Below are 56,528 nucleotides of genomic sequence, written 5' to 3' on the forward strand. Positions count from 1 at the left end.
GGGGAGTTTTCTTAATACAACGCTGAAAGCTTTTTGGAACCCTAGGCCTAGCCTAGGGTTTTCTTTTTCACAAAAAGTAACCGTTCCGCTTAAAAAGCGGAACGGTTTTTCTTTTCCTCAGAAAACATTTCATAGTTTGTTCATCTTTTGTTTATCGTTTATTCAACATTGTCTATTAAAGTTGTTTCTAAGCTTTTACGAAGCCCTGCACAAAATAGACGGGAGGTAACAGCCGAATGCCGTTATGAACAAAAACAACATCACCACACTCGCCCGTTTCGGGGTAGTCGGAGCCGGAAACACACTCGTTGATTTCGCCGTGTTTTTCCTCCTTACGTCGCTCCACGTCCCCTACCTGGCCGCACAGTTGTTTTCCTATTCGGCAGGCGTGGCAAACAGCTATATCTGGAATCGGACATGGACGTTTCAAGTACAGGAAAAAGCGCATGGCGCGGAGATCATCCGGTTTATCATGATCAATCTTGCAGCAGCAGGCGCTACATTTGTCCTTCTGTATATATTTCAAAAAGCCGGCCTGTCCCTTTTTGTCAGCAAAATGTCCGCAACAGTCGCAGGAATGGCGATCAACTTTATCGGAAACAAGCTATGGGTGTTTCAAGAACCCGGAACAGATTCATAAAAAAGACCAGGAGTGAATAACCATGAAAGTAAAAAAAGCAGTCATCCCAGCAGCCGGATTGGGTACAAGATTTTTGCCGGCAACAAAAGCGCAGCCGAAAGAAATGCTGCCGATTGTCGATAAACCGGCCATTCAATATATCGTGGAAGAAGCTGTCCAGTCAGGAATAGAAGACATCCTTATCATTACAGGAAGAAATAAACGTTCGATTGAAGACCATTTTGACCGCTCTGTTGAACTGGAGCAAAACCTGTTCGCCAAAGGAAAAAACGATGTGTTAAAAGAAATATGCGACATCGCCGATATGGCGAATATTCATTATATCCGACAAAAGGAGCCCCTCGGTCTCGGACATGCGGTGTTATCGGCCAAGCATTTCATCGGTGATGAGCCGTTTGCCGTTCTGCTCGGCGACGACATCATGGTGTCAGAAACGCCGGCGCTTCGGCAGCTGCTTGAAGTATTTGAAGAATATCAGACGGAAGTCATCGGCGTTCAGCCAGTCGATCCGGCGGACGTCAGCAAATACGGCATCATTCAGACGTGCGCGCAAAAGAACAAAGTGTATCAAATTGACGATCTTGTGGAAAAGCCGTCTGTCAAAGAAGCCCCTTCAAATATCGCGGTCATGGGCCGCTATGTGCTGAGGCCGTCGATTTTCCCCGTGCTCGAACAAACGAAGCGCGGTGCGGGAAATGAAATTCAGCTGACTGACGCACTAAGGGAAATCTGCCGGGAACAAAGCATGTATGCGCACAAATTGGAAGGAAGCCGCTTTGATATCGGAGACAAGCTGGGCAGTTTTAAAGCGAGCACGGAAATCGCTCTTATGCGGGACGAGATGCGGCCAAAACTGCTCACCTATCTGGAAAGCGTCTTAAAAAAAGAAGCGCAGAAAGGAGCATGGCAATGACATCCGTACTCGTTACAGGGGGAGCCGGATACATCGGCAGCCACACCGTACTCGAATTAACAAAGCAAAACCGCTCCGTCGTCGTGCTTGACAATTTATCCACCGGGCACAGGGAAGCTGTCAGCGGGGGCAGCTTTTACGAAGGTGATATCGGTGATGCGGCACTTGTCAAAGCCATCATCAAACATCATGATGTTGATGCTGTCATCCATTTCGCCGCCAAAAGCCTTGTGTCCGAATCGATCGAAAAGCCTGAGCTCTACTTTAAGGAAAACACGCTCAAGTCTTGTGCATTCTTCGAAACGGTCATCAAGGAAGGCGTCAAAAACATCGTCTTTTCGTCGACCGCCGCCGTATATGGCATCCCGGAAAAAGTCCCGATCAAAGAAACAGCCCCCCTCTCCCCTGTCAATCCATACGGGGAATCAAAGCTGATGATCGAAAAATACTTGCACTGGGTCGGGAAAACGCACGGTGTCAAGTGGGCAGCCCTCCGCTACTTCAACGCGGCCGGCGCCGCTTTAAACGGAGCGATCGGCGAGGATCACGATCCTGAAAGCCATCTCATTCCCCTCGTCCTGCAGACGGCTTTGAGACAGCGAAAGCAGCTGTCAATTTTCGGAGATGATTATCCGACGCCGGACGGAACATGCATCAGGGATTATATTCACGTCCTCGATCTGGCTTCCGCCCACCTGGCGGCCCTTGACGGGTTATATGAAGACAGACTGAAGCAAAATGTTTATAATGTAGGGACAGGGGCCGGACATTCCGTAAAAGAAATCATTGAAGCCGCGGAAAACATGACAGAGCGAAGCATTGCAGCAAAAACGGACGAGCGCAGAGCGGGGGATCCGCCAGTGCTTGTGGCGGACAGCCGGACACTGACGGAAGATACCGGATGGAAGCCGCGATACAGCGATTTACAAACCATTATTCAAAGCGCGTGGCAATGGCACAGGGCGCATCCGGACGGTTTTTGAGATTTGCTTGTTTCCCGCGCGGGCGGCAGGGAAACATCCCGGCAGCTGCTCCAACGTTCGGCTGATGAAATCAAAAGCAGGGAGAAAAAACGAAAATGGGAAGCATAGTGAATGATATTTTAATGTGGCTGACCGATCTTGGCTATTTCGGCATTGCGATCGGTTTAATGATCGAAATCATCCCGAGTGAAATCGTACTGGCCTACGGCGGATACTTGGTGTCAAGCGGCTCCATTACGATGACAGGGGCCGTGATCGCCGGCGTCATCGGGGGAACGATTGCTCAATTGTTTTTATACTGGATCGGCTATTACGGCGGAAGGCCGTTTTTATACAAATACGGAAAGTACTTATTGATCCAAAAGCATCACATTCAAACGGCCGAAAAATGGTTTGAGAAATACGGCGGAGGCGTTGTCTTTTCCGCCCGCTTCATTCCCGTGGTCAGGCACGCCATCTCCATTCCGGCAGGAATTGCGAAAATGCCGATTTTAAAATTCACGGGTCTGACCGTGCTGGCCATCATACCGTGGTCGATACTATTCGTCTACCTCGGCATACAGCTCGGCAGCCGGTGGGATCATGTTGAAAATGTGGCGAGAACGTACACGACTCCGATTATGATCGGAGCGGCCGCTATGATTATTCTGTATTTCGGACTCAAAAAACTGCGCAAAAAATAACGAAAACCCCGGTATAAAAGCCGGGGTTTGTTTCATCTTTCAAACGGACTCGTTAACGTAGCGTCCGCTTTCCGCCTTTTCTGCAACACGGCGGTTCAGCGTTTTTTTTCGCTTCTTTTCCAAGACCCGCCTAAAAGCCGCAGTCTGGTTTTCCTCTCTTTTTTCGACTTCGCGGTAGGCGCGCTCGCTTGGGATATTGGTGATTTTTTGTATATGCGCATAATTCGATTTTTGGCTGATGCTGCGATTGGCGTACTGTGTATATTGATCATGATGGACAGGCGGCAAATATCCCATTCGATCTCCTCCTCATCAGCTTTAATTCCCAAAAATCTACTGTTTTAAACGGTTTTCATTTGATATGATAGACGTTGTCTCATGACACTAGACGACTACCCATTAATTGGAGGACCTCTTTTTGAAATGCGCCCGATTCAATAACCGAGACATTCATATACATACATATTCGAGAGAACACCTGCAATTCCTCTTTGATGAAGCAAGAAAAGACAGAATCACGTGTAAACATTGCGGCTTGCCGCTCAGACTGAAATTGTCGATTCATGAAGAACCGCATTTTTTTCACCGGGAAAACGGGGATTTTTCTCAATGTGAGGCAGCTTGCTTAAGCGAGAAGACAGAGCAGACCAGACAGAACGACTATACAGAAAGCGGCGTGTTTCGTCTTCCGAAAGGCAAAGCGATCGGAGAGGAAAAGAAGGCGGACGCGGACTTCTGGACGCCGCCTCGCGAAGCTTCCATCCATTCTCCTTTCTCCCCAGCGGAAGAAACGGCTCCGGAACCGGTCTTTCCGAATGTGCCGCTGAATGAAAAACAGCTTGCCGCCGTGACGGCCCCCGAAGAACCCCTTCTCGTTCTGGCCGGCGCGGGAAGCGGAAAAACGCGGGTCTTAACCGCGCGGGCGGCTTATATGATAGCCCGGCTCGATATCCCGCCTTCTGCGATTTTGCTCGTCACATTCACGACAAAAGCCGTGAAAGAAATGAAAGAGCGGATGGCCTCGCAATACGGATTGCCGATGCAGACTGTGAACCGCCTCGTGACAGGCACCTTCCACAGCTTTTTTTACAAAATTCTTTATCATCATGATCCGGCAAAATGGAATGGCGAGCACCTGCTGAAATGGGAATGGCAAAAAGAACAATACATCAAAATGGCCCTTGCCGAAGAAGGGCTTGATGAAAAAGACTTTCCGGTTGACCAGGCGATCCAGCAGATCGGCTACTGGAAGAACGCTTATCTTCCGGGCGAACAGATTCCGCTGGAAGACGAGTGGGAAAAGCGGGTTCACCGGCTGTACCGTCATTATGAAGAACAAAAAGCTGCGCGGCGCCAATTCGATTTCGACGATATGGCATCTGCATGCTGGCAGCTGTTTCAAGAACAGCCAGACATTTTAAAACGATATCAGACACGCTTTCACGCGATTTTGATCGACGAATTTCAGGACATCAACCCTGTTCAGTATGCCATCATCAAGCTGTTGGCGAGCCCGGAAAACAACCTGACCTGTGTCGGGGATGATGACCAGTCAATCTATGCGTTCAGAGGCAGCAGCCCCTCTTTTATACTCGATTTTGAAAAAGATTATCCGAAGGCGAAAACAGTCCGCCTCACGACGAATTACAGATCGAGCCATCCGATTGTGGCAAGCGCCGATATGGTCGTGAGGAAAAATAAAAAGCGTTTTCCGAAAACATTAAGCGCTGCGAGAGATGACCGTCAAAAACCGCTCTTATTTTATCCTTATGATGAAGAGGAAGAAGCGATTATGATCGTCTCTGATATCCAAGAAAAAATTGAAATGGGCGCTAAGCCTGATGACTTCGCCATCCTATACCGGACAAACAGCAGCGGACGCGCAATCTTTGAACGTCTGCACCAGTCGGCTATTCCGTACACGGCTGAACAAGGCGTCCGGTCGTTTTACAGCAGGAGAATCGTCCGGCAGATGCTGGCTTATCTCTACTTAAGCCAAAATCAGGATGACGCGGAAGCCGTCAAACAGATTTTACCCGCCCTCTTTCTCAAGCAGTCCGCTTTAAATACGCTTAAAGCGCTCTCGATTACCGAAGATTGCACGATGGTTCAGGCGCTTGAAAAACTGACCGACATCAAACCGTTTCAGCTTGATAAAATAAAAAAAATCGTTCCTTTTTTCACAGGCTTAAAAACGATGAAACCGGTTGAAGCGATCTCTTTCGCAGAGGAAAAAATGGGCTTTTCCGATTACTTGAAAAAGCGCGGTAACGAAGGAAACAAGCTCGAAAAAGGGTCTGACGATCTGCGGGATCTCAAAACAGCGGCAAAAAGATTCAAAACGATCCCCGAATTTCTTGAGCATGTCGATCATATGAGAGCCGCGGAAAAGCAAAAAGCCGACGGATACGGTGTTCAGCTTTTAACAATCCACCGTGCGAAAGGGCTTGAATTCAAAACGGTCTATATCCTGGGAGTACAGGACGGCTCGATTCCGCATGACTTTGCCCTGGAGACAGCGAGAAAAGGCGACGAAACCGCTCTTGAAGAAGAGCGGAGGCTGCTGTATGTCGCCATGACCCGGGCCGAGGACCGCCTGTATATCAGCGTCCCTTCCGTCAGAAGGGGCAGAACGGCATACCGCTCAAGGTTCTTGCAGCCTGTTTTACGCCCGAATCCCCAGGTCCAGCTGCAATAAAAAACACCGTGCCCTCCTTTTATCGGAAGGCGCGGTGTTTATTTTTTGCTGTTCATCATTTTCGCGATCGTGTTGAAATCCATTTTTTCCTTGCCGCTTACAATGGATTCAACAATCTTATCTTCCATTTCCTGAGGAACCCGTTTGTTCGCCAATTTAGCGACGCGCTTAATCACGCTGCGGACCGTTTTTTCATCCTTGAAGTTGGCATTTTGCAGCGAATTCGCAAGCTGCATGACGTCATTCATGCTGACGCCCGTTTTCTTTTCGATGTTTTTGAAAAATTGATTGTCCATACCTATGCCTCCTTTTTGGGAGTGTTACGCTATCTTATGCATCTTTGAAAAGCCTTGTGCTTTTCCCGTTCAAAAAGAAGAGAGCACGGCCACATGCTGCCGCCGCCCTCTTCGCTTCAACTCAAAAACTAATATTTAAAAGAAGCGCCGACAATAATTAGAAGAATAAACAAGACAACGATCAATACAAACGTTGAACCATAGCCACCGCCATAGCCGCCGCAGTAGCCGCCGCCGTAGCCTCCGCCACAAAAGCCCATCTAAAGCACCTCCTTTTCTCCCTACACGATATGACAGTTGATAGAATTCGCTTGGATTGATGCATAGGGCTTTCGTGGATTATTTAAAGATGCCCGGCAGACTCACGTCCTCTCCCAGCCATTTTTCGGCATTCTCTGCAAACGCTTCGACCTGCCTGCCGAACTGTTCGGCAGAACGGTCAAATGTCTCCAGTTCCTTCTGCTGCTCAAAGATCACCCGGTCATGGCCGGCTTGCGTTTGATCGTGCTTGCGGTATATCGATTCAACCAGCTGTTCAAATAAATTCATCGTTTTTCCCCCTTATGATGGTGTATGCATCAGAAGAAAAATTGGCAACAAAAAAACCGGACTGTATCCGGCTTTTTTTGATATTAATAGGTTCTCTTTTTTTTGCCGCATCCGCAGCCTTTTTTCTTCACTTTTTTTGAGAAAGTGGACTGATGATTGCTGGAAGCGTTCGTTAATCGGCCTTGCTGCCTTCTTTTCACTTGTCTCATTGCATTCCTTCCTTTCTCATGCTTATACGCCATTATATGAGTCTTCTTTTCATAAGTTGCTAATGATAAATCCCCATTCAATCGAGCCATTTGGACACGATCGTTTCCAGTACCCCAGCAAGGCCCGCGATGGCAAGCAGAAGAATCAGCCATTCAGCAATGGTCGGAACAAATGCGTAAAGAACAAGCAAAAACGCGGTACACCACACACCCGTACACCAATAACAGCTCAACAGCTCGCCGATCCACGCTCTCACGCCTTTTCCTTTCATGACAAGATACGTCTCGGTCTCTCCCGTTTTTTCGTTTTTTTCTTCAACCTCTTCGTGAAACAGGCTTCTAAACGGCGCCATAATCGTGTCAAACACGACCAGCCGCGTCAGCCGAAAAACCGCGATAGAAAATAGAATATATAAAAGCCAGCTTTGTATCACAGGGCTCCCCCTTTCCTGCTTCCAAATATATGCCGGAACCGCCTTACCTAAAACAGCAAATTTGGGTGCTGAAATGTATGTTTTCCTCATTCCGCTATGGTACCGGTCTGCATTTAATAAAGTGTGGATAAGAAAGGAGTGAAAGTTATGTCGTTTCATGAAAAAGCCGAAGCTCTGTACGCAGAAACATTTGACGAATTGTCCCGGGAATATGACCAGCTCATTGAAGTGATTGATTCAGAACATGTCACTGTAAATACGACAAACATAACAGCAGCTCTCTCTTTACAAGCCATTGTGATCACATTGATTATTTTATTGTTACAGCTTGCGATCGAAGACGAGGATACGGCAGACATCATCTCTGAACAGATTTTAGCCGTACAAAGGCTGCAAAGCAGGAGAAAGATCATCATTAAAGCCATCAACAGCTGCAATGTCACTATTACACTTTCCTCAGAAGATATTTTGCTTTCAGTCCAACTTTTAACCGATGTTTTGATCGCCCTTATGATTGTACTTGACATACTTTAAGCCTTTCTTTCTAAAAAAATTTAAAAAAATCGAGGTGAAAATCAATTGTCTGATAAAGAAAAAGTGAAGCCGGATATGACTCCGAATCCGATGATGAATATGCTCGTTTCAAGTGTTTTAAAAAAGCATGGCATCTCAAAAGATCAGGCAAAGAAGATCTCCGATGAAGAAAAAGCAAACATTTTGAAAATGTTCGAAGATCTGAAAGCTCAATCTGATGCCATTATTCAACAACAGCAGGAGAAAAAAGAGGGATCTCAATCCAAAGCTTCCTCACAGTCAGATGAAAGGCCGAGACGAAGAAGAAACCGCTCAAATAAAAACAAATTAAGAGAAAAGCTCAGACAAAGAAGACAAACACAGGAAACAGACACAAATGAAGAAAAAAATGGGGATTTGGAGTAGGGTATCTGCCATATACAAGTTCGGAGTCTCTAACATTTAATAATAGTAAATGGAAGGAGGAAAACAAATGGAAACTAGACCATATTCTTGGGTTGCGCTTGATCCTGAATGCGAGCATCCGGGAACTGATTACTATCCTAGACCTCAAAAGAAACAGCTATGCGATGACTACAGCTGCAAATGCGGTGCCAGACATGGCGGCAATGCTCTGTTCGATCAGGACTTTGATCAAGTGAATGTGAACAAACAGCTTTCAGATGAAACAATCATCATTAAAGATTCTTGTAATATCACCGTTCATACAGAGGATACTCAAATTGCCGTATCTATTCTGGCAGGCATTCAAGCAGGTATTTTCCTATCTATCCTTACACTTATTGATGATGCAGAACTGGCAGAAATCATTTCACAAGATCTATTCCAATTGACAGCGAACAAGCAAGCCAACCGCCAAAAACTTGTTATCGACAACTCACGCGATGTTACAGTGACAACAGAAGACACAGACATTGCTGTAGCGATCACTTTGGCCCTTCAAGTTTTCTTAGCACTTGTGTTGCTTTTAATCGAATTCCCGTTTTAGAAATTCAAAAAAGCAGAGCCATCAGCTCTGCTTTTCTTCATTTTTATAGACGATTACCCACACCAACAAGGGCACGGGTACATATGTTGTTAAAGACTAAAGTCAAATATCCCTATAAAAAGGAGCTGAAATCCATGAGCTGCGGAAAACATCATGGCCGGCATGAAAATTGTGTATGCGATGCAGTAGAACAAATTATAAAAGAACAGGATGCAGTTGAAGAAACATGTCCGACGAGCTGCTTCGGCAATCTGCTGAGTCCGACGGTTTCCGGTAAAGACACCATTCCGTTCCTTTTGTACGACAAAAAAGGCGGTTTATTTTCAACATTTGGAAATGTCGGCGGATTTTCAGATGATATGCAGTGCTTCGAATCGATTTTCTTCCGGGCAGAAAGTCTAAAAGATTGCTGTGCAACGCTTTCAATCCTGAGGCCTGTGGACATAAACGGCGACACATTAAGCGTCTGCCATCCTTGTGACCCTGACTTTTTCGGGCTTGAGAAAACGGACTTTTGCATCGAGGTTGACTTGACTTGTTTCTGCGCGATTCAATGTCTGTCACCTGAACTAGTTGATCGCGCAGCAGACAAAAAACACAATCAGCACCACGGTTAAAAGGTGTCGGGCTGCATCAAGCCGGCCGTTATGATCGGCTTGATGCCAGTCTTTTCACGAAAGCTGCCGGCTTTCGGCAGCTCCTTTTACCAATAGAAAAGCCAGGCCGAAAAATGAAATTTTAAATCCTGAACTAGGAGGGATCATAACATGACGAAATGTTCAGCCGAAAATTGCGTGTGCGAAGCCGTTGAAAACATTCACGATCTGCAAAACGCCATTGAGGAAGAAGGCTGCCCGACAAGCTGTTTCAGCAACCTGCTTTCCCCTTCGAGACACTTAGGCGACACCATTCCGTTTATTTTATACACTTCAAAGTCTAAGCCGTTCGTAGCGTTTGGGAATGTCGGAGAGCTTCAGGCAGGCCCTTGCTTCAGCACCGTGTTTTTCAGAGTTGAAAAGATTGATGACTGCTGCGCTACATTGAGACTGTTGATTGCCTTTGATGAAAATCGCCGCGTTCTCGATTTCACAGAAGATAAAGACAAAATTTGCGATGTGTTCCGCTTGGAAAAAACAAATTTCTGCGTTGAAGTGGATCTTGAATGCTTCTGTGCGATCGAATGCTTAAATCCGCAACTGATCAATCGTTCAAAATAAAAAGTCCCTGTATCGGGACTTTTTTTATCGTATGAATTTAAAAGCCGAGAGGGTGCAAGGAAGTAATGCTCTCGATCGGCAGTTCCGCCGGAGCCCCTTTACTCGACGTTTTGACAAATAAGGAACCGCCTTTCTTTCCGGCGATCGTTCCTCTGTATGTCTTCCCGTCTGCTTCAATGAGACAAAGGGTTTTCGGCATATTGCCGGGAAGGTTTGCCAAAAAGTCGATTTTCTCGGCGATGGTCATCTTGTTGAGCGGCTTTTTAATCGGTTTGACTCCTTTTTCGGACCGATTCGCCTCATCGCTAATCACCGCTTCGGCGCCGTCTTTTTCGTCTGGCCGGACGGCTTCATCCTGCTGTTCCTTTCGCCGGGCTTTTTGTTCGGAAGCGTCGGGCTTTGCTTTCTTCTTTCTTTTAATCAGAATATCCTGCATGTTCGCTTCTGCCTTATCATAGTCCGGCTGCACAATATACATGAGCGGCTTTTGCTCCGCATCGTTTTTTCTGCTAGACATCTTGATCCCTCCGATCTGTTCATGGTATATCTATATGCAAAAAAGGAGAAATCAGAAGAAAAGAAAAAGCAATCCTTTAGCGGATTGCTTTTTTAGCGCTATGTTATCGCGCGATGATATGGTAGCCTGAATCAACATGCAGGTTTTCGCCGGTCATGCCGCGGGAAAGGTCGCTGAACAGGAAAGCAGCCGTGTCGCCGACTTCTTCCGGAGTCGTTGTGCGGCGAAGCGGTGCGCGCTCTTCGATTTCTTTTAAAATCGAGTTGAAGTCGCTGATTCCTTTTGCAGACAATGTCCGGATCGGCCCTGCGGAAATGCTGTTGACGCGGATTCCGTCTTTTCCGAGATCGCTCGCCAAGTATTTGACGCTGGCATCAAGCGATGCTTTCGCAACACCCATGACATTGTAGTTGGATACAACGCGCTCGCCTCCAAGGTATGTCAGCGTGACGATGCTTCCGCCTTCAGTCATAATGCCGCGCGCCGCTTTAGCGACCGCTGTCAGTGAGTAAGAGCTGATATTGTGTGCGAGCAGAAAACCGTCGCGGGTGGTATTCAAGTATTCTCCAGCCAAGTCTTCTTTGTTCGCGAAAGCGATGCAGTGTGCAATGCCGTGGATGACCCCGACTTCTTTTTTGATGTCGGCGAAGCACGCTTCAATTTCTTGGTCATTTGTGACATCACAAGGAAGTACGATTGAATCGTTCCGCTCCAAAGAATCGGCCAGCTCCTTGACCGATTTTTCAAGCCGCTCACCCGCATACGTAAAAATCAGTCTTGCGCCTGCATTGTGAAGTGAGCGGGCGATTCCCCAAGCGATGCTTCGTTTATTTGCTACACCCATGACGACGATATTCCGGCCTTCCAGTGATAAATTCATATGTATGAAATCCTCCTAATGATTAACATTTTATTAGTACCTGATCATAATATATAGTATCACAATTAATAGCAGGCTGACAATTTCAGAATATAAAAAGCGGCAGAGACCGTTTTAGATGTCCTGCCGCGATATTGATTCGTTTTTATTGCGGGACTACAGTTCCAACCCTGCGTTGGATAACTTTTGATATGCAAAATGGTTGGTCGGTCCGTGGCCGGCTCCGAAATCAAGGCTGCGTGCAACCGCTTCGTGGACGAAAGCCTCAGCGATGCGGAAAGCTCCTTGAATGCCGTTTCCTTTCGCTGTTTGCGCCGTTAGAGCGGCGGCAAATGTGCAGCCTGTTCCATGGGTATTTTTCGTCTTAATATAGGTGTTCGTTTTTTCTGTGAACACCTCTCCGTCGAAGAGGAGATCGGTTACTTTGCCGTCCTCGGGCTGATGTCCTCCCTTGATGATAATGTTGCGAACGCCCATTTCATGCAATTCACGAGCCGCTTTTTTGCGGTCTTCCATTGTTTGAATGCTTCTCCCTGTCAGCACTTCGGCTTCGGGAATGTTCGGCGTTACCGCATAAGCGAGCGGAAGCAGGCGCCGTTTTAATGTTTCAACTGCTTCCTCATTCAATAGTGAAGCGCCGCCTTTGGCGATCATGACAGGATCGACAATCACACGTTTAAGCTCGTGTGTTGCAATTTTTTCGGCAATGATCTCAATCATCTCCGCGCTCCACAGCATCCCTGTTTTCACGGCGTCAGGTTTTAAATCTTCCGCCACTGCATCAATCTGGGCGCCGAGCGCTTCCGGAGAAAGCGGGTAGACACCGTGAACCCCTGTTGTATTTTGCGCAGTGACCGCTGTCAAAGCCGTCATGCCGAAGACGCCAAGCTCCTGAAATGTTTTAATGTCGGCTTGAATGCCGGCTCCGCCTCCTGAATCCGACCCGGCGATTGTTAATGCTTTATATATGCTCATGATGTTGCACTCCCTTCGGCCTTTAGCCAATCCACCTGTGATATATCGTTTTCGCGCGATTGATATCGTTCGTTCCGTGAATCAAAGCGCGTCCGTCCCGAAAAATCACGAACTTAATATCCTCCGTACGGCAGGATAATAAATAAGGATTTCCCGTCACATCCAAACCGGCTTTTTTTAATCTGGCGGCAAGCGGCTCCAGCTCCGGCGGCTGTTCCGCGGCCGGCCTGATCTGAACCGTTTGTCTGCCGCAAAGAACGGCTGCTTTTGTTTCGTTTTCAGCTGAAAGAAACGGAAACTCGCCTTTTCCGCACGTCGGACATGAGCCATGTTTAAGCGCGTCAGCCCGGACTTCAGAGCGCTCATTTGTCCAAATATCAAATGAGCGAAGCATTCCTGACGGTTCATGCCCGGTCAGCAGCTTCAGGGCATCTGTTACCTGGTATGCGGCAACCTGCTGGACGACCGGACCGATCACCCCTGCTGTGTCGCACGTCATGGTATTCGCGGGCAAATGCCCCAAAAGACAGTGAAGGCACGGCGTTTTTCCCGGAATTACGGTATATGTGATGCCATAGCTTGCGACACACGCGCCGTACAGGAAAGGGATGCCTAATTTGACCGCCGCATCGTTCATGATCAGCCGCGTTTCAAAATTATCGGTCGCATCGACGATCAGGGACGCTTCTGCCGCAAGCTCGAGCGCTTTTTCCGCGGTAACATCCGCTACAATGCCGGTCACTTGAACAGAGCTGTTGATCAGGCGCAGCCTTTTTTCGGCAGCGGCAGCCTTTGGCATCTGATCCATCACATCCTGTTCCGTATAGAGCTGCTGGCGCTGGAGATTGCTCCATTCCACATAATCCCTGTCGGCAATCGTCAGCGAACCGACCCCGGCCCTCACCAGCATTTCTGCGCTGGCCGCGCCCAATGCCCCTGCACCGATCACGAGGACGCGGGCGCGGCTTAATTTTTCCTGGCCGTCCGGTCCGATCGGGTGAAAAAGCTCCTGTCTTGAATACCTGCCGGTCAAATCGTCAACTTCCCTTCTTCAGGACTGCTGGCGATGCCGTAGTTCTTTTCCGGAATTCGTCCGGCAAGGTATCCGAGTCTGCCCGCTTCAACGGCAAGCTTCATAGCCTTCGCCATTTGGACCGGATCTTTCGCCCCGCTCACTGCCGTGTTCAAAAGTACTCCGTCAGCGCCGAGTTCCATTGCGTATGCCGCATCTTTCGGAGAACCGATTCCGGCATCCACGATTACGGGAACCTTAGCCTGTTCAATGATGAACGACAGGTTGAGCGGATTGACGATTCCCTGTCCCGAACCGATCGGAGAGGCCCCGGGCATAATGGCGTGTACGCCGAGCTCTTCAAGCTTTCTCGCAAGGACGACATCGTCCGATGTATACGGCAGCACAATGAAACCTTCTTCAAGCAAGGCTTCTGACGCCTTCAGCGTTTCTACCGGGTCAGGCAGAAGCGAACGGTCACAGCCGATCACTTCGACTTTGATCATGTCGCAAAGACCGCTCGCTTTAGCAAGCTTGGCGATCCGGACGGCTTCCTCAGCCGTTTTTGCTCCGGCCGTATTCGGCAAAAGCGTATAACGGCTTAAATCAAGCTGCTCCAAAAAATTAGGCTGAGATTCTTCAAAAATATTCATCCGTCTGACGGCAAACGTCAGGATCTCCGATTCAGATGAGCTGACGGCCTCTTTTTGAATTTCAAATGACGGATACTTCCCTGTGCCGAGCAATAACCTTGATGAGAATTGACGATCTGCGATTTTTAACATAACGGTTTATCCCCCTCCGACAAAATGAACGATTTCGATGACATCGTGTTCTTCCAGTTTGACTGTTTGATATTGGTCTTTTCCGATAATCTGCCTGTTTCTTTCAACAACGACAACACGATTTTCCAAACTGTAGGATGCGAGCAAATCGTAAACCGTGCCGCCGTCATCTCTCCACTCTATTTTCCGGCCGTTGAGCTGAATGTTCACCTGTGCACAGCCTCCTTTCGCTCCACTTTAAACGCCTCGGCCCACTCTGTTTTGACCGGATTGCCGAGGATCATGTCAGCTATCATCTCACCGGTTGAAGGTGCCAGGAGGATGCCGTTTCTGAAATGTCCGGCAGCAAACAATATCCGGTCATTTTCAGGATGTCTGCCGATATATGGATTGCCATCCCCTGTTTCCGGGCGTAATCCGGCCCAGCATTGGTCGATTGCCATGGATTCAATGTCAGGGAGCATCGACTTGGCCTTTCGGATCAACTCCTCGATTCCGCCAAGTTCCGGCTGTTCATTCCAATCCCCGGGCTTCATTGTCGCGCCGACGACAAGCTTTCCGCTATGGCGCGGAACGATGTAGCAATGATCATGGTAAAGCGTCCTTGTCAAAGGGATGCCGTCATTCCACACAGACAGGCACTCCCCTTTGACGGGATAAAAGCTTTTGTCTATGTCGATCTGTTTAAAGAAAACACCGCTCCACACACCGCTTGCAATGACAACGTGCTCCGCCTCCGCGGTGCCTGAAGCAGCAGTGACGCGGACGGCCCCCGCTTCAGATTCGATCGATAAAACGGGCGTATACTCGAAGACATCGGCACCGAGCATCCGGGCCCCCCTGGCAAATGCCCTGCACGCTGCAGCCGGTTCGACATGGATGTCGTCCCGAATGAAATTGGCGCCGAGAATCCCTTTTCCGGCATGCGGTTCCAGCTCATATACTTCAGCTGCTTCAAGCCATTCCACAGAATCCAGTGCAGCCATTTGCATCAGATGTTCGCGGTCGCTTTCTGAAAATGCCAGCTTTAATATCCCTCCGTCATGCTTTCTGATATCAATGCCGCTGATGTCTTTCAATTCGCCCGTCAGCCGCTGATAGGCTTTTTGGCTGGCTCTGGCAAATTCGAAAAAGGTACCGGGTTTATCGCATTCAGCATGGGCGCCGAGCATGCCCGCCGCCGCGCTCGTCGCTTTTTTGCCGACTTCTCCGCTTTCAAACACGGCCGTTTTTTTCCCCGATTTCGCAAGATGGTAAGCGATGGATGTCCCGATGATGCCTCCGCCGATCACGATCGTATCATAGCGCTTTCTCATATGAATCTCCCTTCACGAGACAGGCAAGTCGCGCGGCCGCCTCATCCGGTCTGTCATGGGAAAAGATCCCCGACATCACGGCGATGCCGTCTGCCATTTTGACTTCCGCCAGTCGTTGTTCGGTAATACCTCCGATCGCAATGACCGGAATGCTTACAGCCGCCTTCACTTCAGCCAGGCTGAGAGCCCCTCTTCCTTTCCGGCCCTTTTTACAGTCCGTTTCAAAAATGTGGCCGAACAGCACGTAATCTGCACCTTCAGTTTCAGCCTGAACCGCTTCTTCTGGCGAATGTACGGACTTTCCGATTTTCAAATGCGGAAAACGGCTCCTCACACTTTTGACGGAAAAGCCGTGTGAAGGCAGCTGCACCCGGTGAATGTGATGAAACAAAGCGATATCCACCCTATCGTTGATGATAAGTTTCCGCTTATCAACCCCTTCTTCGGCCAGGCGGTCGATTAAACTTGATATTTCGCTTACTTTTTTTGACCTTTCCCTGATGTGGATAAAGTCAACGGTATTTTGAATCGAGATGATTTTTGCAGCAAGCTCTTCCACAGAGTGCTTGTCATCGGTGATCGCGTGCAGATGCAAGCTGATCCACCCCGCTTTTTGACCAGCTTTCTTTTTGGTAGGCCATATCCCAGAAGCTGTATTCGTAGAAGCTGGAGATGACGAAGTTCTCCTTCATCTTCGCCCGCGTTTTCTCATCGGCGTTTTCAGCCAGCTCATCGAAGCGGTTGATCTGTTCTGTCACAAGTTCTTTAAACCAGTCGCCTCCGTATGTCGCGATCCATTCTTGATAAATCGCGCTGTCAGGCCTGCACGTTTTTAACGTTTCACCGACGTCATAATAGAGCCAATAGCAAGGAAGCAAAGCGGCCAGTATTTCCGCAAAACTGCCGCTGACGACAGAACGGTACATATGCGATGTGTACGCATACGCTGTCGGCGACGGCTGAAACGACTCCAGTTCTTCCTTTGTGATTCCCAATAGATCGGTGAATTTCCTATGGAGCGACATCTCGGCTTCATATGTGCCTTTCGCGTGTTCAGCCATCCGGCTTGTCGTATATAAATCGTGAGCATATGCCGCACCAAAGGATTGGACTTTGGCAAAGTGGGTCAAATAGTAGGAATCCTGCATGACATAGTATTTAAATCGATCAACCGGAAGTGTGCCGTCTCCAATCCCTTGAATAAACGGATGGACAAAACTGCCTTCCCACCATTTTGCAGCGCTGCTTCGGCATTCTTCTGAAAACTTCATTTCGAGGCTCCTCCTTCGATTCTGAACATAAAAAAACCACTTTCCCGCAAGGAAAGTGGTTTGGAATTTGCATATATACATAATCAAATACCGTGCCACTTCCCTACGCAGGTTTGAACCTGTTCAGGTTATGAGGGTCTAAAAGTCACACTTTTATCTCAGCCCTTATCAAGGACTCCCCTAGTGGAAAACATTTCTTGTTCATTCAGTTTATACTTTTATCTTATCACGAATTGCAAAATGGTCAAGCATCAGTCTCCAAGCGTTTTTCTCAATTCCGCAATATATTCGCGCGAACCGGTGGCGATCAGCCTGTCACCCAATTGCAGCCTTGTATCCCCGTGGGGCACAATGCTGTCAACCCCGCGGAAAATTCGGACGAAGATGACATCTCCCGTAAACGGAAACTCCCTTAACAGGACACCGTCAAATCGCTCATTGCTCATATTGATCTGATACAGCGACGCATCCTGGTTCGTCAGGAGTTTCATAACGCCAGGCGCCTCGATAAGCGCGCGCAGCAGCGTTTTTGTAGAAAGCAGAATGGAGAATGTATCAATTCCGTTATCTTTCAGTCTGGATTCGGCGTCTGGAGAATCTGCGCTGGCGATAATTCTCGCGACTTTCTGCTCTTTCGCAAAAAGCGCGATCCCTGTATTGCGCTCTTCACTGCCTGTGGCGACGACGAGTATATCCGTTTGGAAAACGCCGAATGATTGAAGCGTCTCGTATTCATAATCAGGCAAAACTTCAACATCAAACACCGGGTCCGCCAGCTTTTCTTCCTTTTTTTCCTGCCGGACATGCAGGATTCTGACGTGATAATCTTCCGGAGAAAGTTCGAGCGTAACCGGCAATGTCATTTGATTTGCGCCGATAAAGGTGATCGTCTTTTTCTCTTTTTCGCTTTCCATTTTCGGCATTAATTTTTTAAAGCCGGTCGGTGTGATGATGCATGTAATGACAGCCACCAAAATCAGCGCGCCGGACATCTGCGCGTCAATGACGCCGATGCGCTCGCCGATCGTTGTCGCCGCGATCACCAAAGAAAGCGTGGAAGTCAGGAGAAAACCGGAAGCCAGCACGGTTTTCATGTCATACCACTTTTTCAAAAACAGCACCGGAATGACTTTGCTGATTAACAGAGCCACAAACAGAAGCGGGATCATCACTAAAATTTTCGGATTGCCAAACAGCGACCAAATGTCCAATTTGACGCCTGTCATCACAAAGAAGATCGGGATGAGGAATCCGTAGCCGAATGAATCGAGCTGCTGAACGAGCTCCTTGTTCGGCGAAAGCAGCGAAACAAGCACCCCGGCTAAAAACGCGCCGAGTATATTTTCTGCACCGAGCGATTCGGACAGCGCCACAAGTACGATGATCAGCGTAAATATCGCCCTTGTGCCGATCTGGATCGTGCCTTTTGACAGCACTTCGACAAAAGGCCGCTTTTTAAATACCCTTCCGAACAGGTATAAAACGACGCCGGCGGCAAATAAGATCATTAGCAGCCACATATTGCTGTTTTCGTCGCCGTAGATTGAGGCGAACACCGCAAGCAGAATCATCGTGACAAGATCGGCAATGACGGCGACAAGCAAAATAATCTGCCCGATATTCGTCTTCATGAGACGCTCTTCCTTCAGCGTCGGAACGACAACCCCGAGCGAAATTGTCGAAATGATCAGCGTCATTAAAAAGGCGTTGTCAATAAATCCTGCCATGACAAAGCTGTAAGAAAGGCCGAGCGATAAAATAAAGACGGCAATAAAGATGACCGAAGCCGTTTTAAATGTATTCGGCGCTTCCTTTCCGCTCGGAAGCAGCTGCTTTTTCTTTCCTTTTTCAAATGCGGAAAAATCGATTTCAAGCCCGCTTAAAAACATTAAAAAGATAAATCCGAGCATCGATAAAGTTTCGAGCCATGTATCATGCTGGGCGACCAGATCGAACCCGCTTTTTCCGATAATAAGACCCATGATAATTTCAGCGACAACCACCGGTATGCTTAACCTGAAACGGTGCAGCAGGATGGGCGTTAAAAATGCGATAATCAGTACGACAACTAAAGATGAGACAGATGTGTGCTCCATAAACTGGTACCTCCTCTAAAACCGGTTTCCGGGTATGATTAGCGTTCTCTTTTTTAAAAATAAAAGGAACATCTTTTTAGACATTTTCATGTGGGAAAAGAACCGTTTGAGCTCTTTTCTCACAGGTGTAAAAATCGATTTTAACAATGCTCGCTCAGAAAAAAAAGTAATATGCCTGATTTTCTCCGGCGAAAGTCGCTGAAGCTTTATTTATATATGGATTGGGCAATGTAAATACATACGCAGACAGGAGGAAGAAACGCATGAATTACGATGTAATCGGTGATATTCACGGGTGCTATGACGAAATGATTGCGCTGATTGAAAAGCTCGGTTACTCGCTGTCATCGGGATTTCCCGTTCATCCGGAAAACAGAACACTTGTCTTTCTCGGGGATTTAACAGACAGAGGGCCAAAATCGCTGGAGGTCGTTGAATTTGTCGGACGGGCCGTTGAAGAAGGAGCTGTGCGATATGTGCCCGGCAATCACTGCAATAAACTGTACCGTTTTTTCAAAGGAAATCCGGTGAAGCTGCGGCACGGGCTGGAGACGACGGCGGCCGAATACAGAAACCTTCCGAAACATAAACAGAAGGATATCAGAGACCTTTTCATGCGCCTTTATGAAAAAGCTCCGCTTTATGAGATCCTGCATAACGGCGAACTTGTCGTCGCACATGCCGGCATCAAAGCGGAAGACATCGGCAAAAAACCTGTCGGAAAAGTAAAACAGTTTGTGCTATACGGAGATATTACAGGAGAAACGCTGCCTGACGGACGGCCAGTCAGGCGGGACTGGGCCGCCCATTACAAAGGCGATCCGTGGGTGGTGTACGGCCACACTCCTGTCAAACGTCCGCGGATGATTCATCATACGATCAATATCGATACCGGTTGTGTATTCGGCAACAGGCTGACCGCTTTCAGATTCCCCGAACTGACAACCGAATCTGTCCCCTCTTCATTGCCTTATGATGAGTCAAGATTCCGTATGGAGCCATAAAAAAAGAGAGCTTAATTCAGCTCTCTATCAACTGACTCATATCATGCGCAACCGGCGCTTGAAACGTCAGCTCTTCCATTGTGAAGGGATGAAAAAACGTCAGCGTCTCACTGTGGAGCGCCTGCCGATTGATGAAGCCGCGGGTTCCTCCGTACAGCGTATCACCGCACAAAGGATATCCGATATGACTCATGTGAACTCGGATCTGATGGGTTCTCCCGGTTTCTAGACGGATGGAGACATCCGTCATACCGCTGAAGCGCCTGTTCACCCAAAAATGCGTCACCGCTTTTTGCCCGTCGGGGATCACCGCACGCTCGATGATGCTCGATGATTTTCTGCCGATTGGCGCATCGATCGTTCCCTGCTCTTCTGCGATCAAACCGTGGACGACCGCCCGATATTGCCGTTTGACGGCTCCCTTTTTTTGCAGTCCCGATAAAAGCGAGTGGGCGAAGCGGTGCTTGGCTACAAGCATGACACCCGATGTGTCGCGGTCAAGCCTGCTCACCAGGTGAACGGTCGCGCGCACGCCCGTCCGCTGGTAATAATGAATCAGACCGTTCGCCAAGCTGCCTGATGGATGCTCGCGCGAGGGAATCGACGACAGGCATGGCTGTTTATTTAATACGAGGACATGGTCATCTTCGAACAAAATATCAAGCGGGATTTCTTCCGGGCGCAAAGATTCGCTCATTTTTTCCGGAGGGAACTGTATGACGAGCTCGTCCCCTTTTTGAAGAACGTATCTGACCGTTACATGCCCGCCGTTTACCAAAAGATCCCCGCCGCCGAATTTGATGTCCGTCAGCATCCTTTTTGAAATGCCCAGCCGCTGGACGTATTCTTTCAAAAGAACCCCGCTGTCCTCTTCTGTTATGATCTGTTTCATCAAAAAATCGCTCACAGCAAACCTTCCTATTCTCCTTTTCCGATAAAGGAATCCTGGACCCTTTTCCAAAACGGAAACGGCCGAAAGCGGGCAAACCTGATATTTTCGTTTGCGACGCGGCATTGAATTGACTTGACGTCTTTATGCAGCAATGTCAAATGGTCAATCGCGACTTGAAATGTCACATCATTAATCGGTTTAATTAAACAAGTGTGGTGCTCAGGCAGAATGAGCGGCGATCCGACCGTGCGAAACACCCGGTTGTTGATCGACGCCATTTCAGCCAGCTGGACCGCTCTGATGGACGGATGAATAATCGCACCGCCAAGCGCCTTATTATATGCCGTGCTTCCCGATGGGGTTGATAAGCAAAGGCCGTCGCCGCGGAACGTTTCGAAAAGTTCCCCTTTAATTTCGACATCTGTCACAAGCGTCCCTTCGATGCTCTTGATCGTACATTCGTTCAGCGCCAAATATCTCGCTTCATCGCTGCCGTCATTGTAGCGGACGATAACTTCCAAAACCGGGTATTCAACAATTTGATACGGCGTTTTCGCAATTGCGATCACGAGTTTTTCAATCTCGGTCGGCACCCAGTCGGCATAAAAGCCGAGATGTCCTGTATGAACCCCGACAAAAGCCGTTTTGTCGAGGCGGCCGCTGTATTTGTGAAATGCGTATAAGAGCGTTCCGTCACCGCCGACGGAAATGACGATATCCGGCTCTTCTTCATCGCATTCAAGACCGAAGTCGAGCAGATATGTTTGAATTTTGCTTTTTAATGAATCGGAAACATCATTTCCTTTGGACGATACCGCAAACTTCATCATTCCATCTCCTTTCCCCTAACCGTCATCCTCATCCTTTTTCTTGCGTGAAAATGCCACCTGAGCCTCCTGAATCTCGCCCCTGATCTCGGACATTTCCATATCGAGCCTTGATGCTGCTTCAGAAGCTCTCTGAAGCCTTAATTTTACTTTTTCCGGAATGTTGCCGCTGTATTTATAATTTAAAGAATGCTCGATTGTCGCCCAAAAATTCATCGCCAGCGTCCGGATTTGAATTTCAACCAAAATCTGTTTTTCCCCGTTGATTGTCTGCAAAGGATACAGCACGACGAGGTGGTAGGAGCGGTAGCCGCTCTCTTTATGTTCCGCGATATAGTCGCGCTTATCCACCACCGTGAAGTCCTTTCTCGCCAGAAGCATATCGACGACAATGCGAATATCCTCAAAAAATTGGCACATGATTCTGAGCCCGGCAATATCTTGCATGCTTTCAATGTTGTGCAGAGGAATGTTTTTTCGCTTGGCCTTCTCAAGAATACTCGGAACAGGCTTCACCCGCCCTGTCACGAATTCAATCGGCGAATGCTCCTCTTCGTATTCGTAAAGGGTCCGGACCCCTTTCAGCTTCACTTTCAGCTCTTCAACAGCCTGCCGGTACGGCGCTAAAAATTGCTCCCATTGTTTTTCGTCCATAAACCTTCCCCCAATTTCATCGCCTTTTTTTCTAGAGGAATATCCGTTTCACTCTCTCTTCCATTTCTTCGCCATAATTAGCATTATCTTTAATATTCTCTATTAAATATCCAAGCTCATCATGGAACCCGTTAAGCTCCAGCTCCGTGTTTCCGATATGTAAAAACACAGGAAGATTGGCGTCGAGGGCCGCTTTAAGATCGGACCAGATGCCTTCGTTTAAAATGACGTATTCAAAGGAATCGTCCTGTTCAAGTATGTATACAAATGCAAAATGATCGGAGTCTGTCAGCATGCGTCCGGCCGGTTTCCGCTCGGCTCCGTCATTGATTTCGCTGGTCAGCACCAGCCGGTCGTTTCGCAGATTGGCTTCTGTAATCTCAATTCTGTTCTGCATAATGCTCTCCTTTACAATAAAAGTACAGATTCATTTTATCATATCAGCTTCAATATTGATAAACGTTCCTTCTCAAGAGATAATAAGGAAAATGCAATTTTACCAGCTGAGAGGATGAAAAAATTAAAGAATGAGCCAGGAACTTGAAATCGAATTTAAAAATATGCTGACAAAAAAAGAATTTGAGAAAATCAAATCATATTATCAATTTACCTCCGAGCAATTTGTTATACAAAAAAACCATTATTACGATACGCCTTCCTTTTCTTTAAAAGAAAAAGGAGCGGCTTTAAGAATTCGCGAAAAACAGCAGCGATATGTACTGACATTAAAAGAGCCGGCACCTGTAGGTCTGATGGAAACCCACCAGGAACTGACCCGGAAGCCCGAATTTGAAACGTTCACGATTCCGCCTGGGCCGGTATACGATCGCCTGAAGCACCTTGGCATTGAACCGGACGAGCTCATCCTTTTCGGAACGCTTGCGACAAGCCGTGCAGAAAAAAATTTACCGCAGGGCTTAATTGTTTTGGATCACAGCCGATACTTAATGGTAGAAGACTTTGAAGTTGAATTCGAAGTGACAGACTATGAACGCGGAAAACGGGATTTCTCTGAACTGCTGAAATCGTTCGGCATCCCTGAGCGTGAAACCAAAAACAAAATCGTCCGATTTTATGAGCAAAAACTTAAAGATCAATAAGGTGGGAAAACAATGAACGTCAACCATTTGGCCGCCCTCTTGGAACTCCAGGCGATACGGTCGTTTTATCCGGCTTCAGACAGCGGTTCCGAAGATGCTGATTTTGATTTCAGCTCGATTTTAAACCAATATTTAAGCAATGTCGGCGGTTTGGAGTCTGCACAGCCCGCGGTTGTTCCGGCTGTGTCGACAGCGTCTCAGCTTCAGGCGCCGCTGACAGCCGAAAAGCCTGCGGCGATTGCGGCCGTCCCATCTGCCGCAGCGAAATCCGTCTCTTTCGGCGGCCAAAATCAGAATATTGACCAGATCATCAAAAACGCCGCAGAAAAATACGGTGTCGATGAGAAGCTGATTCATGCCGTCGTCAAGCAGGAATCGCGCTACCAGGAAAAAGCGGTCAGCCCGGCAGGCGCCATGGGCCTGATGCAGCTCATGCCGTCAACGGCGAAAGCGCTCGGCGTGAATAACGCTTTTGACCCCGTGCAAAATATAGAAGGCGGAACAAAATACTTAAAGCAGATGCTCGATAAATACAGCGGAAATGTGAAGCTCGCATTAGCGGCCTACAATGCCGGACCGGGAAATGTCCAAAAATACGGAGGCATTCCCCCTTTTAAAGAAACGCAAAATTATGTAAAAAGAATCACCTCAAATTACTATGCCTAAGCCGGAAAGGATGCTTTCCGGCTTTTTTTGTCCGCATTTACTTCCTCTTTGATCCTCCCGGTATTAAAAATACACATTTAAGAAGCGAATATGATATGATATTTGAAACAAAAACAGCGATTTTCGCCCGCAGGCAGAAGTCGGTTTGTTTGTAGAAATGGCACGAGGTTGCTAAAATAAGTATATACAATCGTGAAATAATAAATGATGCACAAGATAAATATTTTTTTGCAATAGGAATCGGTATATTTTCCTATTAGCCATATTAAAAGGAGTAGTCAACATGGGACAATCGTTTAACGCACCTTATGAAGCGATTGGAGAAGAGCTTCTATCGCAACTTGTTGATACTTTTTATGAGCGTGTAAAGCGGCATCCGCTGCTCTACCCGATTTTTCCGGACGACTTAACGGAAACGGCAAGAAAGCAGAAGCAATTTTTAACGCAATATTTAGGCGGTCCGCCGCTTTATACAGAAGAACACGGACACCCGATGCTGAGGGCGCGGCACCTGCCGTTTCCAATCACACCGGAACGGGCGGACGCATGGCTTTCGTGTATGAAAGAGGCAATGGATCATGTCGGTTTAAAGGGCGAAATCAGGGAATTTCTTTTTGAAAGGCTGACATTGACAGCCAGACATATGGTAAATCAGCCTAAAATGGAGGATGGTTCACATTGACACTCAATCAGCGTGACCAATTTTTCTCCCATTGCCACGGACATCCGCAAAAACCGATGGAAATTTATATGTTTGTCGACCCTTTGTCTCCCGAATGCTGGGCTTTGGAGCCGGCGATCAAAAAGTTGAAAATCCGTTACGGCCGCTTTTTCACACTAAGGATCATCGCCGCATGCAGCATCACAGCGCTGAACGTTCAGAAACGTAAAAAGCACCGACTCGCAGAGGCATGGGAAAAGATCGCATGCAGATCAGGCATGTCTTGTGACGGGACGCTCCTGCATGATAAAGCTCTTTCCGCACCATACCTCGCTTCGCTCGCTTTGAAAGCGGCGGAACTGCAAGGCAGAAAAGCAGGGCTGCAGTTTTTGAGATGCATGCAGGAAAGCCTGTTTCTCAATCGGCAGGATATCACCGAAGAACAGGTGCTCTTGGCAATCGCAGAGCATACACAGCTCGATCTGGAGGAATTTAAAAGGGATCTTCATTCGCAGAGCGCCGTGAAAGCCCTGCAATGCGATTTGAAAATTGCTGCCGAAATGGAAGTGGCATCTGTTCCGACTCTTACGTTTTTTAACAGTATCCGCGAAGGAGAAGGCTTAAAAGTAACCGGAAATTATTCATACGAGATTTACGAAGAAGTATTGTTTGAGATGCTCGGCGATGAGCCGAAGCCTTCACAAACACCTCCACTCGAACTTTTTATCGAATACTTTCAATTTGTAGCCGACAAAGAAATTGCCGTCGTTTACGACTGGACGCTGGAAGAGGTGGAACGGGAAATGAAAAAGCTCGCGTTCGCCCGCAAAGTCGAAAGAGTGGAAGCGAAACACGGCATGTTCTGGCGTTATATAAACGGACATCATGATGCAGGATCGCTTTATCAATGCGAAAAATAGCACGGGTTTCTCCCGTGTTTTTTTTCGCGCTAAAACGAACGCACGTTCCTTTTTGAAGCAGTAAGAAACCGCGCCGGGATAAGCGCGGTTTCTAATATGTCTTAACGACAACAAAGGGGATGGGAGAAATTTTTCACGGTCAAACAAAGGGGTAAATGTTTGTTTGTGATCAATTTCACATCTTTATAATATCAAATCATGTCGAGTTTTGACAACTGATTTCATTAGTTTTCACATTTTTGTCACAAAAACATAAATAATAGATGTCCATCATATGATCAAAGTAACAAAGAAAACGAGCCCGCCGCACGTTGCAAAACCGCGATTTATGCGGACTGGCGAACGGTTTGCTACGCTTTTTGCGCCTCGTCTCCCCCTGTGAAATTTTATCAGTCCTTAGGAGGGTTTTTATGCTTCAGATCATTTTAGGACTTGCATCAATATTATTTTTTTTCGTCTTGAACATTTTAGGTTTGATGAATATGTTTCCCCTTTATATTACGTCTCCCCTCTTATTTATATCAATCCTTTTTACGCTCAGCCGCCTCAACCACCGCAAAACATTTAAAGGTTTTTGACCTCATCGCGAACAAGGCTGCCGGTATGACCGGCAGCCTCTTCCATCTATTCGCCTATTATGAATGATTGACTTTTTGCAAAAGTTCTTCCATTTCGTTCAGCTGCTCTTCAAACTTTTTGCACGCAGCTTCGATCGGCTCTGAAGATGTCATATCGACACCGGCTTTTTTCAGCACTTCAATCGGATAATCCGAGCTTCCCGCTTTCAAGAACTCAATATAGCGGTCAACAGCCGATTTGCCTTCTTTTAAAATCTGCTGACTGAGCGCCTGAGCTGCACTGAAGCCTGTGGCGTACTGATACACATAATAATTGTAGTAGAAATGCGGTATTCTTGACCACTCAAGACCGATTTCCTTATCAATCTCAATATTGTCACCGAAATATTTTTTATTCAAATCATAGTAGATGCTCGTTAACAGCTCAGGTGTCAGCGGTTCACCTTCCTGGGCTTTGACATGGATCTCATGTTCAAATTCGGCAAACATCGTCTGTCTGAAAACCGTTCCCTTGAAGCCTTCAAGCATATGATTCAAAATATAGAGCCGCTGTTTTTCATCGTCGATTGTATTCAGCAAGTATTCTCCCAAAAGCGCTTCATTCGTCGTAGAAGCTACCTCGGCTACGAAAATGCTGTAGTTTCCGTACGGGTAAGGCTGATATTTTCTCGTATAGTAGCTGTGCACGGAATGGCCGAATTCATGGACGAGCGTAAACAAATTATTGACGTTGTCCTGCCAGTTCATCAAAATATACGGATTTGTTCCGTAAGTTCCTGAGGAATAAGCGCCGCTTCGTTTTCCTTTGTTTTCATACACATCGACCCAGCGGTTGTTCAATCCTTCTTTCAGGATGGATGAATATTCTTCCCCTAAAGGCGTCAAACCTTTCAGCATATAGTCCTTTGCCTGCTCGTAGGTAACTTTCATTCCAGAGTCCTTTACAAGCGGAGTATACAGGTCATACATGTGCACCTCATCAAGCTCAAGCACTTTTTTTCTAAGCTCAACATAGCGGTGAAGAAGCGGGAGATGCTTGTTGATCGTGCTGACAAGATTGTCGTAGACTTCTTCAGGAATGCTGTTGCGCGACAAAGCAGCTTCCCGCGCCGATTTATAATGTTTAACCTTCGCATAAAAGTTGTCTTTTTTCACAGCTCCGCTGAGCGTGGAAGCGAGCGTGTTTTTAAAGCGGCCGTATGTTTCGTAAACCGCCTTGAATGCCGCGCGGCGGACATCACGATTCTCGCTTTCCAAAAAGGTGACATAATTGCCGTGTGTGAGCTGCACCTTTTCTCCATTTTCATCGGTGATCTCCGGAAATTCCATATCGGCGTTATTCAGCATGCCGAACGTATTGGAAGAAGATGAAAGAACATCAGACGCTTCGGCCAAAATCCCTTCCTCCTCCTCGCTCAGCACGTGAGGACGCTCTTTATTGATTTCTTCGAGAGCATGTGAGTAAAGCTTTAACTCCTCTTTTTCCAACAGGAACTGCTGAAGCTTTTCTTCCTGAATCGATAGTATTTCCGGCACCATGTAGGCCGTCGCGCTCGCAGCCTGGGTATAGAGGTTGGCCGCTTTATCATTGAGGCCTTGGTAAAAAGAATTTCCAGTATCCTGATCATAGCGCATGTGAGCGTACGTATACAGCTTCCCGAGACGCTCCATCACCTTATCCTGATAAGTCAGCGCTTCATATAAATCATCGGCGGAATGGCCGAGCCTGCCCTTGAATTCGGAAAGCTTGGGCAGCAGTTCTTTAACGGCTTGAAATTCCTCGTTCCAAGCGTCATCTGACGGGAAGATATCCTCAAGTCTCCACGTGTCTTCTTGCTTCACCTCTTCTCTTGAAGGCAGTTTCTTCGATTTTTTTTCTTCAGCCACTGTCAATCCCCTCGCTTTCTTTACTCCAAGTCCATTGTTGTCCAATAAACTTGTATTGTGTTTATCTTCTGTTTTTTCACCGTCTTTTGTCAAATCATATGCGAAAAAAAAGACGCAAAATCCCGCCGTTAAAAAATAAAATACGCATCTTTTGATCTGAAACAGCCCGGACACCACCTTCCTTTCTTTAGGTTGAACGAAAGGCTTGATAATCATTCGGAAAAATAATGTTCATCCCTTTTTAACAGCGCCTCCAGCCGCGGCTCCGGAGCAACAGGACCCGCGGAATAATAAAATTCCTCTTTCCTCTCCAAAAATCCTTTTTTATGCAAAAAACAAATGTATTCGCAAACGGCATCAGCAGCCGTTTGCTGCCCGCTCCATCTCAGCTTCAGCCTTTTGCTCTTGACGAGCCAGTCCACATAATGAACCGCAGACTGCAGGCGAAACGTATCATGCTTCGTTATAAATAAGAAAAGGTACCCTTGCCACACATAAACCGGATGGGCAAAAATATAGCCTGACGGCACCGGGAGAAAAACTTCTGAGGGGAAAAACGGGAGCGGGAGCCGGTACTTTTCATAAAAGAGCGCGGCAATCTGCTTCGCTTCTTTTGATAAAAAACGCACGGCTGACATCCGAAAGCTGAGGACGTTTCTTTTCCAATCTTTAAGCTGGAGAGGCGAACAGTTTTCCCGCGCGGTTACATCATGCCAGCTTGCTTCAGCAAGTGGGAGAAAACGCAAGGATGCGGATGTTTTGTTTGTTTGAAAGGGAATCAAGTGTTCGAGGATGATGAAAGCCTTTTGTTCGGGGCAAAAAAACAGGAGCTTGGGAGGCTTTTCGCTTTTCTGAGCGAACTGCCAGTGAAACACTGAAAGCTGAAAAAAACTCCCCGTTAAGCGTCTTACCCGGTTACCGCCCAGAATCCACAACGGCTCGATTCCCAGTTTGAGAAAGCCTTCCGTTCTTTTTCGGTACGCTGCAGCATCGAGATTCGCACATTGAAATTCAACCGCAACCTGGCGGGTTCCGTAGTCCAGAAGCAAATCGGGCCTTTGTCTGATCTCTTGCAAATACGGTTCAAGCACCGGACTGAGTCCTTGCCTGCCGAGCCATTCGTACAACATCCGTTTTCCTTTCAGATGATAGGAGCTCTCCGGTTCATGGGGCACCGGACATGCTGCACCCGGCTTATGAGCGAAGTGCGGGAGCTTGACGGGACCGACTTTCAGGTCAAGTTCACATCGGCAAACCGGACAGTAAAATAAATGTCGATTTCTCAATCGCTTGAGATCTTCGGTTTTGTATCCGTCGGCAAGACAGATGATCTCTTCTTGATCGATCATTGCACTGAACATTTTGTCTCTCTCCTTCCTGTTTGATCAAGTATTCAACATTCACGGAAGCTTTCCTTTTTTTGAAAACGCTTCAAATTCAGGCCGATTTTATATAAAGTAGTATTATAGAACTCGAAATTTTTAGAAAAGGAGTTTTTGACATCAAACGGAAGCTGACCACCAAGCTCACATTGCTGATTCTCACCCTGCTATTGATCTTGCTTTCTGTTATGAGCGGCCTCTATTTAATCATTTTAGAAAATTCGTTAAAAACACAAATTCAAGCCAGAGCGCTCGATATGGCGAAAACGCTCGCCCAGATGCCTTCCGTCCAGGAAGCCTTTGAAACGGAAGATCCGTCCCGAATCCTTCAGCCAATTGCAGAAAATGCGAGAAAGCAGTCCGGTGCGCAATACATCGTGATCGGCTCGGCGGATGCGATTCGCTATGCTCATCCGGACCCGGGAAAAATCGGCAAACCGATGGTCGGCGGAGACAATCAGCGCGCTCTTGAAAAAGGAGAAGCATACATTTCGGAAGCCGTCGGCACGCTTGGCCCGGCCATCAGGGGGAAAGCCCCAATCCTTAATGAAAACGGCAAAATCGTCGGAATCATCTCAGTCGGTTTTTTAAAAGAAAATATTCAGGATATCGTCTCTCAATATCAGACAAAATTCATATTTTTATTGGGATTTGTCGTGCTGATGGGAGTTTTGGGAGCCGTCTATATTTCCCGCAATGTCAAAAAGTCCATTTTCGGTCTTGAACCTTATGAAATTAATCAATTATATACTGAAAAACAGGCAATTACAGAATCTGTGCACGAGGCCTTGATCGCTATCAACAAACATGAAGAAATCACGCTCTTGAATAGAAAAGCGTGTGAGCTCCTTCGCGTCGAAAGCGAAGAACAATGGCTCGGCAAACCGATTTCCGAGCTTCTTCCGGATACGCTGCTCCCCGAAGTGCTGAAAACGAAAACGGCGCAAAAAGATCAGGAATTAACGATCGGAAACGAAGAATTAATCGTCAACAGAGTGCCGATTTTCGAAAACGAAAAAATCCGCGGAGCCGTCGCAAGCTTCAGGAGAAAGACGGACATTGACGAACTCTCCAAAAAGCTGGCGCAAACTTCCCAATACGCGGAAGGTCTGAGAGCCCAGACCCACGAATATTCAAACAAGCTGAACACAATCGCGGGACTGATCCAGCTGGAAAGCTATTCTGAAGCGCTCGAATTAATCCAAAAAGAGAACAAAAGCCATCAGGAAATGCTGCGATTTCTCATCCATTCGATTCCTGATCCGCTTCTTTCCGGGTTGCTGCTGGGAAAGGTCAACCGTGCCAAAGAGCTGCACATCAACCTGGAAATCGATGAAAGCTCAAAATTGGACGCCTTACCGGACGTAATGGACAAAGGGAAATTCATTACGATTTTAGGGAATTTGATTGAGAATGCCTTTGACGCCGTGTCCCACAAAAAAGACCGCAGCATCCTTGTCTTTTTGTCAGACGGGGGAGATCACATCTTAATTGAGGTCGAAGACTCGGGAGACGGTATTCCCGAGGGGGAACAGGAGCGGATCTTTCAAAAGTTTTATTCGACAAAAGCGGCGAATCACCGCGGTCTCGGCCTCTTTTTAGTCAAAGAAGCCGTCAATGCGTTAAATGGACAAATCAAAGCGGATAAAAGCGACCTTGGCGGAGCATTGTTTACTGTCGTGATACCAAAATAGAGAAACGCTGGGGGACTGACCTATGAAAGCATTACAAGTGTTTATCGTGGAGGATGACATCAGGAACGCTGACATCCATCAAAAACTGATCAGCAAAATTGAAGGATTTTCTGTCATTGGAATCGCAGAAAATTTTAAAGATGCAAAGGATTTGCTTCCGGATGTGAAGCCCGACCTTGTCCTGCTCGACATTTTTCTGCCGGACGGCTCAGGGATGGAGCTTCTCTGGCTGATCAGACAAAAGCTCAGACATACAGACGTGATGATGATTACGGCGGCGAAAGAAGTTGAGTATGTCGAGCAGGCGATTCGCGCGGGAGCCGTCGATTATTTGATCAAGCCGATTATGTTTTCCAGGCTGAAAGAAACGCTGTTAAACTATCGGTCCTACCGGCTCAAGGTAAATGAAATGTCTTCAATCGATCAGACAGACGTTGACAGCTTGATGGCAAAAAGGCGAAGCATCATGAAAGAAAAACAAACCGCTGAAGCCGATTATCCGAAAGGAATCGACGGTCTGACGCTGAAAAAAGTAGCCGGCGTTTTAAACAAAAGCGAAAACAGTGATGGCATCACCGCCGAAAATCTCGGGCGCACCATCGGTGTCAGCCGGACGACCGCAAGACGCTATTTAGAATTTTTAGCTGCCGAAAAACATGTGAAAACAGAACTTTTCTATGGAACCGTCGGACGTCCCGAACGGCGCTACAAGCCTGTGAAAAATGAAAGTCCGGAAACATAGCGTTCCGGACATCAAAAGCCTAGCCTTCCAAATCGATCGACTTTTTATTTCTGTTCTTCATTGCCCGGGAAATCGGCGGCACGATGAGCGACAAAAGAGCCGTTATCAATAAACCGATTGTGACGGGACTTTCAAAAAACACGGACAGGCTTCCTGATGACAGCGTCATCGCTTGTCTGAATGATTCTTCCATCAAACTTCCGAGAATAAAAGCCAAAATAAACGGAGCCGCTGGAAAAGACAGCACTCTCATAAAATATCCGAGGATTCCGAAGAACACAAGAATATAAAGGTGCACGACATTAAATGTCACGGCATAGACGCCGATCAGGCAGAAAACAAATATGAGCGAAATCAAAAGCTGCTTTGGAATCAGAAGAATTTTTGACAAGAAAGGAATTAACGGCAAATTTAAAATCAGCAGAAATAAATTGCCGATATACATGCTTGCGATCACGCCCCAGAACACGTCGGGATGATCTGTAAGCATGAGCGGCCCCGGCTGAACGCCGACGACCAAAAGGGCGCCGAGCAGGACGGCCGTTGTCCCTGACCCGGGAATCCCGAGTGTCAGAAGGGGTACGAATGCGCCGCTCGTTGCCGCATTGTTTGAAGTCTCAGGTGCTGCGACCCCTTTAATATTTCCCTTTCCAAACGTTTCAGGATGTTTTGAGATTCTTTTCTCCGTAATATAAGAAATAAATGATGCAATTGTCGCCCCTGCACCGGGCAGGATGCCGAGCAAAAATCCGATGACCGAATGCCTTGCGATCGGTCCCGAAATCTCTTTCATTTCGCTTTTCGTCAGCTTCAGGCTGCCGACCTGAGACGCTCCCTCCGTCATCGGCTTGTTCCGCGTCTTGATTAAGAACGCAACTTCAGCAAGTGCAAACAAACCGAGAGCCACAATCAGAAAATCGATGCCTTCGAGAAGGCTTGCCGCACCGAATGTAAACCGTTCGGTCCCCGTCTGCGGATCAATCCCGATGGTAGCGGTCATAAAGCCCAATGTCGCAGAAATCAGCGCCTTGACTGTCGATCCTTCGGAAAGGCTCGAAATTGCCACCAGGCCGAGCATCATCAATGCAAAATATTCTGTCGGTCCAAATGTCACCGCAATGTTTGCCATTGCCGGCGCGACGAGCATCAGCGCAACTACGGTGATCGTTCCGCCTGCGAAAGAGCAGATAGCAGCGATGGCGAGAGCTTTCCCCGCTTTCCCCTGCTTTGCCATCGGATAGCCGTCAAACGATGTCGCGACAGTGCCCGCTACTCCGGGTGCATTTAACAGAATCGATGACGTCGAACCGCCAAAAACCGCTCCGTAATAGACACCCGCCATCAAAATTAACGCGGAGGCCGGGTCCATTCCATAACTTAGTGGGATCATAATAGCAATCGCGGTGATCGGTCCGAGCCCGGGCAGCATCCCGATAACCGTCCCGATCAGCACCCCGATAAAAGCGAACATGATATTTTGCGGAGTCAGCGCTACCTGAAACCCGTATAATATACTATCTAACATGCACTTCCCTCCTTATGTTCGATTAAAAAGGCATAACCCCCTGCGGAAGCATGATGTTGAGCACATAATTGAATGAAAAATAAATTGTGCTGCTGAAAATCAGTGAAACGATCGCAGCCGTTTTCCAATTCCGATATCCCAACACCGCGGGCAAAACGACCAGCAGCAATACCGTAGAAAGCAAAAATCCGATGAATTCTAAAACCGAAATGTAGATCAACAGAGAAACAACACAGAGCATCATGACCTTGACGTCTTTTTTCTTCAGCTGAAACAGCTTTTTCACCGTTGTATCCTTTTGATCTTTTTCAAAAAACAGAAATATTCCCAAAATGAGAAGCAATATGCCTAAACTTTTCGGCAGCACGTCCGCATCGATCACCGCGTACGGATAGCTGTCTAAATTAAAGCTGAGCGCCAGGTAAATGGCTGCCACAGCCAAAATGATGACAGAAACGGCCCGGTTTGTGATTCTCATGGTTTACACCAGCCTTTCTCGATTTCAGCTTGCCGGTCGCCGGCTGTGCCGGGCAAAGCTTTTAAGGCTTTCCCGTACCGGCAACCGCGCGGAGACCATTTTATTTGCCACCCAATCCGATATCATCAAGAAGCGCTTCCATTTCTTTATATTGAGCGTCAAGATAGTCTTTGAATTCTTGATGGCCCATAAAGTTATCAGTCCATCCATAGCTGTCCCGAATCGATTTCCAGCTGTCTTTTTCCATCATCTCTTTGATTTTTTCTTCATAATATTTTACGGCGGACTCGCTCATTCCCGGAGGTCCCATAAATCCTCTCCAGACCGTAAATTCATCATCGATTCCCTGCTCTTTTAAGGTCGGAAAATCCTTGACCGTATCTCCTTTCATGCGCTCGGGAGCGGTGATGGCCAGCACTCTGACTTTTCCGGCGCGCGCCTGTTCGGCCGCTTCACCGACACCTGTTGAGTAGACGTCGGCTTTTTTACCGAGCAGCATGCTCATCCCGGCGCCGTCTTGCCCCGTAATGTATTTCAGCTCTTTCGCATCAACGCCAGCCTTTTGAACAGCGCTGACAAATTGCATGTGGTCCATGCTTCCCGGAGAAGATGTCCCTACAATAGAGGCTGCTTTCGGATCTTTTTTCAGCGCATCCACAAGGTCTGTCATCGACTGATAAGGCGAATCTTTATGAACGACAAACGCTCCGTAATCGGCAATCACGCTTGCGATCGGCGTAAAATCATTGTGGCCGTACTGGGATTGTCCGTTTAAAGGCACGAACAAAATCGGCGGAGATGTAACAAACAACGTATGGTTATCACCTTTTTTGCGATGGACATACGACCATCCCGACGCTCCCCCGCCGCCCGGTTTATTGACAACAGCCATCTTTTCAATCAATTTTTCTTCACCCATAATTTTCGAGATCGTTCTGGCCGTTGTATCCCATCCCCCGCCGGCTCCGGCAGGCGCAACGACCTCAATTGCTTTCGAAGGTTTAAAGTCTTTTTCGTTCGCGGCTTTATTTGAAGCCGTGTTTCCGCCGCATCCTCCCAAAATCAGCGCAAACACAAGTAAAATTGTAAAGCCGTAACATCTGCCCCTCTTTGTCATGTTGTGCTCCCCCTTTATTGTAATCGCTTTCATTATAGCTTCACCGACTTTTCGTGCACAGTTTAACTGCATAATATTCTTTTTGTTCATAAAGTTCACAAAAAATCTTCCTCAAATAGAGATGTAATTTTTGTTAAAGGATATTTACGGGATCAACTTCTGGCGAATGAAAAACCCCTCTCCGCAGAGAAGGGTCAGTCTTTCAATTTGATATTACATTCTTTAAGGAAGGTACATCGCAAATTTGCCGTTTGCCACCAGGCTGTTCAGCATGTAAAGGCATGATCCGTAATAATCTTCTGGAATATAGGCGCTGTTAAACGCATTGGCAAATCCCGTCCTTAATGATGCATCGCTTGCTGCAGTCGCGCCGCCCGCATTGGCGGCGATCAGGCCAACCGGGCTTCCTTTTTTGACGGCCGTCCCATTCAGCGTATATTCATGGGCGGTTCTCCCGTGGTTTTCCCGTTTCATAAACGTCAAGAACTTGTTAACCGCTTTTTGCTCGCTGGCGCGATATGCGTTATCTGCCGAGGACCAAAGTGTATAATCCATAGCGATATGGGCCACCGTCCGCCAAGCATCATAGCTGAAATTTCGGTCTGTTTCCGTTGAGGAATGAGCCGCATCGCTTACGCCGTCAAAGCCGGCTTCATCGGGAAACAGGCCTGTCGCGGCATTGGTGACGGTTGATCCGTTATTTAAAACGCTTTTAAACGTCGTTTCTGACAAGTATGTTCGAGATTTGTTTGCTGCGTCTTTCCAAAAATACTGCTGGCTGCTTCCGGCGCTTTTAGCGAATAACTCGAAAAAAGCAGGAACGTGGTAGGATGGGTCCGTCCAATTGACATAAGGGCCGAATCGAACCATCGCATAGCGCTGATCCTTGCTGTTTTTTATAAACACTCGCGATTCCTTACCGGCGTTGGCGTATTCTCCGTCACCGGCCAAAGCGTCAAGCATGTCTTGAGCCCGCGCTTTGTAATCATACGGGTATTTTTTATCTCCCCAGCGGCCAGACGCCATCATGAGCGCTGCCGCAAACCAGACCTCGCCGTCAGATGCAACATTCTGATCAATGGTTTGCACGTCAGAGCCGTTCGTTTTCATATGCCAGCTATGATAGCCGTACAAACTGTCGTTTCTGTCAGAATGGCGCATATATTTACGGACGAAATCCCACAGCTTTTGGAACTTATACTCATCATTCATTTGCAGCGTAATCATCATCCCGTAACTCATACCCTCTGTTTTGACGCTGTAGTAGCCATTGCCCAGGTTATCGTCCGTCGTCGAAGCGATGTATGCTGAACCGTCCTTCATATAATGAAACAGCGATCCGCCTTTACCATCGCCTTTCGCATCAAAGTATTTTTTATAGGCCTGATTCAAATTGTTTTTGCCCGTTGTTCCGAGAATATCCGGAGTCTTGGAATGTACGGCTGCCATGGCTGTTTGAGAATAAGCGGCACAAAAACATGTTAAACCAATAAAGACAGCCATGATCCATGTTAAACTTTTTCGCATCAAATCGTTCTCACCTTTCAAAATTTGTCATAACACCAATCCATCTTGATCAATGAAACTGGAAGTGTATAGATCAGATTGACCTATTCGGTTTAGGGCGGAAATGATCGTTTTCTTTGAAAGTGGAGAGCCGTTTGAAAGATGTAAAATGGGAGGAGGGAAGTTGTGGAAAATTTAAAGCTAATGAAGACACTTCGTATCATTGTTCCAGAAAGTTAAAGCCGGCTTCAAAAGAAACCGGCTTTTTTATGCGAAGTGCTTTTTTATTGTATGAAGAGCATGATCCGCTGCAATCAGTGTTCCATACTCTTTCAGCATATGAATCGTCGTCTTTGATTCTGAGGCATACTCCAGCAGAATGCTCAGCTGGTTTTCCACCTCTTCATCAGGCAGTTCACTGAAATCCACGAATAAATAATAGCGGTTCTCGTGAGAATACAATGTCGTTTGGCAGCCGCTGATAGACATTTTTGACAGTGAGATTAAATCCTCAAAATCGTCAAACTTTAAAACAAACTGCAGTTTCTGCTCTTCTGCCTGCTCTTCTTTTTGAAAGTCGTCAAGCAAAGCATCAAGGCTTTCTTCTGCTACATGCTGTTTTTTATCTTCAGGAATCGGCAGTTCCAGCTTTTGTCCGTCTTTGGACAGCTGAGCTCTTGTCACAATGATTTCCAATCCCTTATCAAGGGCCTGCACTTGAATCCAAAGGGGGCCTTCAACGGCAAACTCTTCTTCTTCGTGCACTTCGTCCATCATTTCCCAAAAAAGCTCTTCACTGCGTTCTCGATTGTACCAAATTTCTTCTCTGTCAAACCCGCGGTCTTCGATATCACCGTAGGAAATATAAAACTTAACCGTGTGTTCGTTTATTCTTTCGATTTCCATTTGCCAACCTTCCCTTCTTTGTAAGATGTTGAAGGGATAACTAAGCTCCCAATTAATTGTACTTTACTACACTTTACCCATTACGTCCACTTCTTAACCTTACCCATGGATCAATCTTTATTTTCTATTTTATGATAAAAAAGGCGGAAAAGAAATAAAAACGCCTCCAAGGTCAAGCTAACATATTTTCCGGCCTGCTTCATATATTAGTTGTACAAGCAGCAGCTGTAGATGCGGGCTCCTTTTCAGTCAAGCCCCGATGCAAAGGCAAAGCGAGGTGCCAGTGGATGGAACACGATATACTGATGTCGTTCCTTGTGATCATCGGAATCGATCTCATACTTGGCGGCGATAACGCTGTTGTGATTGCAATGGCAAGCCGTCATTTGCCTCCCCGGCAAAGACAAAAAGCGATCATCATCGGCACATTGATCGCCATCATGATGAGAATCGCGCTAACAATGGCAGCAGTGTACCTGCTCGCGGTTCCTTATCTGCAATTTATCGGAGGAATCTTCCTGTTGTACTTAGGATATCAGCTTCTGATTGAGAAAAAAGATGCCCAGCATGTCAAAGGCGGGACATCTTTATTTAAGGCGATCCGCATCATCGTGATTGCCGATTTGTTCATGTCGCTTGATAATGTGATTGCGGTCGCTGGAGCTTCTCACGGACGCCTGATGCTAGTCGTTGTCGGCCTGATGGTCTCCGTTCCGGTCATCATTTGGGGCAGCAGGCTGATTCAAGCGGCTCTTGCCAAATTTCCGCTCTTCATATACGCGGGAAGCGGACTGCTCGCTTATACCGGCGGCGAAATGATCGTCAGAGAGCGGGAGTTATCTTCCTTTATGGCGCAGCACAGCACCCTCGAAATGCTGCTGCCCGTCCTGACGGTGATTTTTGTGATTTTAGCCAGTATTTATTATGAACAGACGAGTGAAAAGCATTAAAAAAAGAAGGCTGAAAAATTCAGCCTTCTCAGCGTGCCGACAAACCTTCGCATTCGTTGTCAGGGCCTGCGCGTCGGTGCTCACGAATAGAATAAGGTTCAGCGGCTAACCACTCAGGCGTCCTGCCTGAACGCCGCCGTCATCACATCCTGTGAAAGTCTGCTCCGATGCTCGGCCTTCCTAGACTGCAAAGGTTTTCGGATCACGCGAATCAAAAGTTGACAAAATCTAAACGATTTTGTCTACAACTAAAAGAAGGCTGAAAAATTCAGCCTTCTTTTAGTTTGCGAGACGCTGCGCTTCGCGAAGCTGGAATGTGCGCACTTTGCGCGGCAGGAAGCGGCGGATTTCGTCTTCGTTGTATCCAACCTGCAGGCGCTTTTCGTCAATGATGATCGGACGGCGCAAAAGGCCCGGATGTTCATTGATGAGCTGGTACAGCTCTTGAAGCGGCATTGTTTCAAGGTTGACGTTCAGTTTTTGGAACACTTTGGAACGGGTTGAAATAATTTCGTCTGTTCCGTCTTCCGTCATTCGTAAAATCTCTTTTATTTCATCAATTGATAAAGGCTCTGAAAAAATATTTCTTTCCGTAAACGGAATATCATGTTCTTCTAACCATGCGCGCGCCTTTCTGCAAGACGTGCAGCTTGGGGATGTATATAATGTAACCATATTGCTTCACTCCTTAAAAAGTAGAATGAAATTAGCGTATTCTTAAATTGAAATCAATCTAAAAAAGTAATCTTTATTGAGTATTATACTATAAAAAAGTAAGTGTGAACAGTCTGTAACAGAAATTTTTTGACAATCCAGCGACTTTTGCTTTTTTATGCCATCTGTTATTCTCATTTAGCTCAATTCATCGAAAATGTTCTTCTGTTTATGATCGTCAACAATCGTCAGGACGTCATCTACATCTTCATAAGATTCTCCATACCACTTCTCATCTTTGTATGTATGGATTTTTTCGTACGTTTCTTTCATCGCATCAAACACTTCTTTCTCTGTGTTTGATTTTGGAGACCAATACAAAATCTCCATTTTGTTCACTTTGCCGGTTGCGAGTGACCGGCGGCGGTAACCAATCGACTCAGCGTGTTTAAAGTTTTCCTTTTGATAAAATTTAAGACGTTTCGCCGTATCGGCATCATCTTCATCCACGGGCTCGACTTCGAGGAGGATCGGTTTGTTTTTCTTTTTCAGCTTCTCAATCAGCTTGGAACCAAGTCCCTGTCCTCGCGCGTCTTTAGAAACGAATAAATAGTCGATGAAAATAAAAGAGTCGAATTCGGCATACATCAACACATGATGGCGGCCTTCTTCTTTATGGTAAATATCGTTTTGTTCCTTTAACAATGCTTCCATGTGCTCTTTTGATTTCATTTCTTCAATTGGGAAATACTCGCTAAGCTTCTCATACCAATTCATTGATTTGCTCCTTATGGATGTTCTAATTTCACACTTTAGATATACCCGCTTTCTTTTTAGTTTAAACAAAATCTTTTTTAGAAAGGAGCTTCAGTGAAGCTGAGCATGTTACCTATATATACTAAGACGGTTGTCTCCCGCGAAGGTTTCAAATTTTTTCTCAAAAAATGGCCGGCGGTTGTTCGGCATTAAAAAAAGACAGCCTTGTGACGGCTGTCTTCCTGCTTCGTTTATTTGGATTGATAGGCTTTAAATTCTTCCTCTGTGCACATAACGAAATGGCCGGGCTTTACTTCACGGAGCTCCATCTGTTCGTCGCCTTTCAGCTGATGGACGCTTGGATCATACGTCTTCCGCACGCGCGTGCGCTCATAATCCGGATCAGGCAGCGGAATGGCGGAAAGCAATGATTGTGTATACGGATGAAGCGGATTTTCATACAGTTCATCTGCCGGCGCCAATTCAACAAGCTTCCCGAAATACATGACGCCGATCCTGTCGCTGATATATTTGACCATCGACAGATCGTGAGCGATGAAAAGGTATGTAAGCCCTCTTTCCTTTTGCAAATCCTTCATTAAATTGACGACTTGCGCTTGAATGGACACGTCCAGAGCGGAGATCGGTTCATCGGCAATGATGAATTCCGGCTCGACCGCAAGCGCCCTTGCGATTCCGATCCGCTGGCGCTGTCCGCCGGAAAATTCGTGCGGATAGCGGTTCGCGTGCTCTTTATTTAAGCCGACGAGTTTGAGGAGTTCATGAACGCGCTCAAGCCGCTCTTTTTTCGTTTTGGCCAAACCGTGGATATCAATTCCTTCTGCGATGATGTCGGCAACCGTCATCCGCGGATTCAAGGAAGCATACGGGTCCTGAAAAATCATCTGCATCTTCCGGTTGAATTCGAGAAGGTCCTTGGCAGACTTTTTGTCGTGGACATTCTTTCCCTTAAACAAGACTTCTCCGGAAGTCGCTTGATACAAACGAATGATTGACCGGCCGGTCGTCGACTTTCCGCAGCCGGATTCACCGACAAGACCGAGCGTTTCCCCTTTGTAAATGTCAAAAGAGATTCCGTCAACAGCTTTCACAATCCCTTTCGGCGTTGAAAAGTGCTGTTTTAAATTCTTGATTTCGAGCAGTTTTTCTGCCACATCATTCACCTTCTTTCACTTGAACCGGTTTTTCATACTGATTTTTAAACTCCTTCATCTTGCTTTGGACAGCCGCCGGCGGCTCGACTTTTGGAGCGTCCGGGTGCAAAAGCCATGACTTCACGTAATGTGTATCAGATATTTTAAACATCGGCGGTTCTTGTTCAAAATCGATTTTCATTGCGTACGGGCTTCTTAATGCAAAGGCATCGCCCTTCGGCGGATTGGTCAAATCAGGCGGAGATCCCGGTATCGCCATTAATTCTTCATCACCGTCGTTGTCAAGGCTCGGCATTGATGCCAACAGCCCCCATGTATACGGATGCTTCGGATTGTAGAAAATCTCGTCGACCGTACCGATCTCCACAATCTGTCCCGCGTACATGACGGCGACTCTGTCTGCGACATTCGCGACAACGCCGAGATCGTGCGTAATAAAAATGATGGATGTCTCGATCTTTTTCTGCAATTCTTTCATCAGCTCTAAAATCTGCGCCTGAATCGTCACATCAAGAGCTGTCGTCGGTTCGTCCGCGATTAAAAGCTTTGGATTGGCCGCAAGCGCCATCGCGATGACGACGCGCTGCCGCATCCCGCCGCTGAATTCGTGCGGATACTGGTTGACGCGGCGTTCAGGCATCGGAATTCCGACCAGGCTGAGAAGCTCTACCGCCCGCTTATTGGCCTCTTCTTTTGAGATCTTTTCATGCTTAAACAGCACTTCTGTGATTTGACGGCCGACTTTCATCGTCGGGTTCAAGGAAGTCATTGGATCCTGAAAGATCATGCCGATCTCTTTTCCCCTGATTGACTGCATTTCTTTTTCCTTTTTCGGAACCAGGTCTTGTCCGTCAAATAAAATTTGTCCGTTTTTGAAATAGCCCGGCGGCATCGGAATCAGTTTCATAATCGCCTGCGAAGTGACGCTTTTGCCTGATCCGGATTCTCCAACAATTGCAAGCGTCTCTCCTTTGTCGACATGAAAGTTGACGCCGCGGATCGCCTGTACTTCTCCGGCGTATGTTTTAAAAGAAATGGCTAAATCTTTCACTTCAAGTAAGTGTTTCATCTTTCTCACTCCTTTATTTACGCAGCTTCGGATCTAAAGCGTCGCGCAGTCCGTCGCCGATAACGTTGAATGCAAACATGGTCAGACAGATAAAAGTAGCCGGGAAGAACAGGCGCCACGGGTAATACTCCAATCCCTGCACACCGTCTGTTGCCATCGTTCCCCAGCTTGCAAGCGGCTGCGGAACCCCGAGGCCGAGGTAGCTTAAAAACGCTTCATAGAAAATAGCCGTAGGCACGGTTAATGTCATGGTGACTAAGATCGGGCTCATGATGTTGGGCAGCAAGTGCTTTCTGATGATGCGCGAGTTTTTCGCTCCCAAAGTTCTTGAGGCGAGCACAAACTCCTGATTTTTGAGCTGGAGTACTTGTCCCCGGACGATTCTCGCCATGTTGATCCATCCCGTAATAACCATCGCCACGATCATCGTGATCAAGCCTTTTCCCATGACTACGAGCAGCAGGATCGTCATTAATAAGGAAGGAATCGCCCATAAAATATCTGCAATTCTCATCATAATTTCGTCAGTACGTCCGCCTCTGATGCCTGATATCGCACCCCATATCACACCGATCAAAACGTCGATCAGCGCGGCAGCCAGTCCGATTGTCAGCGAGATGCGCGCGCCGACCCATGTACGGACGAATACGTCCCTTCCAAGGTCATCTGTTCCAAACCAGTGCTCACCGCTCGGCGGCTGGTTCGCATTCGTTAAATCAGTTTCTTCATATTGAAAGCTTGAGAATACCGGCGCGAAGATAGCCATCAGAGCGATCAGGATCAGAACCACCAGTCCAAACAGCGCCAGCTTGTTTTCTTTAAATCTCAAGAATACGTCTGTCCAAAAAGAAAGGTTTTTCTTTGAGATCTTTTCGGCTTCGCTATGGTCAACAGCTGCAGGTTCAAACATGTCTTTTGGTATTTGCTGCATCCTCTTACTCCCCTTTCTTAGCGCCAAACAGTTTAATGCGCGGATCAATTAAGCCGTATAAAAGATCGACGATCAAGACACAAAGCAGCAAGATTGCCCCGAAGAAGACGGTAACACCCATGATCACCGTGTAGTCTCGGTTCGTAATGCTGGTGACAAAGTGCATGCCGAGTCCTGGTATACCGAAGACTTTTTCGACGACAAACGTTCCTGTCAAAATGGACGCCGCCATTGGCCCCATATATGTAACAACCGGCATGATGGCATTTCGTATCGCATGCTTAAACGTAACGGCTGGTGTGCTCAAACCTTTTGCACGCGCCGTGCGGATATAGTCGCTGCTCAGCACTTCAAGCATGCTCGAACGCGTCAAACGGGCGATAAACGCCATCGGCATCGAGGAAACAGCGATTGCAGGAAGGACAGTGTGTCCCCATGACTCCCATTGTGCGACAGGGAACACGCCCAGCTTCATTGCCAGCACGTATTGGAGAAGTGCGGCCATGATGAAGTTCGGCACAGAGATCCCGACAACCGCAATGATCATCGCTGTGTAGTCCTGCCACTTGTTTCGCTTCAGCGCGGCGATCACGCCGAACAAAACGCCGAAAGCGAGCGCAAGGCAAATCGCTTCCAATCCGAGTGTAAATGAAATCGGAAAACCTGAGCTGATCAAGTCGTTCACAGTTTGTCCCTTATATTTAAATGACGGCCCGAAATCCCACTTTGCTACCGATACTAAATAATCGAGATATTGTTTAAAAAGAGGCTGGTCTAAACCATAGTAGGAATTGAGACTGGCTTCAATTGCAGGGGGAAGTTTCCTCTCGCCTGAAAAGGGTCCGCCCGGTATCGCTCTCATCAGGAAGAAGGTAGCTGTGACGATAACCCAGAGAGAAATTAACATATAAACAAGACGACGGCCTAAAAATTTAATCAATTTTACACACCTCCGAATATTCAGTCTATTAACTTCTTTTCATAAATAAAAGTATATGGGGGGAAAGTCTAAGCCCCATATACTTTCATGCAATTTTATTCAAAATACGCGGTTTTGAAATAGATCTCACCAGTACCGGTTAGAACAAAGTCTTTTAAGCTTTCATCATGAAGATACGGCATTGTGTAGAAGTAGATCGGTGCGACCGGCAGTTCATCCATGATGATGCTTTCTGCTTCTTTCATCAGCTCGATACGTTTCGCTGAATCAGTTTCTCTCGATGCTTTATTCAGCAGCTCTTTATACTTTGCGTTTTCCCAGTTCGTATCATTGTTTCCGCCTTCTTTGTCGCGGTATGTTTCAAGGAAGTTCATTCCGTCGTTAAAGTCGGCGGTCCAGCCTAAACGGCCGATTTGATAGTTTCCGGCATGGAGCTTATCGATGTATACGTTCCATTCTTCATTGCCTAATTCGACATCTACGCCCAGTTCCTTGTTCCACATTTCCTGAACGGCTTGAGCGATTTTTTGGTGCGCTTCATCCGTGTTGAAGGAAAGCGTGATCTTTGGAAGGTCTGATGCTTTTTTCAAACCGAGCTCTTTCAAGCCTTTTTCCAAGTATTCTTTCGCCTTATCGACATCATGGTCTTTGAAATAGCCTTTATTTGACTCAAAGCCGTGGACTGCCGGCGGCACTAATCCCATCGCAGGCAACTGTTCCGCTTGCGTGATGTTTTTGACGATCGCTTCGCGGTTGATCGCGTATGTCAGCGCCTTGCGGATGTTGACATTGTTCAGCGGAGCCGCTTCAGTGTTGAATTTGTACAGGTAAACCGATGCGAACGGATCAATGTTAAGGCCTTCTTTTTTCAGGCTTGGAATCGCATCCGTTGAAATCTGGTCAAGCGGCTGTCCTACAAAGTCAAGCTCGCCTTTTTTGTACATGTTCAGACCCGTGTTCGGATCGTTGACCATCGCCATATTGATTTTCTTCAGCTTAACAGCGTCTTTATCCCAGTACTGGTCGTTTTTCTCCAGTACGATGTTTCCGCCGTGCTTCCATTTCGCCATTTTGAAAGGTCCGTTAGATACGTAGTTCTCGTCTGCGTTTGTGTACCATTTCGCATTCTTCTCTGCTACCTTTTTATTGACTGGCATATATGTGTAGAATGCTGTCAGTTCAGTAAAATACGGTGTCGGTTTTTCAAGCTCGACTTTTAAAGTCTTATCATTAACAGCTTTAACGCCGACATCTTCAATTTTCCCTTTGCCGGTGTTCGCTGCTTCCCCGCCTTTTAAGTAGTAAAGCTGATACGCATATTGCGATTCGTTTTTAGGGTCGAGCGCCCATTTCCATGCGTATTCAAAATCCCCTGCTGTTACAGGATCTCCATTTGACCATTTCGCGTCGCGGAGTGTGAATGTGTATGTTTTTTGGTCGTCGCTGACTTCGATTTTTTCAGCTGCCGCTTCAACCGGCTTTCCGTCTTTACCGATTGTCGTCAATCCTTCAAAAGTCTGACGAAGCACGTTTGCAGACACCGAATCGTTTGCGAGTCCCGGATGTAGTGAAAACGGTTCTGTTTTAATGTTGACATTTAATGTGTCTTTCCCTTTGCTGTCTTTTTTACCGCCGTCACCGGAGCTTGAGCCGAAGCCGCAGGCGCTGAGGACGAGTGTGAAAATGAGCATTAAACTGATAAATGACAAACGCTTCTTCAAAGAGAAACCCCCCCAATTTCTTGTTTTTTTAGTTCCTTACTCCTGAACATTCAGATTTATCATAAAAAAGTAATAGGCCCACTTGCCATACTTTTTCCTCTGTTTCGTCTTTTCTGAATATTTGTTATGTAAGAAACCTGTAACACCGAGGTGAACAAATTCATTATAATTAATAGAATAATTTATTGCAATATTAATTTTCAATTATTTTTTTATTCAAACTATTTATGATTGTCAGGTTTTCTGCCAAATGTACAAATACACTTCTCTGTTTTAAAGCGTAACCACATTAAAAGGAAAGTTTATGTTTTACAGGTTAAAACGTTTTACACGTATAACATTAACCATTCTTTATATCGAACCGGACGATGCCGCGCCAACTTTAATCAGCCCGGTATTCGTTTTCTTTTCCCCGAGGCTGTCGACTTTCATTTAAAATTTATATATAATAAAATTATGAATAACATGCGATGAAGAAGAAGAGTACACATTTCTCCCCATTTAAAGAGAGTCCGCGGTGCTGGGAGCGGATAATGGCGAATGTGGAATGGGCTTCGGAGCAGCTGACCGAACACGGATAAGTAGGCTCAGCCGGAGAAGACTCCGTTACAAACGTCTAGAGCGATTTCATTTTGACCATAATGAAATAATCAGGGTGGTACCACGGTTCATTCGTCCCTTTTCTTTTAAGGGAAGAATGGGCCTTTTTATTTTGAAATGGAAAGAGGGATTCACATGAAAAAAACGATTTTTTCCGGTATCCAGCCGAGCGGCTCTGTCACCCTCGGCAACTATATCGGAGCGATGAAGCAGTTTGTCGACTTGCAGGATGACTACAACTGTTACTTCTGCATCGTCGATCAGCACGCGATCACAGTCCCGCAGGACCGGCTCGCGCTGAGAAAGAACATCCGGAACCTTGCCGCGCTGTATTTGGCGATCGGCCTCGATCCAAAAAAAGCGACGCTGTTTATCCAATCGGAAGTGCCTGCGCACGCTCAGGCGGGATGGATGCTTCAGTGCGTCGCCTACATCGGCGAGCTTGAGCGGATGACGCAGTACAAAGATAAATCAGCCGGAAAAGAAGCTGTCGTCTCCGGGCTTTTGACATATCCTCCATTAATGGCGGCGGACATTCTGCTTTACGGAACAGACGTCGTCCCTGTCGGAGAAGATCAGAAGCAGCATCTTGAATTAACCCGGAACTTGGCGGAGCGTTTCAATAAGAAATACAATGACATTTTCACAGTTCCGGAGGTTAAAATACCGAAGGTCGGCGCCCGCATTATGTCGCTTGCCGACCCGCTCAAAAAGATGAGCAAATCCGATCGGAACCAAAAAGCGTTCATCACCCTGCTCGATGAACCAAAACAGCTTGAGAAAAAAATCAAAAGCGCTGTCACGGATTCCGACGGAATCGTCAAATATGATAAAGAAAACAAGCCCGGCGTATCCAACCTTCTAACGATCTATTCGATTCTCGGACAAGTCTCAATCGAAGAGCTTGAAGCAAAATACGAAGGCAAAGGCTACGGTGAATTTAAATCAGACCTTGCTGAAGTCGTCATCGGCGCACTGAAGCCGATTCAAGACCGTTACCACGAATTGATCGAATCTGAAGAGCTGGACCGGATTTTGGACGAAGGCGCTGAACGCGCAAATCAAACAGCAAACAAGATGCTGAAAAAAATGGAAAACGCGATGGGGCTCGGCCGAAAAAGACGCTGATCCAAAAACACCTTCTGATTGTACGATAATCAGAAGGTGTTTTTCATAGAGAACAGCCGCAGCTCCGCATTCACTTGCCTCCGGATCACGATACTCCTATAATAAATGATTCAAGACACATGTCTCCAGTCCTTCATTGACCGCTTTGTCAGAAAGACAGCTCACATTTTTTATTTTTTAATATAGATTTTTCGCTTTTGCAAATAAAAAGACCGCCGCACTCCCGGCAGTCTTGATTCTTAATTTAGTTGACTTTAGACTCATTCTCAATTTCCCAAAGCTTTTCAAAAAACGGCTGTCCTTTAATCAAATTTTCACAAAAGTCCCTGTGTTTGTCTGACCATCCGTCGATCGTCTCATTGAAAAGCATGTCCCAAATTTCTTCAAATGTCATGCGCTTGATCTGTTCATACATATACGGATTCCATTCGGTGTACCAATAGGCGATCTCGGCCCGGTTTTGGAGCCCTTTGAGCTGATCGAGCGCCATGAACAGCAGCTGTTTGAGCTGGCGTTCTTTTCTCGTTAATCCTCTGACATGCTCCGGTGATAAGGATAAAATGTGGTATTCTTTGGAAGATTGCAGCTTCTCTGGTGCAAACTCGTAAGTTTCCGCTTCAACGTCCTTCACCATTTCATAAACGAGCTGCTCCTGTCTCGGGATGAGGCGGCTTTTTCTTACCGGTATTGTGTAACCGGCCGTATCGACCGCGAGAATACCAATCCCGTCCGTTACGACGAAACAATGATCAAGCTGTGTCCGCTCATGATTTTTGCGAATATACGCTTTTTGATGAACCTCGTTCAATAATTCGGCCGGAAGCTCTGACAAATCATTTTCTATGTAGTGAAACAAAACAGACGACACCCTTAACAAAGGCACCTGGTCAAGCAATTCAACACTGTCTTCCTTCCGCCATTCATGAAAGTGGCAGACGTTGTAGCCATTTTCTTCTCCCTCAAACCAATTCACCCACACATCATGAAGAAACAACATTTCTAACCCCTCACTTTTAATAAAAACTGTTGTCCACAGTATAGGCAAGGGGGAAGGAATTTATTCCAAGCGGATGAGATTATGGCAATCGCCGTCAAAAAAAGCCAAGGGTGACATCCCTCAGCTTTTTATTTAATATTCTTCGGATCAAGCGCATCGCGGAGTCCGTCGCCTAAGAAGTTAAAGCACAGCACAGTGAACAGAATCATCAGGCCCGGGAACAGCGGGTACCACCACGCCTGGATCATAATCGTAAAGTTCTGTGCATCCTGAAGCATATTGCCCCAGCTTGCCATCGGCGGCTGAACCCCGAATCCAAGATAGCTTAATGCCGATTCCGCAAGGATCACGGTACCGACGGAAAGCGTCGCGGCAACGATAATCGGCCCCATCGCATTCGGAAGAATATGAGAAAAAATGATTTTGTAATTTCTTGTGCCGATCGTTTTCGCCGCCAAGACGAACTCCCTCGACCTCAAGGACAAAAACTCGCTCCGGACGAGGCGCGCCGTCGTCGTCCATCTCGTCAAGGCGAATATTAAAATCAGTTTATCTATGCCCGGCTGGAAGATGGTGACCAGCGTGATCAACAGAAAGATGTCGGGTATGGATAAGATAATATCAACAATTCTCATCAAAATGGCATCAATGATTCCGCCGAAATAACCGGCGATTGCTCCGACAACGGTGCCGATGGTGATCGAACCGAGGACGGACGCGAAACCGACGAGCAGCGAGATTTGTGCGCCGTACAGCAAGCGGCTGAAAATATCCCGGCCGAATTTATCCGTTCCCATCAAATGCTCCGCGCTCGGCGCCTTTAATTTGTTCATCAGATTTTGCTGTTCCGGCGGGTATGGAGCAATCAACGGTGCAAACAAGGCCGACAGTACAATGATAAGCAAGAGAATTCCGCCGATGACAGCGAGCTTGTTTTTGAAAAACTTCTCGAAAAAGATTTTTGTCATCGTTTCCGGTTTTTGTGGAATGTTTTCTTGAAGCCCGATCTCCGCTGAAGGCACTTGTGGATTTGGCTGTGTCATGATTAACTCCCCTCTTTCTTAATACTCAATCCGCGGATCGATGATCGCATACAGAATGTCCGCTATTAAATTGCCGATGACAACCAGTACAGCGGATATGACGGTCATCGCCATAATTACGGGATAGTCTCTTTGAAACGCGGAATCAATAAACAGCTTCCCGAGTCCAGGCCAGCTGAAGATCTGTTCGGTCACGACCGCGCCGCCGATAAAGGATGGAATCATCAGTCCGAAAATCGTTACAACCGGGAGCAGCCCGTTCCGCAGTCCATGCTTGTACACGACCCGATTTTCTTTAAAGCCTTTTGCTCTCGCCGTCCGGATAAAATCCTGGCGCAGCACATCCAGCATGCTTGACCTTGTATATCTCGTAAGCCCGGCCATATCTGCGGTGGCGAGTACGAAAGCAGGCAAAATTAAGTGATGAATCCGATCCCACAAACTAAAGCCCGAATTCAGCGTCATGACGCCCCCGGTCGGAAACCAGCCTAAATTCACGGATAACACCATAATTAAAATTAAACCGAACCAAAAGTTCGGAACAGCAAGTCCGATAAAAGATGTAAACGTAATACCGTAATCAAGCTTTGAATAGGGCCGCCTCGCCGAGAGCACGCCGAGCGGTATCGAAATCAGAAGCGCTAAAATCGTTGATACAAGCATTAATAAAAGCGTATTCGGAAGCCTGGCAAGAATCAAATCGATAACAGGCGTTCCTTTCCTGACGATCGATGTGCCAAAGTCCCCTTGCACCATATTGCCGAGCCATTTCAAATATTGAATATGTTCAGGTTCATTCAGTCCGTATTTTTCGATGAACTTTTCGCGGTCAGCCTGTTTGATGGACGGGTCCACCATCAGTGACACCGGATCACCGGGAGCCGCTTTCATGATCGCGAAAGAAAGAATGGTAATCCCAAACAGGATCGGAATCGACATCAGCGTTCTCCGAATAATGTATGTAACCATCTTCTATTCCCCTTTTATCATGGATTTTAAAGAGCAGGGAGAGGAACATCCACTCTCCCTTTTAGAGAATATTAGATTATTTTTTCAGCCACCATTTGTTTACTTCATAGAAATCGTTTTTCGGATGAAATTCGAAGCCTTGCAGGTTTTTAGGGATCGCCCGGTGGTAGTTGTAATAGAACAGGAATGTATACGGCTGATCTTCGGCGATCATTTTGTAGATTTTCTCGTAAGCTTTCGAATATTCTTTTCGGTCCTTCAGTTTCTTCGCGTTGACGAGAAGCTTATCGACTTCTTCGTTTTTGTACCATATGTTATTTAAGCCCGCTTTCGACTGGCTGGAGTGGAAGATATCATATTGATCAGGGAAGGTCGCCAAGCTCCAACCGAGCAGGAGTGCGTCATAATTCCAGTTCGGCGCGCTCGTTTGTTCAATTAAAGCGCTGAACTCGACGATTTGCGGCTTCGCTTCGATTCCGACTTCTTTCAGCTGCTGCTGAATGACAACTGCGGCATCTTCGCGTACTTTATTTCCTTGGTTCGTTTTAATGGTAAAGGAGAACTTTTTGCCGCCTTTGTCTAAAACGCCGTCACCGTCTGTGTCTTCCCAACCCGCTTCTTTGAGCATTTTCTTCGCTTTTGCCGGGTCGTATTCAAAGACTGGAATATCGGCGTCTTTCGGATAGTTCCATGATACAGGGCTTTCCGGAATATTCGCGACTTCCCCATCGCCGTCCAGCACATTTTGAACGATCGATTCGCGGTCAATCGCGTGCGTTAAAGCCTGGCGGACTTTTTTATCTTTAAACAGCTCATTTTTTTCGTTCCAGCCGAGGTATGAATAGTTCAGGCCGAGATCAGACTCAAGCTTGACATGATCGAATTTTTCGACTGTCTTCACATCCGTGCCCGGGACGACGAAATAATTAATGTCTCCCGCCTGAAGCTGGGCGATCGCTGCATTGGCATCCGGAATCACTTTGTATGTCAGCGTGTCAAGGTATGGCCCTTCACCGTAGTAATCCTCAAATGCTTCCACTTTAACGTATTGTCCCTGTTTCCACTCTACGAATTTAAACGGTCCCGTTCCAATCGGTTTTTTCCTGTTAAATTCGTGTTCGCCAAGATCTTTAATCGGCACGTCCCCTAAAATATGCTCAGGAAGGATTCCGTAGCTTAAAGAGACAGGCAAAAATGAAGGGTCCGGATGTTTGAGCTTGAATTCAACCTCGTAGTCTCCCTTTTTCGTCACTTTATCAATCATTCCAAAATTGGAGCCGCGCTCACCGGCATAGTCTTTGCTTAATGGGATGTTATACGTAAACACGACGTCATCGGCCGTAAACTCCTCGCCATCGTGCCATTTTACGCCTTTTTTCAAAGTCACGTTATACGTTATGCCGTCTTCTGACTGATCTATTTTTTCAGCAAGCTTCATCGTCGGATTTAAATCGGTGTCAGAGCCGACAAGGCCGTCAAAAATAAACCCTTCAATATCAGAGCTTGACGCATCGGTTGAATATAAAGCGTTGAACATCGTAGGCTCCCCTGTAGAACCGATGACCAAGTCACCGCCCTTTTGCGGCTTCCCGTCAGATTTGCCTTCCTTTTCGTCCCCTCCGACTTCGCCGCTGTTGCAGGCCGTTAGAAAAATCGATAAGATCAGCAGCAAGCTTAAAATTGAAAATCCTGTTTTGCGTTTATTCATTTTATGAATTCCCCCCTTATTAAACTGTTGTCCTTCTTTCCACCCGATTGACCCCCGTTTTTTAAAGAAGACATTCCCCCTCTCAAGGATTTAATATGTGACGGCCTCCCCCTTTATTCGTAAAGGTGGCACGCCGCGAAATGGTTTGTTTTCACTTCCTTGAAAGCGGGTTCGGCTTCCGCGCAAATCGCTTTTGCGGCCGGACACCTCGTATGAAAGACACAGCCTTTCGGAGGGTTGGCGGGGCTCGGCAGCTCGCCCTTTAAAACGATTCGCTCCCGCTTTGTCCCGCCTTTCTTCCTAGTGACGGGAACGGCGGACAGAAGCGCCTGCGTGTATGGATGAAGCGGGTTGTCGTACAGCTCATGCTTGTCTGTCAGCTCCATCATTTTGCCGAGATACATGACGCCGACCCTGTCGCTGATGTGGCGGACGACGCTCAAATCATGGGAAATGAACAAATATGTCAGATTGAATTCTTCCTGAAGCTCTTCCATCAGGTTGATCACTTGAGCCTGGATTGACACGTCCAATGCGGATACCGGTTCATCGGCGATAATAAGCTCCGGATTTAAAGCCAGCGCCCGTGCGATTCCGATCCGCTGGCGCTGCCCTCCGGAAAATTCGTGGGGATAGCGGTTCGCAAACGACGGGTGCAACCCGACCTTTGCCAAAAGCTCTTCGGCTTTTTCGTTACGTTCTTTGAAATTGTACATATGATGCGTGTGGAAGGGTTCTTTGATGATGGAACGCAGCGTTTTTCTCGGGTTCAGTGAGGCAAACGGATCTTGGAAAACCATCTGGATGTTTTTGCGGACGCTCTTTCTCAACGCTTCTTCCGACAAACTTGAAATGTCGCGGCCTTTGTAAAAGATCTGTCCTGCCGTCGGTTTATAAAGGCGGATCATCGTCCGTCCGGCGGTCGACTTTCCGCAGCCCGATTCACCGACAATGCCGAGCGTTTCGCCGCGTTTAAGCGAAAAGCTGATGCCGTCAACCGCTTTGACGTCGCCGATTTTTTTCTGAAATATCCCTGAGCGGATCGGAAAGTACTTTTTGACATCTTTCAGCTCCAGAAGGGATTCTTGCGGGCTCATTTCCTGTCCGGGCTGTAATCGTTCAGCTGATGAAGTCATCCCTTATTCTCCCTCCTCATATAAAAAACATCTGACAGACCGGCCGTCCGGACGCGTCTTCAAGCCCGGCTGCGCTCCCCAGCATTTGTCGACCGCGCTCGGACACCTCGGAGCAAACCGGCAGCCGGCCGGAAGGTTGTCAGGCGTCGGCACATTTCCTTTAATGGCTGTTAATTTTTCAATGGAGCCTTCAATAACAGGGATGGAGTTTAACAGTCCTTTTGTGTAGGGATGCAGGGGTTCGTCGAATAGTTCGTCTACTGTGGCATTTTCAACAACTTGTCCGCAATACATGACGATCACGCGGTCCGCAATTTCGGACACAACGCCGAGATCGTGGGTAATGAGAAGTATGGAGGTATCGAATTTGTCGCATAGGTCTTTCATCAGTTCCAGCACTTGGGATTGAATGGTAACGTCAAGCGCTGTTGTCGGTTCATCCGCGATGAGCAGCTTCGGATTGCAGCTTAAGGCAATGGCGATCATCACCCTCTGCCTCATGCCGCCAGACAGGCGGTGCGGATATTCTTTCATCAGCTCGCCTGCCCTCGAAAAGCCGACAAGCTTTAATAATTCTACCGCTTTTTTGGCGGCTTCTTTTTTCGATAGCTTTTTATGATAGATCAGCACCTCTGTGATTTGTTCGCCGATCGTCAAAACCGGATTGAGCGAGGTCATCGGCTCCTGAAAAATCATCGAGATTTCATTTCCGCGGATCTTGCATAAATCTTGTTCTTTGTATGTAACGAGATCCCGTCCTTCGAGCTTGATGGAACCGTTTATGATCTTTCCGCCCGAGCCCTCGACGAGTCCCATGATTGACAGAGACGTGATGCTTTTACCGGATCCCGATTCACCGACCAGCGCCACGGTTTCCCCTTTTTTAATTGAAAAATCAACGCCGTCCACTGCGGGTATCGGCTGCTTTTTTCTGAAAAAATAAGTTTTTAAATCATTGACTTCCAGCAATGCGCTCATCCAGATTCCCCTTCCATAGACCAGAAGTTAAATATTACGAAAAACTAATATATTACTTTTTTAGAATTTTCTTAATATGACTGAATTATCTTAAAATTTTATAGTTGTATATTATTACATAATCATTACAAAAGCAAGGAGTTTTTTGATTTTTTGTAATAATATTAATTTAATCCCATAATTTTAGTATTTTAAAGCGATAGCTTTATAAAGTCTTCTGACGGGAAGGATAAAACGTCGGCAACCTTCAAATTTCGAGCCGATAAATATTTTTTTACAATACTGTAACCGACAGCATATCCGAGCATGTCGGGGTAGTGCCCTTTTCCAAATAAAATATTGGAGAATAGTCGGCTATCGTGTCGGCGCAGCTCGAAATGAGGCTTTACGAACCGGTCCTGGAAATGACGAAGCTGTTTTTCGGAGTAATATGACGTCCATGCGGCTGTTTCGGCTTCCCCCAACCGTTCGAAAACGGCATATTCTGCGATGCCTTCGAGAATGATTGTATCAAGCAGCGTCATCTTTTTTTCTTCTTTCGGCATATTTTCTAACCGGCAAACGTGATTATATTCGTGCGTCATGATTGCAGAAATCGATGACCGGGGAAGATCTGCCGATAAAAACAAAAATAATTTGTCGCTGAACGCGAGGCCTGATTTCGAGCCAAATTCGACGCGGATTTTGCGGTTTCTTTCATCGACAGGCAGGATGAAAATCGGAACATCCGGTCCGTTCCATCTTTTGCAGAGCAGCTGTTCTTCCCGTCTGACATGCTGAAATACGCCGTTTTTCTTAAGCTGCTTCATCGTACGCTCCCCGTCCGTCCACGAACGGAACAAGCCGTGGGTCTGCAGGTGGCTGACAATCGCCGCCGCATCCGCTTTTGAAGCGCCTTTAAAATACGGCAGGAGAAAGCTTGACAATTCCCGCACGGATGAAGCCTGTTCAAGCCATTCATACGTGCTTGCTATACTCATTTTAGATCACACTCCTTTTTCATCTGTATGGTATGCACGCTAAAAAAAAACGGCCACCATCTAAAATGGCAGCCGTTTATATTGCGGTTATTCATATTTTTTGAAAATCAGTGTTGCGTTGTGTCCGCCGAAACCGAGCGAGTTGCTGAGCACGACATTTACGTCCTGGCGGCGGGCTTGATCCGGTACATAGTCCAGATCGCAATCTTCATCAGGTGTTTCGATATTGATTGTCGGAGGAATGATGCCTTCCTTAATGGCAAGGACGGAGAAAATCGCTTCGATGCCTCCGGCAGCTCCGAGCAAGTGCCCTGTCATCGATTTTGTCGAGCTGACGGCAAGCTTGTAGGCATGCTCTCCGAACACTTCTTTAATGGCGATCGTTTCAAATTTATCATTGTACGGTGTGCTTGTTCCGTGCGCATTGATATAATCAATGCTCTCAGGGGACAGACCCGCATCTTTGATCGCTTCTTTCATTGCTCTGACGCCGCCTTCCCCATTTGGCGCAGGAGCGGTGATATGATAGGCGTCTCCCGTTGATCCGTAACCGACCACTTCCGCGTAGATTGTCGCTCCGCGGTTTAACGCGTGCTCAAGCTCCTCAAGAACGACGATTCCCGCTCCTTCTCCCATGACGAAGCCGTCACGGTTTTTGTCAAATGGACGGCTTGCCGTTTTCGGATCCGGGTTAGTGGACAGCGCTTTATTGGCGGAAAAGCCGGCAAACGACATTCTTGTAAGCGGGGCTTCCGTTCCTCCGGAGATCATAACATCTGCATCGCCGCGCTGAATAACTTTAAAGGCGTCGCCGATTGAGTTTGTCCCCGTCGCGCAAGCCGTCACCGTACAAGAGTTGACCCCTTTTGCACCGAGAGAGATCGATATCTGGCCGGTCGCCATATCAGGAATCATCATTGGTACAAAGAACGGGCTGACGCGCCGCGGTCCTTTTGTTAAAAATGTTTCGAACTGCTGTTCAAGCGTTTCAAGGCCGCCGATCCCGGAACCGACCCAGACGCCGACCCGGTCTGCGTTGCTCTCGTTAATGTCGAGCCCCGCGTCTTCCACGGCCATTTTCGCCGACACAACGGCATATTGTGTGAAGCGGTCCATTTTTCTCGCGTCTTTTTTATCCATGTAATCTTCTATCTTAAAATCTTTCAGTTCCGCGGCTACTTTAGCTGGATACTCGTCCGCGTTCACCCTTGTGATCGGACCGACTCCGGAAACTCCGTTGACCGCGTTGTTCCAGCTC

General features: G+C 47.0%; 62 protein-coding genes, 1 pseudogene, 1 riboswitch and 1 other annotated feature (1 of these 65 running past the window's edge). Of the genes and pseudogenes, 20 read left to right on the plus strand and 43 right to left on the minus strand.

What is annotated here, in order from left to right; genetic code table 11:
* The first annotated feature begins 244 nt into the window (after positions 1–244).
* From QMZ64_RS11935 to uptA, 4 genes are all read left to right on the plus strand, one after another.
* Positions 245–640 carry a GtrA family protein gene (locus QMZ64_RS11935; RefSeq protein ID WP_265627312.1) on the plus strand — a complete coding sequence of 132 codons (396 nt, stop codon included), beginning with the start codon at positions 245–247 and terminating at the stop codon, positions 638–640.
* A gap of 16 nt (positions 641–656) precedes the next feature.
* Positions 657–1,553: a UTP--glucose-1-phosphate uridylyltransferase GalU gene (gene galU, locus QMZ64_RS11940; protein WP_265627835.1), complete on the plus strand. Its 897-nt coding sequence runs from the start codon at positions 657–659 to the stop codon at positions 1,551–1,553.
* Positions 1,550–2,536: a UDP-glucose 4-epimerase GalE gene (gene galE / locus QMZ64_RS11945; protein ID WP_265627313.1), complete on the plus strand. Its 987-nt coding sequence runs from the start codon at positions 1,550–1,552 to the stop codon at positions 2,534–2,536. Before galU ends, galE begins: the two co-directional genes overlap by 4 nt.
* A gap of 95 nt (positions 2,537–2,631) precedes the next feature.
* Entirely contained in the window at positions 2,632–3,219 is a 588-nt protein-coding gene (uptA, locus tag QMZ64_RS11950) for an undecaprenyl phosphate transporter UptA (protein ID WP_020450968.1), read from the plus strand.
* Positions 3,220–3,258: 39 nt separating this feature from the next.
* Here uptA and QMZ64_RS11955 read toward each other — a convergent pair whose 3' ends face one another.
* Positions 3,259–3,516, minus strand: coding sequence for a hypothetical protein (locus tag QMZ64_RS11955; RefSeq protein ID WP_265627314.1), 258 nt, complete (start codon positions 3,514–3,516; stop codon positions 3,259–3,261).
* Between the two features lie 121 nt (positions 3,517–3,637).
* On the opposite strand from QMZ64_RS11955, the gene QMZ64_RS11960 reads away from it, so the two are divergent.
* Positions 3,638–5,917, plus strand: coding sequence for an ATP-dependent helicase (locus QMZ64_RS11960; RefSeq protein WP_265627315.1), 2,280 nt, complete (start codon positions 3,638–3,640; stop codon positions 5,915–5,917).
* A gap of 38 nt (positions 5,918–5,955) precedes the next feature.
* Here the strand turns inward: QMZ64_RS11960 and spoVIF are convergent, their stop codons facing one another.
* The 5 genes from spoVIF to QMZ64_RS11985 form a co-directional block, all read right to left on the minus strand.
* Positions 5,956–6,213, minus strand: coding sequence for a sporulation-specific transcription regulator SpoVIF (spoVIF, locus tag QMZ64_RS11965; protein WP_003180710.1), 258 nt, complete (start codon positions 6,211–6,213; stop codon positions 5,956–5,958).
* A 128-nt stretch (positions 6,214–6,341) separates the two neighbouring features.
* Positions 6,342–6,473: a YjcZ family sporulation protein gene (locus QMZ64_RS11970; protein WP_165426703.1), complete on the minus strand. Its 132-nt coding sequence runs from the start codon at positions 6,471–6,473 to the stop codon at positions 6,342–6,344.
* Positions 6,474–6,552: 79 nt separating this feature from the next.
* Complete coding sequence (locus QMZ64_RS11975) at positions 6,553–6,762, minus strand: hypothetical protein (protein WP_265627316.1); 210 nt, start codon at positions 6,760–6,762, stop codon at positions 6,553–6,555.
* An 83-nt stretch (positions 6,763–6,845) separates the two neighbouring features.
* Positions 6,846–6,971 (minus strand): hypothetical protein, encoded by a 126-nt coding sequence (locus tag QMZ64_RS11980; RefSeq protein ID WP_254926386.1) that lies wholly within the window; start codon positions 6,969–6,971, stop codon positions 6,846–6,848.
* 77 nt (positions 6,972–7,048) lie between these two features.
* Positions 7,049–7,405: a DUF1360 domain-containing protein gene (locus tag QMZ64_RS11985; protein ID WP_003180704.1), complete on the minus strand. Its 357-nt coding sequence runs from the start codon at positions 7,403–7,405 to the stop codon at positions 7,049–7,051.
* Between the two features lie 147 nt (positions 7,406–7,552).
* On the opposite strand from QMZ64_RS11985, the gene QMZ64_RS11990 reads away from it, so the two are divergent.
* From QMZ64_RS11990 to QMZ64_RS12010, 5 genes are all read left to right on the plus strand, one after another.
* On the plus strand, positions 7,553–7,939 hold the full coding sequence (locus QMZ64_RS11990) for a spore coat protein (protein ID WP_265627317.1): 387 nt from the start codon (positions 7,553–7,555) through the stop codon (positions 7,937–7,939).
* A 45-nt stretch (positions 7,940–7,984) separates the two neighbouring features.
* Positions 7,985–8,344: a spore coat protein gene (locus tag QMZ64_RS11995; RefSeq protein WP_265627318.1), complete on the plus strand. Its 360-nt coding sequence runs from the start codon at positions 7,985–7,987 to the stop codon at positions 8,342–8,344.
* Between the two features lie 67 nt (positions 8,345–8,411).
* Positions 8,412–8,927, plus strand: a complete 516-nt coding sequence (locus QMZ64_RS12000) for a spore coat protein (RefSeq protein WP_265627319.1) — start codon at positions 8,412–8,414, stop codon at positions 8,925–8,927.
* Between the two features lie 134 nt (positions 8,928–9,061).
* Positions 9,062–9,544 (plus strand): CotY/CotZ family spore coat protein, encoded by a 483-nt coding sequence (locus tag QMZ64_RS12005; RefSeq protein ID WP_003180694.1) that lies wholly within the window; start codon positions 9,062–9,064, stop codon positions 9,542–9,544.
* Between the two features lie 150 nt (positions 9,545–9,694).
* Positions 9,695–10,144, plus strand: a complete 450-nt coding sequence (locus QMZ64_RS12010; RefSeq protein WP_165426698.1) for a CotY/CotZ family spore coat protein — start codon at positions 9,695–9,697, stop codon at positions 10,142–10,144.
* 37 nt (positions 10,145–10,181) lie between these two features.
* Here the strand turns inward: QMZ64_RS12010 and QMZ64_RS12015 are convergent, their stop codons facing one another.
* The 10 genes from QMZ64_RS12015 to QMZ64_RS12060 all read right to left on the minus strand — a co-directional run bounded on the left by QMZ64_RS12015 (position 10,182) and on the right by QMZ64_RS12060 (position 18,996).
* On the minus strand, positions 10,182–10,661 hold the full coding sequence (locus QMZ64_RS12015) for a CotO family spore coat protein (protein ID WP_265627320.1): 480 nt from the start codon (positions 10,659–10,661) through the stop codon (positions 10,182–10,184).
* Positions 10,662–10,764: 103 nt separating this feature from the next.
* Positions 10,765–11,541, minus strand: a complete 777-nt coding sequence (gene fabI, locus QMZ64_RS12020; RefSeq protein WP_003180687.1) for an enoyl-ACP reductase FabI — start codon at positions 11,539–11,541, stop codon at positions 10,765–10,767.
* 156 nt (positions 11,542–11,697) lie between these two features.
* On the minus strand, positions 11,698–12,516 hold the full coding sequence (thiD, locus tag QMZ64_RS12025; RefSeq protein WP_243939721.1) for a bifunctional hydroxymethylpyrimidine kinase/phosphomethylpyrimidine kinase: 819 nt from the start codon (positions 12,514–12,516) through the stop codon (positions 11,698–11,700).
* A 22-nt stretch (positions 12,517–12,538) separates the two neighbouring features.
* On the minus strand, positions 12,539–13,549 hold the full coding sequence (locus QMZ64_RS12030; protein WP_265627321.1) for a thiazole biosynthesis adenylyltransferase ThiF: 1,011 nt from the start codon (positions 13,547–13,549) through the stop codon (positions 12,539–12,541).
* The gene (locus QMZ64_RS12035; protein WP_265627322.1) at positions 13,546–14,313 is read right to left on the minus strand and encodes a thiazole synthase; all 768 of its coding nucleotides are present in this window, start codon (positions 14,311–14,313) and stop codon (positions 13,546–13,548) included. The genes QMZ64_RS12030 and QMZ64_RS12035 overlap by 4 nt, the downstream gene beginning before the upstream one ends.
* A 6-nt stretch (positions 14,314–14,319) precedes the next feature.
* Entirely contained in the window at positions 14,320–14,523 is a 204-nt protein-coding gene (gene thiS / locus QMZ64_RS12040) for a sulfur carrier protein ThiS (protein WP_265627323.1), read from the minus strand.
* Entirely contained in the window at positions 14,520–15,629 is a 1,110-nt protein-coding gene (thiO, locus tag QMZ64_RS12045; RefSeq protein WP_265627324.1) for a glycine oxidase ThiO, read from the minus strand. The genes thiS and thiO overlap by 4 nt, the downstream gene beginning before the upstream one ends.
* Complete coding sequence (gene tenI, locus QMZ64_RS12050; protein WP_265627325.1) at positions 15,613–16,224, minus strand: thiazole tautomerase TenI; 612 nt, start codon at positions 16,222–16,224, stop codon at positions 15,613–15,615. Before tenI ends, thiO begins: the two co-directional genes overlap by 17 nt.
* On the minus strand, positions 16,199–16,900 hold the full coding sequence (gene tenA, locus QMZ64_RS12055) for a thiaminase II (protein WP_265627326.1): 702 nt from the start codon (positions 16,898–16,900) through the stop codon (positions 16,199–16,201). Before tenA ends, tenI begins: the two co-directional genes overlap by 26 nt.
* Before the next feature lie 83 nt (positions 16,901–16,983).
* Positions 16,984–17,092: riboswitch (TPP riboswitch) on the minus strand.
* A gap of 59 nt (positions 17,093–17,151) precedes the next feature.
* On the minus strand, positions 17,152–18,996 hold the full coding sequence (locus QMZ64_RS12060) for a monovalent cation:proton antiporter family protein (RefSeq protein WP_165426688.1): 1,845 nt from the start codon (positions 18,994–18,996) through the stop codon (positions 17,152–17,154).
* 263 nt (positions 18,997–19,259) lie between these two features.
* Between QMZ64_RS12060 and prpE the strand changes: the two genes are divergently transcribed.
* Positions 19,260–20,000 carry a bis(5'-nucleosyl)-tetraphosphatase PrpE gene (prpE, locus tag QMZ64_RS12065; protein ID WP_265627327.1) on the plus strand — a complete coding sequence of 247 codons (741 nt, stop codon included), beginning with the start codon at positions 19,260–19,262 and terminating at the stop codon, positions 19,998–20,000.
* Between the two features lie 16 nt (positions 20,001–20,016).
* Here the strand turns inward: prpE and QMZ64_RS12070 are convergent, their stop codons facing one another.
* The 4 genes from QMZ64_RS12070 to QMZ64_RS12085 are packed head-to-tail and all read right to left on the minus strand — an operon-like array spanning position 20,017 to position 22,770.
* Positions 20,017–20,892, minus strand: a complete 876-nt coding sequence (locus QMZ64_RS12070; RefSeq protein WP_031305089.1) for an RluA family pseudouridine synthase — start codon at positions 20,890–20,892, stop codon at positions 20,017–20,019.
* A gap of 26 nt (positions 20,893–20,918) precedes the next feature.
* A complete protein-coding gene (locus tag QMZ64_RS12075; RefSeq protein ID WP_023856668.1) occupies positions 20,919–21,719 on the minus strand; it encodes an NAD kinase in 801 nt (266 codons plus the stop codon).
* An 18-nt stretch (positions 21,720–21,737) separates the two neighbouring features.
* Positions 21,738–22,373 (minus strand): GTP diphosphokinase, encoded by a 636-nt coding sequence (gene yjbM / locus QMZ64_RS12080; RefSeq protein WP_265627328.1) that lies wholly within the window; start codon positions 22,371–22,373, stop codon positions 21,738–21,740.
* A gap of 31 nt (positions 22,374–22,404) precedes the next feature.
* Entirely contained in the window at positions 22,405–22,770 is a 366-nt protein-coding gene (locus QMZ64_RS12085) for a UPF0738 family protein (protein ID WP_003180659.1), read from the minus strand.
* A gap of 130 nt (positions 22,771–22,900) precedes the next feature.
* On the opposite strand from QMZ64_RS12085, the gene QMZ64_RS12090 reads away from it, so the two are divergent.
* From QMZ64_RS12090 to QMZ64_RS12110, 5 genes are all read left to right on the plus strand, one after another.
* Positions 22,901–23,473, plus strand: coding sequence for a CYTH domain-containing protein (locus tag QMZ64_RS12090; protein WP_265627329.1), 573 nt, complete (start codon positions 22,901–22,903; stop codon positions 23,471–23,473).
* A gap of 12 nt (positions 23,474–23,485) precedes the next feature.
* Positions 23,486–24,139 carry a lytic transglycosylase domain-containing protein gene (locus QMZ64_RS12095; RefSeq protein ID WP_265627330.1) on the plus strand — a complete coding sequence of 218 codons (654 nt, stop codon included), beginning with the start codon at positions 23,486–23,488 and terminating at the stop codon, positions 24,137–24,139.
* A gap of 283 nt (positions 24,140–24,422) precedes the next feature.
* Positions 24,423–24,821: a globin domain-containing protein gene (locus QMZ64_RS12100; protein WP_003180652.1), complete on the plus strand. Its 399-nt coding sequence runs from the start codon at positions 24,423–24,425 to the stop codon at positions 24,819–24,821.
* Entirely contained in the window at positions 24,818–25,720 is a 903-nt protein-coding gene (gene spxH, locus QMZ64_RS12105; RefSeq protein ID WP_265627331.1) for a protease adaptor protein SpxH, read from the plus strand. Before QMZ64_RS12100 ends, spxH begins: the two co-directional genes overlap by 4 nt.
* 410 nt (positions 25,721–26,130) lie before the next feature.
* On the plus strand, positions 26,131–26,298 hold the full coding sequence (locus QMZ64_RS12110; protein WP_023856663.1) for a hypothetical protein: 168 nt from the start codon (positions 26,131–26,133) through the stop codon (positions 26,296–26,298).
* A 57-nt stretch (positions 26,299–26,355) separates the two neighbouring features.
* Here QMZ64_RS12110 and pepF read toward each other — a convergent pair whose 3' ends face one another.
* Entirely contained in the window at positions 26,356–28,185 is a 1,830-nt protein-coding gene (gene pepF / locus QMZ64_RS12115; RefSeq protein ID WP_301441320.1) for an oligoendopeptidase F, read from the minus strand.
* A 212-nt stretch (positions 28,186–28,397) separates the two neighbouring features.
* The gene (locus QMZ64_RS12120) at positions 28,398–29,546 is read right to left on the minus strand and encodes a competence protein CoiA family protein (protein WP_265627333.1); all 1,149 of its coding nucleotides are present in this window, start codon (positions 29,544–29,546) and stop codon (positions 28,398–28,400) included.
* A 170-nt stretch (positions 29,547–29,716) separates the two neighbouring features.
* Between QMZ64_RS12120 and QMZ64_RS12125 the strand changes: the two genes are divergently transcribed.
* Both QMZ64_RS12125 and QMZ64_RS12130 read left to right on the plus strand, forming a co-directional pair.
* Entirely contained in the window at positions 29,717–31,261 is a 1,545-nt protein-coding gene (locus QMZ64_RS12125; protein WP_265627334.1) for an ATP-binding protein, read from the plus strand.
* A gap of 22 nt (positions 31,262–31,283) precedes the next feature.
* Positions 31,284–32,003 (plus strand): response regulator, encoded by a 720-nt coding sequence (locus QMZ64_RS12130; RefSeq protein ID WP_265627335.1) that lies wholly within the window; start codon positions 31,284–31,286, stop codon positions 32,001–32,003.
* A gap of 19 nt (positions 32,004–32,022) precedes the next feature.
* Here the strand turns inward: QMZ64_RS12130 and QMZ64_RS12135 are convergent, their stop codons facing one another.
* The 6 genes and pseudogenes from QMZ64_RS12135 to QMZ64_RS12160 all read right to left on the minus strand — a co-directional run bounded on the left by QMZ64_RS12135 (position 32,023) and on the right by QMZ64_RS12160 (position 37,642).
* Positions 32,023–33,528, minus strand: a complete 1,506-nt coding sequence (locus tag QMZ64_RS12135; protein ID WP_265627336.1) for a tripartite tricarboxylate transporter permease — start codon at positions 33,526–33,528, stop codon at positions 32,023–32,025.
* A 22-nt stretch (positions 33,529–33,550) separates the two neighbouring features.
* Positions 33,551–34,006, minus strand: coding sequence for a tripartite tricarboxylate transporter TctB family protein (locus QMZ64_RS12140; protein ID WP_243939687.1), 456 nt, complete (start codon positions 34,004–34,006; stop codon positions 33,551–33,553).
* Between the two features lie 100 nt (positions 34,007–34,106).
* Positions 34,107–35,123 (minus strand): tripartite tricarboxylate transporter substrate binding protein, encoded by a 1,017-nt coding sequence (locus QMZ64_RS12145; protein WP_265627337.1) that lies wholly within the window; start codon positions 35,121–35,123, stop codon positions 34,107–34,109.
* Positions 35,124–35,345: 222 nt separating this feature from the next.
* Complete coding sequence (locus tag QMZ64_RS12150; RefSeq protein ID WP_265627338.1) at positions 35,346–36,650, minus strand: family 8 glycosyl hydrolase; 1,305 nt, start codon at positions 36,648–36,650, stop codon at positions 35,346–35,348.
* A 246-nt stretch (positions 36,651–36,896) separates the two neighbouring features.
* A complete protein-coding gene (gene mecA, locus QMZ64_RS12155) occupies positions 36,897–37,535 on the minus strand; it encodes an adaptor protein MecA (RefSeq protein ID WP_003180627.1) in 639 nt (212 codons plus the stop codon).
* Positions 37,517–37,642: pseudogene (locus tag QMZ64_RS12160) on the minus strand (hypothetical protein). Before QMZ64_RS12160 ends, mecA begins: the two are co-directional and overlap by 19 nt.
* 180 nt (positions 37,643–37,822) lie before the next feature.
* On the opposite strand from QMZ64_RS12160, the gene QMZ64_RS12165 reads away from it, so the two are divergent.
* Positions 37,823–38,485 carry a TerC family protein gene (locus tag QMZ64_RS12165; RefSeq protein WP_075753414.1) on the plus strand — a complete coding sequence of 221 codons (663 nt, stop codon included), beginning with the start codon at positions 37,823–37,825 and terminating at the stop codon, positions 38,483–38,485.
* A gap of 279 nt (positions 38,486–38,764) precedes the next feature.
* Here QMZ64_RS12165 and spxA read toward each other — a convergent pair whose 3' ends face one another.
* The 7 genes from spxA to QMZ64_RS12200 form a co-directional block, all read right to left on the minus strand.
* Positions 38,765–39,160, minus strand: a complete 396-nt coding sequence (gene spxA / locus QMZ64_RS12170) for a transcriptional regulator SpxA (RefSeq protein WP_009328833.1) — start codon at positions 39,158–39,160, stop codon at positions 38,765–38,767.
* Between the two features lie 177 nt (positions 39,161–39,337).
* Positions 39,338–39,916, minus strand: coding sequence for a GNAT family N-acetyltransferase (locus tag QMZ64_RS12175; RefSeq protein WP_003180619.1), 579 nt, complete (start codon positions 39,914–39,916; stop codon positions 39,338–39,340).
* Between the two features lie 230 nt (positions 39,917–40,146).
* Complete coding sequence (locus tag QMZ64_RS12180; protein WP_026579902.1) at positions 40,147–41,070, minus strand: ABC transporter ATP-binding protein; 924 nt, start codon at positions 41,068–41,070, stop codon at positions 40,147–40,149.
* Position 41,071: 1 nt separating this feature from the next.
* Complete coding sequence (locus tag QMZ64_RS12185; RefSeq protein ID WP_279599783.1) at positions 41,072–42,139, minus strand: ABC transporter ATP-binding protein; 1,068 nt, start codon at positions 42,137–42,139, stop codon at positions 41,072–41,074.
* Between the two features lie 13 nt (positions 42,140–42,152).
* Positions 42,153–43,070 carry an ABC transporter permease gene (locus QMZ64_RS12190; protein WP_003180613.1) on the minus strand — a complete coding sequence of 306 codons (918 nt, stop codon included), beginning with the start codon at positions 43,068–43,070 and terminating at the stop codon, positions 42,153–42,155.
* A gap of 4 nt (positions 43,071–43,074) precedes the next feature.
* Entirely contained in the window at positions 43,075–44,010 is a 936-nt protein-coding gene (locus tag QMZ64_RS12195; protein ID WP_243939656.1) for an ABC transporter permease, read from the minus strand.
* A 95-nt stretch (positions 44,011–44,105) separates the two neighbouring features.
* On the minus strand, positions 44,106–45,731 hold the full coding sequence (locus tag QMZ64_RS12200) for a peptide ABC transporter substrate-binding protein (RefSeq protein ID WP_265627339.1): 1,626 nt from the start codon (positions 45,729–45,731) through the stop codon (positions 44,106–44,108).
* Between the two features lie 461 nt (positions 45,732–46,192).
* Positions 46,193–46,414, plus strand: a binding site (T-box leader).
* Between the two features lie 52 nt (positions 46,415–46,466).
* On the opposite strand from QMZ64_RS12200, the gene trpS reads away from it, so the two are divergent.
* Positions 46,467–47,459, plus strand: coding sequence for a tryptophan--tRNA ligase (gene trpS, locus QMZ64_RS12205; protein ID WP_301441321.1), 993 nt, complete (start codon positions 46,467–46,469; stop codon positions 47,457–47,459).
* Positions 47,460–47,703: 244 nt separating this feature from the next.
* Here the strand turns inward: trpS and QMZ64_RS12210 are convergent, their stop codons facing one another.
* From QMZ64_RS12210 to fabF, 8 genes are all read right to left on the minus strand, one after another.
* The gene (locus QMZ64_RS12210; protein ID WP_003180605.1) at positions 47,704–48,456 is read right to left on the minus strand and encodes a YjbA family protein; all 753 of its coding nucleotides are present in this window, start codon (positions 48,454–48,456) and stop codon (positions 47,704–47,706) included.
* Between the two features lie 128 nt (positions 48,457–48,584).
* A complete protein-coding gene (gene opp4C / locus QMZ64_RS12215) occupies positions 48,585–49,499 on the minus strand; it encodes an oligopeptide ABC transporter permease (RefSeq protein WP_301441322.1) in 915 nt (304 codons plus the stop codon).
* 18 nt (positions 49,500–49,517) lie between these two features.
* Complete coding sequence (locus tag QMZ64_RS12220; protein WP_009328840.1) at positions 49,518–50,468, minus strand: ABC transporter permease; 951 nt, start codon at positions 50,466–50,468, stop codon at positions 49,518–49,520.
* 76 nt (positions 50,469–50,544) lie between these two features.
* Positions 50,545–52,176 carry a peptide-binding protein gene (locus tag QMZ64_RS12225; protein ID WP_301441323.1) on the minus strand — a complete coding sequence of 544 codons (1,632 nt, stop codon included), beginning with the start codon at positions 52,174–52,176 and terminating at the stop codon, positions 50,545–50,547.
* A 113-nt stretch (positions 52,177–52,289) separates the two neighbouring features.
* The gene (locus QMZ64_RS12230) at positions 52,290–53,273 is read right to left on the minus strand and encodes an ABC transporter ATP-binding protein (protein ID WP_186447451.1); all 984 of its coding nucleotides are present in this window, start codon (positions 53,271–53,273) and stop codon (positions 52,290–52,292) included.
* A gap of 42 nt (positions 53,274–53,315) precedes the next feature.
* Entirely contained in the window at positions 53,316–54,290 is a 975-nt protein-coding gene (locus QMZ64_RS12235; RefSeq protein WP_301441324.1) for an ABC transporter ATP-binding protein, read from the minus strand.
* A 191-nt stretch (positions 54,291–54,481) separates the two neighbouring features.
* On the minus strand, positions 54,482–55,270 hold the full coding sequence (locus QMZ64_RS12240; RefSeq protein ID WP_301441325.1) for a DUF2268 domain-containing putative Zn-dependent protease: 789 nt from the start codon (positions 55,268–55,270) through the stop codon (positions 54,482–54,484).
* 87 nt (positions 55,271–55,357) lie between these two features.
* A protein-coding gene (gene fabF / locus QMZ64_RS12245; protein ID WP_243939644.1) for a beta-ketoacyl-ACP synthase II crosses the window boundary here: on the minus strand, positions 55,358–56,528 show its 3' portion. The gene runs 68 nt beyond the window's last position; 1,171 of the gene's 1,239 nt are visible here — the last part of the coding sequence; its start codon lies beyond the right edge, outside the window — the gene reads right to left on this strand; the stop codon is at positions 55,358–55,360.

It is taken from the genome of Bacillus sp. LB7 (genome assembly GCF_030449715.1).
Taxonomy (GTDB): domain Bacteria; phylum Bacillota; class Bacilli; order Bacillales; family Bacillaceae; genus Bacillus; species Bacillus paralicheniformis.

Excerpts from the sequence above, each read along its gene's own strand:
- QMZ64_RS12060 (WP_165426688.1), bottom strand. The coding sequence starts at position 18,996 with ATGGAGCACACATCTGTCTCATCTTTAGTTGTCGTACTGATTATCGCA.
- QMZ64_RS12075 (WP_023856668.1), bottom strand. The coding sequence starts at position 21,719 with ATGAAGTTTGCGGTATCGTCCAAAGGAAATGATGTTTCCGATTCATTA.
- QMZ64_RS12100 (WP_003180652.1), top strand. The coding sequence starts at position 24,423 with ATGGGACAATCGTTTAACGCACCTTATGAAGCGATTGGAGAAGAGCTT.
- prpE (WP_265627327.1), top strand. The coding sequence starts at position 19,260 with ATGAATTACGATGTAATCGGTGATATTCACGGGTGCTATGACGAAATG.
- QMZ64_RS12240 (WP_301441325.1), bottom strand. The coding sequence starts at position 55,270 with ATGAGTATAGCAAGCACGTATGAATGGCTTGAACAGGCTTCATCCGTG.
- QMZ64_RS11975 (WP_265627316.1), bottom strand. The coding sequence starts at position 6,762 with ATGAATTTATTTGAACAGCTGGTTGAATCGATATACCGCAAGCACGAT.
- QMZ64_RS12220 (WP_009328840.1), bottom strand. The coding sequence starts at position 50,468 with ATGGTTACATACATTATTCGGAGAACGCTGATGTCGATTCCGATCCTG.
- QMZ64_RS12210 (WP_003180605.1), bottom strand. The coding sequence starts at position 48,456 with ATGTTGTTTCTTCATGATGTGTGGGTGAATTGGTTTGAGGGAGAAGAA.
- mecA (WP_003180627.1), bottom strand. The coding sequence starts at position 37,535 with ATGGAAATCGAAAGAATAAACGAACACACGGTTAAGTTTTATATTTCC.
- QMZ64_RS12225 (WP_301441323.1), bottom strand. The coding sequence starts at position 52,176 with ATGAATAAACGCAAAACAGGATTTTCAATTTTAAGCTTGCTGCTGATC.
- QMZ64_RS12010 (WP_165426698.1), top strand. The coding sequence starts at position 9,695 with ATGACGAAATGTTCAGCCGAAAATTGCGTGTGCGAAGCCGTTGAAAAC.
- QMZ64_RS12150 (WP_265627338.1), bottom strand. The coding sequence starts at position 36,650 with ATGCGAAAAAGTTTAACATGGATCATGGCTGTCTTTATTGGTTTAACA.
- QMZ64_RS12005 (WP_003180694.1), top strand. The coding sequence starts at position 9,062 with ATGAGCTGCGGAAAACATCATGGCCGGCATGAAAATTGTGTATGCGAT.
- QMZ64_RS12085 (WP_003180659.1), bottom strand. The coding sequence starts at position 22,770 with ATGCAGAACAGAATTGAGATTACAGAAGCCAATCTGCGAAACGACCGG.
- spoVIF (WP_003180710.1), bottom strand. The coding sequence starts at position 6,213 with ATGGACAATCAATTTTTCAAAAACATCGAAAAGAAAACGGGCGTCAGC.
- QMZ64_RS11970 (WP_165426703.1), bottom strand. The coding sequence starts at position 6,473 with ATGGGCTTTTGTGGCGGAGGCTACGGCGGCGGCTACTGCGGCGGCTAT.
- uptA (WP_020450968.1), top strand. The coding sequence starts at position 2,632 with ATGGGAAGCATAGTGAATGATATTTTAATGTGGCTGACCGATCTTGGC.
- spxA (WP_009328833.1), bottom strand. The coding sequence starts at position 39,160 with ATGGTTACATTATATACATCCCCAAGCTGCACGTCTTGCAGAAAGGCG.
- QMZ64_RS12185 (WP_279599783.1), bottom strand. The coding sequence starts at position 42,139 with ATGAAACACTTACTTGAAGTGAAAGATTTAGCCATTTCTTTTAAAACA.
- fabI (WP_003180687.1), bottom strand. The coding sequence starts at position 11,541 with ATGAATTTATCACTGGAAGGCCGGAATATCGTCGTCATGGGTGTAGCA.
- trpS (WP_301441321.1), top strand. The coding sequence starts at position 46,467 with ATGAAAAAAACGATTTTTTCCGGTATCCAGCCGAGCGGCTCTGTCACC.
- QMZ64_RS12000 (WP_265627319.1), top strand. The coding sequence starts at position 8,412 with ATGGAAACTAGACCATATTCTTGGGTTGCGCTTGATCCTGAATGCGAG.
- tenA (WP_265627326.1), bottom strand. The coding sequence starts at position 16,900 with ATGAAGTTTTCAGAAGAATGCCGAAGCAGCGCTGCAAAATGGTGGGAA.
- QMZ64_RS12230 (WP_186447451.1), bottom strand. The coding sequence starts at position 53,273 with ATGAGCCCGCAAGAATCCCTTCTGGAGCTGAAAGATGTCAAAAAGTAC.
- QMZ64_RS12095 (WP_265627330.1), top strand. The coding sequence starts at position 23,486 with ATGAACGTCAACCATTTGGCCGCCCTCTTGGAACTCCAGGCGATACGG.
- QMZ64_RS12070 (WP_031305089.1), bottom strand. The coding sequence starts at position 20,892 with ATGAAACAGATCATAACAGAAGAGGACAGCGGGGTTCTTTTGAAAGAA.
- QMZ64_RS12175 (WP_003180619.1), bottom strand. The coding sequence starts at position 39,916 with ATGAATTGGTATGAGAAGCTTAGCGAGTATTTCCCAATTGAAGAAATG.
- galE (WP_265627313.1), top strand. The coding sequence starts at position 1,550 with ATGACATCCGTACTCGTTACAGGGGGAGCCGGATACATCGGCAGCCAC.
- thiO (WP_265627324.1), bottom strand. The coding sequence starts at position 15,629 with ATGAGAAAGCGCTATGATACGATCGTGATCGGCGGAGGCATCATCGGG.
- QMZ64_RS12135 (WP_265627336.1), bottom strand. The coding sequence starts at position 33,528 with ATGTTAGATAGTATATTATACGGGTTTCAGGTAGCGCTGACTCCGCAA.
- QMZ64_RS11980 (WP_254926386.1), bottom strand. The coding sequence starts at position 6,971 with ATGAGACAAGTGAAAAGAAGGCAGCAAGGCCGATTAACGAACGCTTCC.
- QMZ64_RS12015 (WP_265627320.1), bottom strand. The coding sequence starts at position 10,661 with ATGTCTAGCAGAAAAAACGATGCGGAGCAAAAGCCGCTCATGTATATT.
- opp4C (WP_301441322.1), bottom strand. The coding sequence starts at position 49,499 with ATGACACAGCCAAATCCACAAGTGCCTTCAGCGGAGATCGGGCTTCAA.
- QMZ64_RS12035 (WP_265627322.1), bottom strand. The coding sequence starts at position 14,313 with ATGTTAAAAATCGCAGATCGTCAATTCTCATCAAGGTTATTGCTCGGC.
- QMZ64_RS12110 (WP_023856663.1), top strand. The coding sequence starts at position 26,131 with ATGCTTCAGATCATTTTAGGACTTGCATCAATATTATTTTTTTTCGTC.
- QMZ64_RS12235 (WP_301441324.1), bottom strand. The coding sequence starts at position 54,290 with ATGAGCGCATTGCTGGAAGTCAATGATTTAAAAACTTATTTTTTCAGA.
- QMZ64_RS12090 (WP_265627329.1), top strand. The coding sequence starts at position 22,901 with ATGAGCCAGGAACTTGAAATCGAATTTAAAAATATGCTGACAAAAAAA.
- QMZ64_RS12165 (WP_075753414.1), top strand. The coding sequence starts at position 37,823 with ATGGAACACGATATACTGATGTCGTTCCTTGTGATCATCGGAATCGAT.
- QMZ64_RS12190 (WP_003180613.1), bottom strand. The coding sequence starts at position 43,070 with ATGCAGCAAATACCAAAAGACATGTTTGAACCTGCAGCTGTTGACCAT.
- QMZ64_RS11935 (WP_265627312.1), top strand. The coding sequence starts at position 245 with ATGAACAAAAACAACATCACCACACTCGCCCGTTTCGGGGTAGTCGGA.
- yjbM (WP_265627328.1), bottom strand. The coding sequence starts at position 22,373 with ATGGACGAAAAACAATGGGAGCAATTTTTAGCGCCGTACCGGCAGGCT.
- thiD (WP_243939721.1), bottom strand. The coding sequence starts at position 12,516 with ATGAGCATATATAAAGCATTAACAATCGCCGGGTCGGATTCAGGAGGC.
- QMZ64_RS12120 (WP_265627333.1), bottom strand. The coding sequence starts at position 29,546 with ATGTTCAGTGCAATGATCGATCAAGAAGAGATCATCTGTCTTGCCGAC.
- QMZ64_RS11990 (WP_265627317.1), top strand. The coding sequence starts at position 7,553 with ATGTCGTTTCATGAAAAAGCCGAAGCTCTGTACGCAGAAACATTTGAC.
- QMZ64_RS12130 (WP_265627335.1), top strand. The coding sequence starts at position 31,284 with ATGAAAGCATTACAAGTGTTTATCGTGGAGGATGACATCAGGAACGCT.
- QMZ64_RS12145 (WP_265627337.1), bottom strand. The coding sequence starts at position 35,123 with ATGACAAAGAGGGGCAGATGTTACGGCTTTACAATTTTACTTGTGTTT.
- QMZ64_RS12140 (WP_243939687.1), bottom strand. The coding sequence starts at position 34,006 with ATGAGAATCACAAACCGGGCCGTTTCTGTCATCATTTTGGCTGTGGCA.
- QMZ64_RS11955 (WP_265627314.1), bottom strand. The coding sequence starts at position 3,516 with ATGGGATATTTGCCGCCTGTCCATCATGATCAATATACACAGTACGCC.